General features: G+C 70.9%; 51 protein-coding genes and 5 pseudogenes (1 of these 56 running past the window's edge). 33 read left to right on the top strand and 23 right to left on the bottom strand.

From position 1 onward, the window contains the following. A protein-coding gene (locus ACFY6U_RS48605) for a hypothetical protein (protein ID WP_351484675.1) crosses the window boundary here: on the bottom strand, positions 1-240 show its 5' portion. The gene continues 9 nt to the left of window position 1, outside the view; 240 of the gene's 249 nt are visible here — the first part of the coding sequence; the start codon lies at positions 238-240; the stop codon falls past the left edge of the window. A 351-nt stretch (positions 241-591) separates the two neighbouring features. Continuing rightward, on the bottom strand, positions 592-1,992 hold the full coding sequence (locus ACFY6U_RS48600; RefSeq protein ID WP_390049063.1) for a macro domain-containing protein: 1,401 nt from the start codon (positions 1,990-1,992) through the stop codon (positions 592-594). A 177-nt stretch (positions 1,993-2,169) separates the two neighbouring features. Between ACFY6U_RS48600 and ACFY6U_RS48595 the strand changes: the two genes are divergently transcribed. Further along, positions 2,170-2,991 (top strand): macro domain-containing protein, encoded by an 822-nt coding sequence (locus tag ACFY6U_RS48595; protein WP_390049061.1) that lies wholly within the window; start codon positions 2,170-2,172, stop codon positions 2,989-2,991. A gap of 54 nt (positions 2,992-3,045) precedes the next feature. On the opposite strand, the gene ACFY6U_RS48590 is transcribed toward ACFY6U_RS48595, so the two are convergent. The 3 genes from ACFY6U_RS48590 to ACFY6U_RS48580 are packed head-to-tail and all read right to left on the bottom strand — an operon-like array spanning position 3,046 to position 6,133. After that, on the bottom strand, positions 3,046-3,738 hold the full coding sequence (locus ACFY6U_RS48590; RefSeq protein WP_390049059.1) for a TIR domain-containing protein: 693 nt from the start codon (positions 3,736-3,738) through the stop codon (positions 3,046-3,048). A gap of 2 nt (positions 3,739-3,740) precedes the next feature. Next, positions 3,741-5,351, bottom strand: coding sequence for a hypothetical protein (locus ACFY6U_RS48585; RefSeq protein WP_390049057.1), 1,611 nt, complete (start codon positions 5,349-5,351; stop codon positions 3,741-3,743). Positions 5,352-5,410: 59 nt separating this feature from the next. Further along, positions 5,411-6,133, bottom strand: coding sequence for a hypothetical protein (locus ACFY6U_RS48580; RefSeq protein WP_390049055.1), 723 nt, complete (start codon positions 6,131-6,133; stop codon positions 5,411-5,413). 650 nt (positions 6,134-6,783) lie between these two features. Here ACFY6U_RS48580 and ACFY6U_RS48575 point away from each other — a divergent pair. The 8 genes from ACFY6U_RS48575 to ACFY6U_RS48540 all read left to right on the top strand — a co-directional run bounded on the left by ACFY6U_RS48575 (position 6,784) and on the right by ACFY6U_RS48540 (position 15,974). Further along, positions 6,784-7,233: an HIT family protein gene (locus ACFY6U_RS48575; RefSeq protein WP_390049054.1), complete on the top strand. Its 450-nt coding sequence runs from the start codon at positions 6,784-6,786 to the stop codon at positions 7,231-7,233. 62 nt (positions 7,234-7,295) lie between these two features. Next, positions 7,296-8,612, top strand: a complete 1,317-nt coding sequence (locus tag ACFY6U_RS48570; RefSeq protein ID WP_390049052.1) for a helix-turn-helix domain-containing protein — start codon at positions 7,296-7,298, stop codon at positions 8,610-8,612. Between the two features lie 365 nt (positions 8,613-8,977). Beyond that, the gene (locus tag ACFY6U_RS48565; RefSeq protein WP_390049050.1) at positions 8,978-9,589 is read left to right on the top strand and encodes a toll/interleukin-1 receptor domain-containing protein; all 612 of its coding nucleotides are present in this window, start codon (positions 8,978-8,980) and stop codon (positions 9,587-9,589) included. Beyond that, positions 9,586-11,910: a hypothetical protein gene (locus tag ACFY6U_RS48560; protein ID WP_390049048.1), complete on the top strand. Its 2,325-nt coding sequence runs from the start codon at positions 9,586-9,588 to the stop codon at positions 11,908-11,910. Before ACFY6U_RS48565 ends, ACFY6U_RS48560 begins: the two co-directional genes overlap by 4 nt. A gap of 64 nt (positions 11,911-11,974) precedes the next feature. After that, a complete protein-coding gene (locus ACFY6U_RS48555) occupies positions 11,975-12,889 on the top strand; it encodes a hypothetical protein (RefSeq protein ID WP_390049046.1) in 915 nt (304 codons plus the stop codon). Further along, positions 12,886-14,136, top strand: a complete 1,251-nt coding sequence (locus ACFY6U_RS48550) for an OmpA family protein (RefSeq protein WP_390049044.1) — start codon at positions 12,886-12,888, stop codon at positions 14,134-14,136. The genes ACFY6U_RS48555 and ACFY6U_RS48550 overlap by 4 nt, the downstream gene beginning before the upstream one ends. A 9-nt stretch (positions 14,137-14,145) precedes the next feature. After that, entirely contained in the window at positions 14,146-15,546 is a 1,401-nt protein-coding gene (locus tag ACFY6U_RS48545) for a hypothetical protein (RefSeq protein WP_390049042.1), read from the top strand. After that, positions 15,543-15,974 (top strand): hypothetical protein, encoded by a 432-nt coding sequence (locus ACFY6U_RS48540; RefSeq protein WP_351484654.1) that lies wholly within the window; start codon positions 15,543-15,545, stop codon positions 15,972-15,974. Before ACFY6U_RS48545 ends, ACFY6U_RS48540 begins: the two co-directional genes overlap by 4 nt. Positions 15,975-16,338: 364 nt before the next feature. On the opposite strand, the gene ACFY6U_RS48535 is transcribed toward ACFY6U_RS48540, so the two are convergent. The 4 genes and pseudogenes from ACFY6U_RS48535 to ACFY6U_RS48520 all read right to left on the bottom strand — a co-directional run bounded on the left by ACFY6U_RS48535 (position 16,339) and on the right by ACFY6U_RS48520 (position 20,393). After that, entirely contained in the window at positions 16,339-17,253 is a 915-nt protein-coding gene (locus ACFY6U_RS48535; protein WP_390049146.1) for a collagen binding domain-containing protein, read from the bottom strand. Further along, positions 17,236-18,741 (bottom strand): annotated as a pseudogene (locus ACFY6U_RS48530) (MFS transporter); the annotation flags it as partial. The pseudogene ACFY6U_RS48530 and the gene ACFY6U_RS48535, both read right to left, overlap by 18 nt. Before the next feature lie 26 nt (positions 18,742-18,767). Further along, positions 18,768-19,010, bottom strand: a complete 243-nt coding sequence (locus ACFY6U_RS48525; protein ID WP_390049040.1) for a hypothetical protein — start codon at positions 19,008-19,010, stop codon at positions 18,768-18,770. Between the two features lie 165 nt (positions 19,011-19,175). Beyond that, a complete protein-coding gene (locus ACFY6U_RS48520; protein WP_390049038.1) occupies positions 19,176-20,393 on the bottom strand; it encodes a CdaR family transcriptional regulator in 1,218 nt (405 codons plus the stop codon). 200 nt (positions 20,394-20,593) lie between these two features. Here ACFY6U_RS48520 and ACFY6U_RS48515 point away from each other — a divergent pair, with 200 nt between their 5' ends. The 4 genes from ACFY6U_RS48515 to ACFY6U_RS48500 are packed head-to-tail and all read left to right on the top strand — an operon-like array spanning position 20,594 to position 24,392. Next, complete coding sequence (locus ACFY6U_RS48515; RefSeq protein WP_390049036.1) at positions 20,594-21,535, top strand: substrate-binding periplasmic protein; 942 nt, start codon at positions 20,594-20,596, stop codon at positions 21,533-21,535. A 9-nt stretch (positions 21,536-21,544) separates the two neighbouring features. Then, positions 21,545-22,312 carry an amino acid ABC transporter permease gene (locus tag ACFY6U_RS48510; protein ID WP_351484647.1) on the top strand — a complete coding sequence of 256 codons (768 nt, stop codon included), beginning with the start codon at positions 21,545-21,547 and terminating at the stop codon, positions 22,310-22,312. Then, positions 22,309-23,106 carry an amino acid ABC transporter ATP-binding protein gene (locus ACFY6U_RS48505; RefSeq protein WP_390049034.1) on the top strand — a complete coding sequence of 266 codons (798 nt, stop codon included), beginning with the start codon at positions 22,309-22,311 and terminating at the stop codon, positions 23,104-23,106. Before ACFY6U_RS48510 ends, ACFY6U_RS48505 begins: the two co-directional genes overlap by 4 nt. Continuing rightward, positions 23,103-24,392, top strand: a complete 1,290-nt coding sequence (locus tag ACFY6U_RS48500; RefSeq protein WP_390049032.1) for an NAD(P)/FAD-dependent oxidoreductase — start codon at positions 23,103-23,105, stop codon at positions 24,390-24,392. The genes ACFY6U_RS48505 and ACFY6U_RS48500 overlap by 4 nt, the downstream gene beginning before the upstream one ends. A gap of 93 nt (positions 24,393-24,485) precedes the next feature. Here ACFY6U_RS48500 and ACFY6U_RS48495 read toward each other — a convergent pair whose 3' ends face one another. Continuing rightward, the gene (locus ACFY6U_RS48495; RefSeq protein ID WP_390049030.1) at positions 24,486-25,055 is read right to left on the bottom strand and encodes a fasciclin domain-containing protein; all 570 of its coding nucleotides are present in this window, start codon (positions 25,053-25,055) and stop codon (positions 24,486-24,488) included. A 499-nt stretch (positions 25,056-25,554) separates the two neighbouring features. Here ACFY6U_RS48495 and ACFY6U_RS48490 point away from each other — a divergent pair, with 499 nt between their 5' ends. Next, positions 25,555-25,908, top strand: a complete 354-nt coding sequence (locus tag ACFY6U_RS48490; protein ID WP_390049028.1) for an ABC transporter substrate-binding protein — start codon at positions 25,555-25,557, stop codon at positions 25,906-25,908. Positions 25,909-26,144: 236 nt separating this feature from the next. On the opposite strand, the gene ACFY6U_RS48485 is transcribed toward ACFY6U_RS48490, so the two are convergent. Together ACFY6U_RS48485 and ACFY6U_RS48480 are read right to left on the bottom strand one after the other, a co-directional pair. Further along, entirely contained in the window at positions 26,145-26,933 is a 789-nt protein-coding gene (locus tag ACFY6U_RS48485; protein ID WP_390049026.1) for an ABC transporter permease, read from the bottom strand. After that, positions 26,933-27,667: an ABC transporter ATP-binding protein gene (locus ACFY6U_RS48480; RefSeq protein WP_390049024.1), complete on the bottom strand. Its 735-nt coding sequence runs from the start codon at positions 27,665-27,667 to the stop codon at positions 26,933-26,935. The genes ACFY6U_RS48485 and ACFY6U_RS48480 overlap by 1 nt, the downstream gene beginning before the upstream one ends. A gap of 126 nt (positions 27,668-27,793) precedes the next feature. On the opposite strand from ACFY6U_RS48480, the gene ACFY6U_RS48475 reads away from it, so the two are divergent. The 7 genes from ACFY6U_RS48475 to ACFY6U_RS48445 all read left to right on the top strand — a co-directional run bounded on the left by ACFY6U_RS48475 (position 27,794) and on the right by ACFY6U_RS48445 (position 34,364). Continuing rightward, positions 27,794-28,828, top strand: coding sequence for a sensor histidine kinase (locus ACFY6U_RS48475; protein ID WP_390049022.1), 1,035 nt, complete (start codon positions 27,794-27,796; stop codon positions 28,826-28,828). Further along, positions 28,825-29,481 carry a response regulator gene (locus tag ACFY6U_RS48470; protein WP_390049020.1) on the top strand — a complete coding sequence of 219 codons (657 nt, stop codon included), beginning with the start codon at positions 28,825-28,827 and terminating at the stop codon, positions 29,479-29,481. Before ACFY6U_RS48475 ends, ACFY6U_RS48470 begins: the two co-directional genes overlap by 4 nt. A gap of 64 nt (positions 29,482-29,545) precedes the next feature. Continuing rightward, positions 29,546-30,244, top strand: coding sequence for an ABC transporter substrate-binding protein (locus ACFY6U_RS48465; RefSeq protein WP_390049019.1), 699 nt, complete (start codon positions 29,546-29,548; stop codon positions 30,242-30,244). 86 nt (positions 30,245-30,330) lie between these two features. After that, positions 30,331-31,131, top strand: a complete 801-nt coding sequence (locus ACFY6U_RS48460) for an ABC transporter permease (RefSeq protein WP_390049017.1) — start codon at positions 30,331-30,333, stop codon at positions 31,129-31,131. Continuing rightward, positions 31,128-31,988, top strand: coding sequence for an ABC transporter permease (locus tag ACFY6U_RS48455; RefSeq protein WP_390049015.1), 861 nt, complete (start codon positions 31,128-31,130; stop codon positions 31,986-31,988). The genes ACFY6U_RS48460 and ACFY6U_RS48455 overlap by 4 nt, the downstream gene beginning before the upstream one ends. Beyond that, entirely contained in the window at positions 31,985-33,592 is a 1,608-nt protein-coding gene (mdlC, locus tag ACFY6U_RS48450; protein ID WP_390049013.1) for a benzoylformate decarboxylase, read from the top strand. The genes ACFY6U_RS48455 and mdlC overlap by 4 nt, the downstream gene beginning before the upstream one ends. 4 nt (positions 33,593-33,596) lie before the next feature. Further along, a complete protein-coding gene (locus ACFY6U_RS48445; protein ID WP_390049011.1) occupies positions 33,597-34,364 on the top strand; it encodes an ABC transporter ATP-binding protein in 768 nt (255 codons plus the stop codon). A gap of 23 nt (positions 34,365-34,387) precedes the next feature. On the opposite strand, the gene ACFY6U_RS48440 is transcribed toward ACFY6U_RS48445, so the two are convergent. Next, complete coding sequence (locus ACFY6U_RS48440; protein WP_390049010.1) at positions 34,388-35,284, bottom strand: nuclease; 897 nt, start codon at positions 35,282-35,284, stop codon at positions 34,388-34,390. Between the two features lie 97 nt (positions 35,285-35,381). After that, on the bottom strand, positions 35,382-36,491 hold the full coding sequence (locus tag ACFY6U_RS48435; protein ID WP_390049009.1) for a LacI family DNA-binding transcriptional regulator: 1,110 nt from the start codon (positions 36,489-36,491) through the stop codon (positions 35,382-35,384). A gap of 141 nt (positions 36,492-36,632) precedes the next feature. Here ACFY6U_RS48435 and ACFY6U_RS48430 point away from each other — a divergent pair, with 141 nt between their 5' ends. The 4 genes from ACFY6U_RS48430 (at position 36,633) to ACFY6U_RS48415 (ending at position 39,127) form a co-directional block, all read left to right on the top strand. Then, positions 36,633-36,905, top strand: coding sequence for a hypothetical protein (locus ACFY6U_RS48430; RefSeq protein WP_390049008.1), 273 nt, complete (start codon positions 36,633-36,635; stop codon positions 36,903-36,905). Beyond that, positions 36,902-37,711: a TIM barrel protein gene (locus ACFY6U_RS48425; protein ID WP_390049006.1), complete on the top strand. Its 810-nt coding sequence runs from the start codon at positions 36,902-36,904 to the stop codon at positions 37,709-37,711. The genes ACFY6U_RS48430 and ACFY6U_RS48425 overlap by 4 nt, the downstream gene beginning before the upstream one ends. A gap of 382 nt (positions 37,712-38,093) precedes the next feature. Then, complete coding sequence (locus ACFY6U_RS48420; protein WP_390049004.1) at positions 38,094-38,303, top strand: hypothetical protein; 210 nt, start codon at positions 38,094-38,096, stop codon at positions 38,301-38,303. A 203-nt stretch (positions 38,304-38,506) separates the two neighbouring features. Continuing rightward, on the top strand, positions 38,507-39,127 hold the full coding sequence (locus tag ACFY6U_RS48415; protein WP_390049003.1) for an SMI1/KNR4 family protein: 621 nt from the start codon (positions 38,507-38,509) through the stop codon (positions 39,125-39,127). A gap of 632 nt (positions 39,128-39,759) precedes the next feature. Here ACFY6U_RS48415 and ACFY6U_RS48410 read toward each other — a convergent pair. After that, positions 39,760-39,886, bottom strand: a pseudogene (locus tag ACFY6U_RS48410) (GntR family transcriptional regulator); the annotation flags it as partial. 267 nt (positions 39,887-40,153) lie between these two features. Here ACFY6U_RS48410 and ACFY6U_RS48405 point away from each other — a divergent pair. After that, positions 40,154-40,504 carry a hypothetical protein gene (locus ACFY6U_RS48405; RefSeq protein ID WP_390049001.1) on the top strand — a complete coding sequence of 117 codons (351 nt, stop codon included), beginning with the start codon at positions 40,154-40,156 and terminating at the stop codon, positions 40,502-40,504. A gap of 375 nt (positions 40,505-40,879) precedes the next feature. On the opposite strand, the gene ACFY6U_RS48400 is transcribed toward ACFY6U_RS48405, so the two are convergent. Further along, on the bottom strand, positions 40,880-41,653 hold the full coding sequence (locus ACFY6U_RS48400) for a calcium-binding protein (RefSeq protein WP_390048999.1): 774 nt from the start codon (positions 41,651-41,653) through the stop codon (positions 40,880-40,882). A 110-nt stretch (positions 41,654-41,763) separates the two neighbouring features. Here ACFY6U_RS48400 and ACFY6U_RS48395 point away from each other — a divergent pair. Further along, positions 41,764-41,976, top strand: a pseudogene (locus ACFY6U_RS48395) (UTRA domain-containing protein); the annotation flags it as partial. Between the two features lie 18 nt (positions 41,977-41,994). Here the strand turns inward: ACFY6U_RS48395 and ACFY6U_RS48390 are convergent. Further along, complete coding sequence (locus ACFY6U_RS48390) at positions 41,995-42,360, bottom strand: hypothetical protein (protein WP_390048997.1); 366 nt, start codon at positions 42,358-42,360, stop codon at positions 41,995-41,997. 845 nt (positions 42,361-43,205) lie between these two features. On the opposite strand from ACFY6U_RS48390, the gene ACFY6U_RS48385 reads away from it, so the two are divergent. After that, a complete protein-coding gene (locus ACFY6U_RS48385; RefSeq protein ID WP_390048995.1) occupies positions 43,206-45,560 on the top strand; it encodes an NACHT domain-containing protein in 2,355 nt (784 codons plus the stop codon). A gap of 59 nt (positions 45,561-45,619) precedes the next feature. On the opposite strand, the gene ACFY6U_RS48380 is transcribed toward ACFY6U_RS48385, so the two are convergent. After that, positions 45,620-46,633, bottom strand: a complete 1,014-nt coding sequence (locus ACFY6U_RS48380) for an ISAs1 family transposase (RefSeq protein ID WP_390048993.1) — start codon at positions 46,631-46,633, stop codon at positions 45,620-45,622. 195 nt (positions 46,634-46,828) lie between these two features. On the opposite strand from ACFY6U_RS48380, the gene ACFY6U_RS48375 reads away from it, so the two are divergent. Then, positions 46,829-47,644 (top strand): ferritin-like domain-containing protein, encoded by an 816-nt coding sequence (locus tag ACFY6U_RS48375; RefSeq protein WP_390048991.1) that lies wholly within the window; start codon positions 46,829-46,831, stop codon positions 47,642-47,644. A gap of 181 nt (positions 47,645-47,825) precedes the next feature. Here the strand turns inward: ACFY6U_RS48375 and ACFY6U_RS48370 are convergent, their stop codons facing one another. Then, positions 47,826-48,437, bottom strand: coding sequence for a TetR/AcrR family transcriptional regulator (locus ACFY6U_RS48370; protein ID WP_390048989.1), 612 nt, complete (start codon positions 48,435-48,437; stop codon positions 47,826-47,828). Positions 48,438-48,582: 145 nt separating this feature from the next. Here ACFY6U_RS48370 and ACFY6U_RS48365 point away from each other — a divergent pair, with 145 nt between their 5' ends. From ACFY6U_RS48365 to ACFY6U_RS48355, 3 genes and pseudogenes are all read left to right on the top strand, one after another. Further along, positions 48,583-49,317, top strand: coding sequence for an SDR family NAD(P)-dependent oxidoreductase (locus tag ACFY6U_RS48365; protein WP_387865164.1), 735 nt, complete (start codon positions 48,583-48,585; stop codon positions 49,315-49,317). 33 nt (positions 49,318-49,350) lie between these two features. Continuing rightward, complete coding sequence (locus ACFY6U_RS48360) at positions 49,351-49,974, top strand: NADPH-dependent F420 reductase (protein ID WP_390048987.1); 624 nt, start codon at positions 49,351-49,353, stop codon at positions 49,972-49,974. Between the two features lie 139 nt (positions 49,975-50,113). Then, positions 50,114-50,862: pseudogene (locus ACFY6U_RS48355) on the top strand (transposase family protein). Positions 50,863-51,105: 243 nt separating this feature from the next. Here the strand turns inward: ACFY6U_RS48355 and fmdA are convergent. The 3 genes from fmdA to ACFY6U_RS48340 form a co-directional block, all read right to left on the bottom strand. Further along, positions 51,106-52,356: a formamidase gene (fmdA, locus tag ACFY6U_RS48350; protein WP_390048985.1), complete on the bottom strand. Its 1,251-nt coding sequence runs from the start codon at positions 52,354-52,356 to the stop codon at positions 51,106-51,108. 24 nt (positions 52,357-52,380) lie between these two features. Further along, positions 52,381-53,019: an AmiS/UreI family transporter gene (locus ACFY6U_RS48345; RefSeq protein ID WP_390048983.1), complete on the bottom strand. Its 639-nt coding sequence runs from the start codon at positions 53,017-53,019 to the stop codon at positions 52,381-52,383. Between the two features lie 188 nt (positions 53,020-53,207). Continuing rightward, entirely contained in the window at positions 53,208-53,480 is a 273-nt protein-coding gene (locus ACFY6U_RS48340) for an FmdB family zinc ribbon protein (protein WP_390048981.1), read from the bottom strand. A 365-nt stretch (positions 53,481-53,845) separates the two neighbouring features. Between ACFY6U_RS48340 and ACFY6U_RS48335 the strand changes: the two genes are divergently transcribed. After that, a complete protein-coding gene (locus ACFY6U_RS48335; RefSeq protein WP_390048979.1) occupies positions 53,846-55,009 on the top strand; it encodes an NAD-dependent formate dehydrogenase in 1,164 nt (387 codons plus the stop codon). 10 nt (positions 55,010-55,019) lie between these two features. On the opposite strand, the pseudogene ACFY6U_RS48330 reads toward ACFY6U_RS48335, so the two are convergent. Further along, positions 55,020-55,103, bottom strand: a pseudogene (locus ACFY6U_RS48330) (IS5/IS1182 family transposase); the annotation flags it as partial.

The raw sequence follows: 55,103 nt of genomic DNA, 5'->3' as shown, positions 1-55,103 counted from the left end.
CTCGGCGCTGTCGCCGAGCGCGTCCAATGGATCCACCCACTCGATGACGCAGACCTCGCGGCATCCTCGTGATTCGATCACGAGCACCGTTGCGCCGACGGGCAGGGGCTCCTCCGACCAGGCGAGGAAGGTCTCCAGGCCGCCCCTGACCCGCACCAGGACTTCACCGGGGCCGGTGGAACCGCGCGTTCCGATGAGCACCTTCCCCGTGCAGCCGATCACGGCCTCGTCCTGCGGCATCACCGGCCGTCCTCCTCCTCCTGGCCCCATGATTCCGACGATAGACCCGTTCCGTGCGGGACCCAACGGTCGGGAGGGCCCGTCCTTCCGCACCCCCGGCGAGTACGACACCTCGAACGCGCGGGCGGTTCCGGGGACAACGCATGTCCGCGGTTTCCGGAACCGGATCGGAAGCGGTTGGAGGGTGCCGGCGGAAGCGGGCGGGGTGGTCTCGTGGACGGCGGTGAGGCCGGGCGAAGCGGCGCGAGGCGCGGACGGCGGACGATGCCGCGAAGGGGGAACGGACAGATGCGGAGCAGCCCGCCGACCCGGGGGACACGTCCGGGCCGCCGCCCGGTCTCACCTTCGCCGTCAGTCGGCCGCGCGCAGGCCGAGCACCAGGTCCTCGAAGTGCTGCTCCACCGGGGCCAGGTCGGTCCGGGCCAGCTCCTGGGGCAGGATGACGATCCGGAGTTCGGGGGTCAGGGCGGGGTAGCGGCGGCAGGCCTCGATGAACGAGTCCACGATCAGGGCGGCCAGCTGGCCCCGGTCCAGGTCGGTGACCCGGGCCAGGCCGGAGCCGATCAGCGGGACGGCGACCGGCTTGAACAGGCCGTTGACCGCCACCGAGGCCCACAGACTCTCCAGGCTCAGCCGCAGGTCGGCGTGGTTGGACCTGGCCACCAGGTCGTTGCCGAGTCGCGAGTAGGCGGTGGCGAACACCCGGCGGCCCTCGACCGGTACCACCACGGTGGTGCCCACCGGATAGCGGACCCGGCGGCCCAGCGGCTTGGCCCGTACGGTCTCGGTGGCCACCGGCTTCACCGCCCGCAGCCCCGCCCGCAGCCGGTCGTCGAGCAGGCGCCGCTTCCCGGCGAACAGCCGGTCGACGAGCTGGCTCTGCAGGCTCTCCCGGCTGATCACGAGATCCTCGGCGGTCTCCGTGTCGAAGGTGTCGGTGAACCCGATCACCAGGTTGCAGTCCGCCTGGTCGAACAGGTCGCCCCGCACCAGCACCACATCGGCCCGCTGCCCGTCCAACGGCACCCGGTGGCGCAGCAGTTCGGCCCCGTGCCGGGCGCGCAGCTCCGCGCGCAGGGCGTCCAGGACGCGCGCGGCCTCGGCGTCGTCGGGATGCTCGTGGGCGATCAGTTCGGCGACCGGCAGGGCGAGTTCGGGCCGTCCCAGGTCGGTCTGCACGCGGACCAGCTCACGGCGGGCCGCGTCCTGAAGGGCGGTCAGGCGGCGGACGAAGGGCACCGCGAACCCCTCGCCGTTGACCTCGGCCAGCGGCCGGCCGCGCACCAGGGACAGCGCCTCGGACAGCCGGTGGGCGGCGGTGGCCGGGGGCGCGAGCAGGGCGTCGTTCACGATCGCGGTGAACCGCGCGCTGTCCAGCTCCTCGGGCCGCAGCACCAGCCGGTAGGCGGTCTCCGGGCCCTGCACGGTGACCTGCTGCTCGGTGCGCAGGACATGCGTTCCCGCGCTGTCCTGGCCGGGGGCGCCGGGAGCGCCGGGGGCCAGCGCCCGGCGCAGCTCCAGGACCCGTTTCTGGACCTCGTTGCGGTTGCGCTGGTCCAGGTGGCGGGGCTCGTCCGCGAGTCCCCACACGTCGCGGCGGAGTTGCCGTACCGGCACGGCCTCGCCGCCGGCCGCCACCAGGCGGACCAGCAGCCGTACGGTCAGCGGCGTCAGCCGGACCGGAATTCCGTCGACCTCGAGCTGGACCGGGCCCAGTACCTTCACCCGGATACGTGCTCTCGCACCGGCCATCCGCGTCGCCCCCCGGCGGTTCAGCGTCACTCTGCGTCAGCCATAGTGACTGAAAGATTAACATGATGTCTTGGGGAATCCATGAGTTCGGGTGATTCCGGTGGACTGGCCCCGATGGGCCCGATACGGCCCCGGAGCGCCCTCCGGCGTGGTACAAGGCGCGCCCGGCAGGAATTCGTGCGCGACACGATGGTGGCGTTCGGCGGGCTGTCCGCCGTGTCCCAGGTCGTGGGCCCGTTCGTGCCGTACAGCACGTCCGGCGCGGTCGTCGGGCTGTCGGTGGGCGCCTGCCTGGGCTGGGGGCTGCTGCGGTCCCGTCCCGCGGTCCGGGTACGGCAGGTGTTCCGGCGGCCCGACATGACGGTGGTCGTCGAGACGGGCGACCTGTTCGACCAGCCGGCCCACCTGGTCGTCGGCTTCTGCGACACCTTCGACACCCTGTCGGCCGGCGGCCGGGTCATCAACGGCGACAGCGTGCAGGCACAGCTCCTCGACCGCCGCTACGGCGGCGACGTCGCCCGCCTCGACGCGGAGCTGGACGCGGCGCTCGCCCCGGCCGAGCCGGTCGCGCGCGAGGAGCGGGCGGACAAACCGCTCGGCAAGCTCGACCGCTATCCGGTCGGCACGGTGGCGGTGCTGGGCACCCGGCCGCGGCTGGTGTTCGGCGTGGCCTACAGCCGGATCGGCAACGACTACGTGGCCTCCTCCGGCGTGGAGGACCTGTGGCGGGGCCTGGCCGGGCTGTGGGACGCACTGCGCACGCACGCCCAACTGGAGCGGGTGGCCATACCGTTGACCGGTTCCGGGCTGGCGCGCCTCGGCCACCTCGACCGGGACAGCCTGCTCCGGCTGATCCTGATGTCCTTCGTGGCCCGCTCCCGGGAGGCCGCGATCTGCCGCGAACTGCGCGTCGTCGTGCGGCCCGAGGACCTGGCGGGCATCGACATGCGCGAGCTGGCCGCGTTCCTGGCCGCCCTGGCGTCGGGCCCGCAGCGGTAGCGCGCAAGGAAGGGGGGCGGGGGCCCGAAGCCCCCGCCCCCCTCGTACGGCCGGTCAGGCCAGCCGGCGGTAGGCCGCCAGGTTCTCGAAGTACGAGGTGTCACGCCAGTCCGGCCGGGTGTCGTCCAGGTCGCACTCGGCCCCCTTGAGCCGTTCGACGATCTTCGAGACGGCGGTCTCGGAGCCGTCGAAGCGGATCACGTTGCGACCCCCGAGATCCGCGGCGGGCCGCACCTGGCCGACCTCCACGATGATCGTCCGCTCCGGGTAGGCCATCAGCGCCATGCCGAGCTCGATCAGCACGTTCTGGCGGGGCTGGCCGGTCAACTGGGTCTCGTGGGAAGGCTCGTTGTCGCCCAGCAGGTGCGGATGGAGCTTGGCGACGTCGTCCGGGGTGAGCAGCACGAGCGCCGCCTGCGCCTGCGACAGCGCCTTCTCGATGACCTCGCCGAGGAACGGCGCGGTCCCCCCGGTGCTCCGCACCAGCCGCTCCCACTCCAGCGGGCGCAGGTCGAGCCGGCGCAGCAGCCCGAACATCGCCGTACGCACCTCCTCGTCGCGGCCGTGCACGACGAAGACGCTGCGGCTGCGGCCGTAGTCCGCGCGGGCCTGGGCGGCGCGCGCCGCCTCCTCCTCGGCGGACCGCCGGTCCTCCTGCGGGGTGTTGTGGACGTTGTAGCCGAAACCGCTCTGCCGGCCGCCGAAGAAGTTCTGGCTGTTGTCGCCGCCGGTGTTTCCCTGGCTCATGGTCACGTCCCCGCTTTTCCTGATGAACCGCCGCTCGAGGGCTGGTAGTTGTAGCCGAAGTTGCTCTGCTCGCCGCCGAAGAAGTTCTGGCTGTTGTCGCCCAGCAGGATGTTGGTCTGCGCGCGGTTGTGCTCGGCGAGGTCCACGTCGTGCTCGGAGAGGAACGCACCGATGTTCTCGAGCAGCCGGCGCTCGACGATCTGCATGTACTTCACCGCGTCGGACTGCTGGAAGAAGTGGTGGTACGTCTCGCTGGTGGCCAGTTCCCGGACGCTCGCCAGCGCACCGCAGTTGCGCCAGCGGTTGACGTAGCGGCCGATCCGGAACTCGCTGGTGTCGGTCGTGCGGTCCGAGAGCAGCAGTGCGACCGCGGCCCGCCTGGCCCTGCTGACCCGCCAGGGCTGCGTCCACCGGGCCGCCCACGTCGGCAGGAACCGCTCCGGGACCAGCAGCAGCGGCCACATCCACAGCGACATCCACCAGCGCACCATGGCCGTGAACATGTCCCACGCCACCCGCACCGCCAGCCGCCCGTCGACGGCGGCGGGCAACTGGTCCACGAGGTGGAAGTCCGCCACGAGCGGCGCGAGCACATAGGTGTAGAACTCGGTGTGCAGCGTGTTGCCCTTGATGTCGAACCCGACGAAGATCGAGGTCACCAGCTCCTCGTTCCACGACCCGACGCGCACGCACAGGTACTCGCGGGCCGCGTCGTAGCCCTCCCGCCAGTGGATGTCGGGCAGGTCGTCCGCGCCGGGCAGGTCGGACCAGCCGGCGCCGGTGGTGCGGTCGTTGGTGCGGATCGCGGTGGTGAAACGGCGCTGCTCGACGGTGAGCCCCTCGATCCGCTCGTCGGGGCGGGTCTCGTCGCGCAGATCGGCGGCCAGCCGGGCGGCGACCTGGCTGGTGATGTCGTGCACGGTGAACGGGACGACCTGCCTGCGCTCGACGGTGTCGAGGTCGGGCGGGGTGCCGTCCGCGCTCTTGCGCGCCATGAGCCGGGTCTTCGGGGCGCCGAGCAGCAACTGCGCGTTGGACCAGTCGCGCAGCGGCAGGCCCGCGCCGACGAAGGGCCGGTAGCCGCCGTAGAAGACCAGTCCGCTGCGGCCGGCCTGCTCGTGGTCGATCTTGCGGGCGAGCGCGTCGGTCAGCTTGGGGTGCGCCGGGCAGGCGCCGTCGAAGCCGCCGTCCGGGCCGCTCTCCCGCAGTCGGGTCATCAGGATGTGCAGGGTGACGATCCGGCGCAGATAGGCCGCCGCCCACGGCACCCAGCACAGCAGGAGCACGCCGAGGAAGGGGTTGAGCACCCCGTTGCTGAGCAGCAGCAGGACCGCGAAGTCCACGCCGGCCGCGACGGCCCACTGGATGCGGCGCAGCCGGCGCGCGGCGAGGGCGTGGGCGAGGACCGACACGGCGTCGTAGCCGTAGGAGGGCGCGACGACCCGCCACCGCCTGCGGAGCAGTTCCCGGATGACGGTGCGCCGGTAGCCGGGATGGAGGTAGGCGCCGGCGGACAGCAGCCGGGTGGCTCTGGTGCGCGCGTACGCGCGGGGCTCCGGCGGCTCCTGCGGTGCTGGGCTCGGAGGACTGGGATCGAGTACTTGTGTGGCCATGGTGGTTCAGCGCTCCGCTCGTGCGGGCGCACCCCTGCGGGCACGCCCCGAAGTGGGTGTCAGCCGGTCTGGGTGGCCGTGCCGCTGGTGATCACGCCGTCCTGGACGGTGTAGGTGGCGTCGTACGACTTCGTCGTGCCGTCCGTCTGCACGGCCTCGAGGGCCACCTGCACCTCGTCGCCCGCCACCGACACGACGGTGACGGTGTCCTGCTCGGTGGTGGCGTAGCCCGAGACGAAGCTGTCGTAGCTGGAGTCGAGGTTCTTGCCGCCGAGGCTCCAGGCGGTCCGGTAGTCGTGGGAGCTGATCGCCGCGAAGTAGGCGGTGACGACGTCGCCGGGGCCACCGCTCGCGGTCGCGGTCGGGGTGGAGACGGCGGTGTCCGTCGGGTCGCCGTAGTAGCCGTCGGTCGCGGTCGCCTCAGGGGAGCCGGTGTCTCCGTACGGCCATGCGGACGCTGTCGTCGGGTCGGTGTAGACCGGCTGGTCGTCCGTGCCGGCCGTGCCGGCGCTGTCCGAGCCGGAGGTGCCCGAGCCGAAGAAGCCGGAGTCGGAGCCGGAGCCGGAGGCCCCGGACGACGACCCGGACGACCCTCCGGCCAGGCCGCCGATCAGGGCCAGGAGCACGGCGAGCAGCAAGGGCGTGGCGATGACCACGAGCCCCCAGGTGCGGGCGGGGCCGCCCGGCGGTATCAGCCCCGGGGCCTGGTAGGAGGGCGGCGCGCGATGGGTGGACGGCGGGTCGGGACGCCCGGCGGGAGGCGTCGGCTCTGCATCGGTCATGGGGTTCTCCAGCGGTGACGGCAGTGCACCGCGCCCGCCCCGGCCGTCCTGAGCGGGCGGTGAACAGCGGGGCAGAGCAAGGCGGTTGACGCCTACGAGGTGACCAGCGCCGCCGCTTCCGTGGCCAGAACCGATCTGCTTCCGATCCGCTTCCGGCCCGCTCCGGAGCCCTTCGGGCCATCACCGGCATCCCGGTGAAGCCCCGTTCCCCGCCTCGCCGCGCGGCAGACGCAGGATCCGGCCACCGGCTCCCGCGCGTTCGCCCCTCGTGCAGTACCGGACCGGGGCGATGCGGGCGGGCGCCGTCGGCGGCTGCTCGGGCGGTGCGATCGGCCGGCCTGCCGGGACGGGCCGAACGGACGGGCGGAGGGTCGCATCGGTGCCGGGAACGGATCGTCGGCGCCCGGCCGTTGAACCTGTCGGGCGAGCGCCCGGCCGGGTCGGTGCCGCAGATCCCGTGCCGTGGTCCCGGCGGCGCGAGACGGGGGACGTGTCCGGTCGTGTGTGCCCGGGGTATGCCTTGCGGCACGGCCGGAGGCCGGTCATTCGGCGCTCGCCGTACGGCTGCCCCGTCGGCCGGACGGACGGGCCCGCCGCGCGGAGTCCGAGCCGGCGCCCCGTCATGACATGCAAGCCCGAGGAAGCGGAACGTGACGACAGACGCGACAGAGGTCCCCGGCGAGAGACTCGTGGACACCGGTCCGGCCTCGCCCGAGAAGTGCCCGTTCTGCGCCATCGTGGCCGGACGTGCCCCGGCCCGGGTCGTCCGGCGGTGGCCGGACTCCTTGGCCATCGTGCCGCTGGCCGCCGTGACGGCGGGCCATACGCTGGTCATTCCCAAGACTCATGTCGCCGACGTCGGAGTCGATCCGGCCGTGTCCGCAGCCACTATGCGCCGCGCTGCCGAACTGGCGGCCGAATTCGGCGCGTGCAATATCATTACGTCGCGCGGAGAACTGGCCACCCAGTCGGTATTCCATCTGCATCTGCACCTCCTTCCGCGTCGCCATCAGGACGGACTCGCACTGCCGTGGGCGGCCGGACCCGAGCGTCATGATTCCGCCGGGCCTCATGTGTTTCAGCCATCAGGTATTGGATAAGACGAGAGTATTACTGCGGGGGTGCGGGAGCCTGGGCAGAGCTTCCGTTCCCGAAGGGGGGCATGATGCAGGCAATTTCTTTTGGTGCGGAGTTACGAAAGCGTCGCGTCGCGTCCGGTCGATCGCTCGACGACCTTGCTCGGGCGATCAATTATTCGAAAGCGCATTTGAGCAAGGTCGAGCGCGGGCAGAAGAATCCCAGTCCGGATTTCGCGCGTGCCTGCGATCGGGCGCTCGGGGCGGACGGCCGGCTGAACGCCCTGCTCCCGGCCAGGAACACCTCCGCTCTCCCCGCGTCCGAAGCGCCGACCGAATGGTCCATGCCCTGGGTGCTGCGCATGTCGGTCGACCGGGGCAACGACTTCGTGGCCTACGACGAGAAGGCTTTCGCCGATCCTTCCAGCACCCCCGCGGTGATGTCCTGGCGGCTCGCCTCGTCCTCGGCGTTCGACGTCGAGTGCAGGGAGGCGCTCGCGCACTTCTCGTCGCTGTTCGCCGAGTGCCGGAACCTCGGTCAGTCCTTCGGCCCGGCGGTCGTCACCCAGATCCTCGTCACCGCGATGAACGCGTTGCGTGGCCTCGCCCACGGCGCCTCGCGCGAAGCCGACCGGGCGGCGGCGCTGCGGCTGGCCGCCCGGTATGCCGAGTACACCGGATGGATGACCCAGGAGGCCGGTGACGAGCGGGCCTCACTGTGGTGGACGGACCGCGCCGTGGCGCTCGCAGACGCGGGCGGTGACACCGAGTTCGCCGCCTACACCCTGGTCCGGCGGGCCGACGTCGCGCTGTACCGGATGGACGGGCGGGCCACCGTGGAGTACGCGCGCACCGCTGAGGAACGGTCGCGCAGCACCCGCATCCGGGGCCTCGCCGCCCAGCGCAGAGCCCAGGGGCACGCTCTGCTGGGCGAGGACGCCGCGTGCTTCCGGGCTCTGGACCGCGCCGCCGAACTCATGACACGGGCAGCCCGTGACCACGAGTCGGACCCGCCGGCCGCCGGCAGCGATCCGGTGATCGGCAGCATGCACCTCGCCGGACTCGCCGACTTCGTCGCCGGATGGTGTCTGCACGACCTCGGGCGTACGACCGAGGCCGTGGGCCGTCTCGAGGGCAGCCTCGACGCCGTCCCGATACGGGCTCGCAGGGCGAGGGCCCGGTACGCGGCCCGGCTCGCCCTGGCCCTCGCCGAGGCGGGAGAGCTGAAGCCTGCCTGTGCGGTGGTGGAGGCGGTGACCTCCTCGGTGTCGGTGGTCGACTCGGCCACCATCCGCGCCGATCTCCAGCGACTGGCCCGCCGGCTCAACCGCTGGCCGCGCGATCCCGACGCCCGGCTCGCCGCCGGCCGTATCGCCGAGGCCCTGCACACCACGGGCGGCTGACCGCGGCCCCCTGTACACCACGGGCCGGCGACCGTGGCCCGCTCCCTGATCACGATCCCGTGTCCGGCCCGGACGCGTGGTCCCTGGCCGGTTCCACCCTTCTTCATCTCATCTCCACCACGGCACGGAACGGAGCGGTGACGCGCCGTTCCCGGCCGGCGGCGTACCGGGAAACGCGCTGCCGCCTGCCGTCCTGCCTCGTCTCCGGCTCCGGATGAGTGTTCCGTTTCCCCGGGAAATGGGGCCGGGGAAACGCATTGACCCACTCTTCCCATGCTGAAAATCTCGCCAGACACAGGCATGTCGCCGATCTGTCCGCGGCAGGCCCGAAAGCGCTCTGCGCACCACCAGTGAGGAGTCACCCGATGGCCAAAATTTTCATCAACTACAGGACGGGTGACGGGGAGCGGGCCCCTGAACTCGTGGACGAACGGCTCGTGAGCGTCTTCGGTGAGGGAAATGTATTCCGGGACCGCCGGGCGATGAGGCCGGGGACGGATTTCCCCGACCATCTCCGCCGGGAACTGGAGTCGTGCGTCGTTTTCCTCGGCCTGATCGGGTCGCGCTGGCTCGACATCCGCGACGAGAAGACCGGCATGCGCAGGATCGACGTGCCCAAGGACTACGTTCACGACGAGATCGCGACCGCCCTCGCGTTGAACAAGGTCGTCATTCCGGTGCTCCTGGACGCGGCCCTGCCCCGGGCGGAGAAACTCCCGCCGGCCCTGGCCGGGCTGGCCAACCGTCAGGTCATGCACCTGCGTGAGGGATACGCCCATCACGACCTGGACATCCTCACCGACGAACTCCGGCGGCACGTGCCCGAGAAGGAGCCGGAGCAGAGGCGCGACGCCGCGGCCGGCTTCAACGTGGGTCCCAACGCGCAGTTCTCCCGTAGCCCGGTCGGGATCAACCCGGTCTACAACGAGGGCGCGACCTCCCGTGACCAGGATGGTGACGGAAGGCGGCCGGCATGAACGATCAGGCAGGGGAGGAGCCGGCGCCGGGACCCTCGGAAACCCCCACGCCCGCACCGGACGCCCCGCCCACACCGCCCGCACCGGACGCCCCCGGACCGGCCGGGGCGTCCGGGGGCGGGGAGCGCGCCCCCGACGGCGACGCCTCGTCGCGCGCCGATCCGGCGGCCGGACGGCCGCCGGACGAGCAGGGCGGGAAGCGGTCCGCCGCCGACGGCCCACAGGCCCCGGCCGACGGCAAACCCGTGCCCGAACAGCCGGTCTCCTTCGAGGAGTCCAGCGCCGTCCGGGAACACCACAGCCTCATCAAGTCCAACCGCAGTCCCGTCAGCCTCGGCCCGAACGGGAATGCCGTCTACATCGAGAGCATGTACGGCGCGGAGGGCGGTCCGCACCGGACCAAAGTCCAGGCGGTCCCCTTCCCCGAGGACATCGTCACGGCGATCTACGTCCCCGTCCCCGGCCAGGACGAGCTGGAGAGCAGCCTCGAACAGCACCACGTGATCGTGCTGTACGGCGAGGAGGGCACCGGCCGGCGGGCCACGGCGACGGCCGCCCTCATCCGGCGGAGCCAGCCCCGGTACGCCGTCAGCACGCTCCACCGCGAGGACGCCGACGTGGTCCAGGGCGTCTGCGAACAGGCGGCCGACGTGCTGGAGAAGGGCCACGGGTACCTGGTGGAGGCGGGTGCCCGGCCCGTCACCAAGCAGACGCTGGACCGCCTGGCCCAGCTGGCGGTCCGGGCGGACGCGTACCTGGTCGTCACCGGCCCGCAGTCCGGCTTCCCCGGCACGGCGGGCGACGCCCGCGTCTTCGAACACCACGGGCCCGACTCCTTGAAGGTGCTCGAAGCACATCTCACGGCCCTGGTCACCCGCCACCGGCTCCGCTGCCGGCGTGACGAGGAGGACGGCGGGCCGCGGTGCGACACGGACAGCGTGTCACGGTTCCTCGCCCGGGTGACCGGCGACGAACAGCTGCGGAGCACACTGGGGCTGGCCCGTTCGGTGACCGGGGTCGTCCAGCTGGCCCGGGTCCTGACGGAGAACATCCACGCCCCGGACGAGGACCTCGGGGATGTCATCGGCCGCTGGCGCGACTGGCTGCGGCTGCTCGCCAGGGAGATGCTCGGGCTGGACGCCGGGCGGGACGACACCGGGATGCCGGCCCCTCATCACCAGGCGTTCCGGATCACCTACGCGTTCTTCAACGGACACCCGCTGTCCGACGTCGTCGAGGCGGGCGACCTGCTCAGCCGGATCATGCTGCCCCACTTCGGAGTCGCGGACGAGGACCTCGTCCATCACATGGCCGAGCAGAACATCAACCGGCTCGTACCTCAGGAGATGCGCGCCTCCGAGGCGGCCGCGGCCGACGCCCGGAGCACCTTCCGGCATGCGTTGCTGGTGCACGACCAGCTGTTGCACACCATGCTGGAGAGCACCTGGGACGCCTACAGCCGGCTGCGCATACCGCTCCTGGACTGGCTCGATCTCCTGGTCGGCGGACGCGGTCCCGGCCGGGAACGCGTCCGGGTCCGGGTCGCCCAGCTGGTCGGCCTCCTCATGGGGCACGACTTCGACTTCGTCTACCAGCGGCGCGTCGGTCCGTGGGCCAGGTCGGACTCCGGTGTGCGCCGGGTGTGCGCCGCCCTGGCACTGGAGATGGCCGCGGCCGAGGGCGGTGCGGCGGACCGGGTCGCCTCGCGTGTGCAGGACTGGGCTCGCAGCCCCGGAATGGCCTTGCAGGACAGCGCGGCCAAGGCCTACGGAACGTCGATAGGCCTGCGTGACGTACCGGCCACCCTGGCCGAGCTGGGCAGGCTCGGCCGGAAGCCCGAACAGGCCGGCTTCAGTTCGATCGCCTTCTCCACGGCCTGGCTGTTCCTGGCCGGCCGTGTGGACGAGGTGATGGCCGAGCTCGACCGCTGGGCGACGGCACGGGACGAACACCTGCCGCGGCATGCCGTCCGCACCATGCTCGCCCTGGGCCGGTACACGGTCGGTGCGGACCGGCCGGGCCGGCCCGCTCTCGCCGAACTCGCGCTGGCGAACGACAAGCACGCCGAGCTGCTCGTCACGCTCCTGAACCGCGCCCTGATCACCGGGGAGACCTCCACCCGGGCCTGGAATCTGCTGGCCCGCTGGCTGCCGGACGCGGACGGCGCGGACAACGAGGACCTCGCCACGCTCTACGAGTCCCTCGCCCCCCGGATCTTCACCGGTCCGCTGAAAGGACGCGCCCGGTTCCACCTGAACCGGGTCTGGCTGCCGCGCCACAGGAACTCCATGACACTCCGGCGCGTCCTGGCCGCCATCTGACGGCCGCCGTCCGATCCATCGCCTTTCGATCAACCACCGCCGACCGCAACGAAGGGATACCTCGATGACGAACGCACGCAAGAAGGGGCTGTTCGCCCGGTGGCGTGAATGGTGGCGTGACCGCCGTCGTCGCAGGCACGACGCGCCTGCGACGACCACCGCCGCATCGGAGCAGGTGGCCGAATGGGAAACACCCGCACTCGGCTCCGTGGAGCCGGTCCGGCCCGAGGCCTACGCCGAACTGGCGCCCGCGGCCGAGCCGTTGCTGCTCGCGGCGGAGGGCGACGTCTTCGAGTTCCACGTGTTGCCCCACTTCCGCTGGCACAGTCGCGACATGTCGGTCGAGCAACTGCGCCGACGGGCCGGCGCGCTGTCGGCCGAAGCCCGCGACGAACTCCTCAAGAGGTCCTGGTCGCTGGCCCGCACCTGCGACCCCGTCGACCCGGTCAGGGCCGAGAAGCTGATCAACTCCGAGCTCTCCGACGGATGGTGCTACGAGGACGAGTCGGGACTCGTCAAGTGCCGTCCCACGGTCCGGATCCGTATCGACCCGGCCCTGCGCGACCGCATGCGGCCCGCCCGGCTGGAGGCCCAGGCCATGAAGGAGGCCCTGGGCCTGGGACTGCTGAAGGCGGCACACGCCAGGCAACTCACCGACGAATGGCTCCAGGTGATCGCGGCCCTGGAGAGGTCGGGCGAACTCACCTCGGCGCAGCGCCAGTTCCTGGTCCCCTTCGCCGCTGCCCTCGCCGACGGCGACTTCGCCGCCGCGACCGACGCCCTGCGGACCGTGCGCCGCACGGGTGCTGTCGCCCTGGCCAACGTACTCGACCAGGCCACCAAGAACCACGAGCAGATCGGACTCTTCGAGTTCGCCAACGCCTACGACAAGGCCTTGAACAGCTTCTCCCAGCAGATGGGACTCACCCCCTTCTCCTGGATCCTCGACACGCCGGAACCCCCGGAGGGAACGCCGTGAGGAGAGCACACCGGGCCAGGACCTTCGGGTCCGCGCTCCTCCTGCCGGCGATCGTGGCCGGGCTGCTGTCCGGCTGCGTGTCGGGCCCGAGCCGGGAGGAGGCCGCCTGCGGCTGGATGCGGAAGGCCGGGGACGGTGCGTCCCCCGGTCAACAGGGCCACACGGTGATCCTCGTCGACGCCTCGTCGTCGGTGCGCGGTACGACCCCGGCATCGGGCGGCGTCGACCAGACGGCCGCCGTCAAACGGCAGATACCCCGCTGGCTGGAGGGGGTCGGGACCGTGTCCGTCGCCACGTTCGGCGGTACCGCGCACGACGTCCGGTGGACCGCGAGCGACTGGGCCGCGAAGCCCGCCGACGGAGGCAACGGGACCAACCGGCAGCGGCACGCCGCGTCCGTACCGGGCTGCGTCGCGGGCGTGGTGGCCGAGGCGCAGTCCACGGTGCCCGTCCGCGGTGGCAGCGACGTGCTCGGGGCTCTGCGGGAGGCCGGCACCGTCCTCGCCGGCAGCAAGGGGATACGCAGGCTGGTCGTCCTCACCGACGGTCTGTCCACGACCGGCTGTGCCGATCTGCGGGACGCCGGTTTCGAGGGGAACCTGGAGACCGACGCGATCGTGCAGGGCTGCTCGGCCGACAAGGAGGTGACGTCCCGGACGCTGGCCTCCGTGGAAACCGTGTTCGTGGGGCTGGGGGAGACGGCGAGCGCGGAGCCCCAGGCCTCGCCCGCGCAGGCGGTCTGGCTCGACGGACTCTGGCGGCGGCTCTGCGCAGCCGCCCATCCCACGCCGGGCGAGCCCGCCGACTGCGCGGTGACCCAGGTCGCGGCGGACCGGTCGGTCAGCGCGAAGACGTCTCCGCGGCGCCCCGGCGACCCGGCCGTCGAGTTCCCGGAGCGCACCTGGAAGCAGGCCGGGGCCAGGGCGCTGTTCGACCCGAACTCCCCGGTCCTGCGGTCCGCCGCCCTTCCTCAGCTGGCCAGGATCGCCGTCCAGGTCCGGGGCCTGGACGGGGTACGCGTCCGGGTCCTCGGCTACGTCGATCCGCGCGGCGGCTCGGCCAACAACCGGACACTGTCGCAGGCCCGCGCGAACGCCGTGAAGAACGAACTCGAACGGCTCGGGGTAAGCGGGGTGACCGCCGTCGGCAAGGGCGTCCCCGTCGGCTGCCCCGGAGCGGCGGAGGACCTCGGGACGGAACAGAAACTGCAGTGCGACCGCCGGGTCGACATCGTGGTCGTCCGGTGAGGGGGACAGATGAACGCAGAGAACGGCCGCGCGGCACGCAACGGTGTGGTGCTGGGCGCGGCGAAGGACTGCCCGGGCGGGCAGGACGCGGAGGAGGCACCGCCCGTCCGCCTGGTCGACCGTACGGACAGCCGCGAACGGGCCGTACTGATGGGGGCGTTCAGCGCCGGCAACGCCCTTCTCGCCGACGACCGGCCCGGCCTCGGTGCGGCCTGCGCGGCTGTCGTCAGGTCCGCGCAGCGTGTGGAGAGCGCCATCGCGGCGATCGACCGGTTCCGGCGCGTCGGGGGAGCGCTGCCGGCCGCACCGGAGACGCCCGTTGCCGTGGTGCGGGAGACCGCCGACGCGGAGGACGCGCCGGTGCGGACCGTGCCGGCCCGGCGGCCCCGGGTCGCGGGGATGTGGCGCCGGCTGGTCTGGCCCGTCACCGGTGCCGGGGCGGTCTTCGACGCCGCGTTCATGGGCTCCGTGATCCAGCAGGTACTGGACGTCGGCACGGGCACGTTGCAGTACTGGCTGGCGTACCTGCCCGGCCTGGCCATCGCGGTCTGCCTGCTGGCAGCCGGTACGTTCCTCGCCGAGCGCACGGCCTTCGTGCGGGAAGTCCGTGCGGACGCCGGGGCCGACCGCGGCGGCCGGTACTGGTGGCGTCCGCTGGTGATCCCCTGGCTGCTCACCCTGGCCCTCCTCGGACTCATCGTCGTCTGCGGTGTGGTGCGGGTCCTGATCGCGACCGAGGAGTCCGACGACAGCTATCTGGCGCTGTTCCAGCCGGTCGTCGTGGTGCTCCTGCTGCTTCTCGGCGCCGCTGCCGTGGCCACGAAGCTGCTTTCGCACGACCCCGAGGCGGCAGCCGACGCCGAGGAGGCCAGGCTCACGCGGAAGGCGGAGAAGGCGAAACGCAAGCGGGACCGGGCGGCGGAGACGGAACGGCGGGTCCGCGCCGAGACCGCGGAGAAGGCGCTGCGCAAGCGCATGAAGGCCGCCGACGGGCTGGGCGACGAGGCACGGGAGGCGCTGGTGGCCCATGTCACGGCCTGGTTCGCGCTCAAGGCCTCGCTCGACGCGGCGGAACTGGGCGCCCGCAGGCACGTCGAGGACGCGGCGACCGGCCTCGTGGAGGAACGGGCGCGCACGGGCATGGCCGGCACGTTCGAGTTCCCGCTGCGCGCGGCCGAATGGCCCCCGGAGCGGGTGCCCGGGATCCGCTGCGTTCCGCGGGGTGCGTTCGCGCCGGCACCGTCCGGGGACGGGCCGAAGATCCGGCTGGACCTGCTCGCCGAGGCACGGGGAGTACACGACAAGCATCGTCCCGACGACTTCTCCCGCCGCCTGGACGAGTCCCTCGGGATGCTCAACCGCCAATGGGGAGACGACGACCCGGCCGACGCCACGGAGGCAGCTGAATGAACACTGTGTCGCAGGTCCCCGACGAGGCCAGGGTGAAGTACCTCGAACTGCTCCAGGCCGTCATCACCCGCTTCGGCACGAACTCGTTCCTGGTCAAGAGCTGGGCCATGGCCGTCAGCGGGGGCCTGGTCACCGTCGCTGCGGGGGGCGCCGGATGGGCCGTGGCGGTGATTGCCCTGGTGACGACCTTGGGCTTCTGGCTGCTGGACACCTACTACCTGGAGCAGGAACGGCTGTTCCGCTCCCTGTACGACCGTTCCCTGGCGCCGGACCCCGGCCAAGTCCCCCTGTTCAGCATGGACGTGGAGCGCTACGCACACTCCGTTCCATGGCGCGTGGTCGCCCTGTCCCGCACCATGAGGCTGTTCTACGGCACGTTCGCCCTGGCCGACGCGGCAGCCGCCGTTGTCCTGGTCACCACGTCCTGAGCGGTGGCCTGATCCCGCGTCGACCGCCCCCGGGCCGCCGGACTCTTCGTCGGCGGCCTTCAGCGCCCCCACGCCGCCGTCGTACGGTGGCGTCGGTGCCTCCGCCCAACTGGTCCGCCAGGCAGGCGAGGCAGAGCGCCGCCGGGCCGGCGGGCGGTGCAGGACGCCGACCCAGGGCTTTCGGGGGCCCGTTTCCATCGCCCGCGTCCCAGACGCGCCCCACCTTCCCGCCGGCCGCCGGGACATCACCGGGATCCGGCCACCGGATCCCGTGCGGTACCGGTCCGCCATGCGGAAGAGCCGGGCGCCGCGGGTGTCGTACCCGTGCGCCCGGCTCTGCCGGGGAGGTTCCGCCGGCCGGATGTCAGCCCAGCGGACCGGACTGCCGGGTGCCCTCCTGCCCGGTCTCCTCGTGGGCGAGGTAGAGATCGAAGCCGTCCTGGCCGGTGCCGTTCAGCCGGACCGGGGCGGCCACCGGCGGGTAGCCTGAGGCGACCACCGTGTACTCGGTGCCGGGCAGGTCCGGGAAGGCGTACTCGCCGTCCTCGCCGGTGGTGCGGGAGGCGACCACGTTGCCGGCCGAGTCCAGCAGGGCCACCCGGGCGTCGGTCAGGGGCGAGCCGTTACGGCCGCGGACGGTGCCGCGGACCGCGGCGGCCGGAGCGAGGAGGATGTCCTGGGCGGCCCCGGTGTCCCCGACGGTCACCGCGACGGCGGTGGGCCGGTGACCCGCGGCGCTCACGGTCAGGACGTACTCCCCGGCGACCAGTTCGCCGAGACGGTAGCCGCCGTCGGCGCCGGTGACCGTGGAGTCCGCCACCTCGCCGAACGGGTCGGTCGCGACCACCAGGGCTCCGGTCACCGGGAGGCCGCCGGAGCGGACGCTGCCGGTCATGCCGGTGGTGCCGGCCAGCACCAGGTTGTACTCGACCGGGGAGCCGCCCACCGTGAGGGTGGCCACCTGCGGCTGGCGTCCGGCGGCCGAGCCGACCAGGACGTACGAGCCCGCGGCCGGGACGGCCACCGCGTAGCGGCCCGCGAGGTCGGCGACGGCATGGCCGAGCTGCCGGCCCGTCGGGTCGATCAGCGTGACCACGGCGCCCGGCGCCGGCACACCGCCGCCGGCCGCCAGGACCCGGCCGCTCACCGTCAGGCCGGCCGGATCCGGCAGTTCCACGGTGGTCGCGGTCCGCGGCTGGACCAGGGGCACGGCCCCGGCCGCGCCGTTCTCCTCGGAGGCGGCGAGGGGGGCGTGGTCCACGGCCTGTGCCTGGGCCATCGGGCTGCCCTTGCGGTAGAGCACCGCCGCGAGGACGGCCGCCACGACGAAGAAGCCGGCCGCCCACCAGTAGGCGGTGGCGTAGCTGTGCAGCGCGGCGTTCGCCTTCACCAGCGGGGTCACCGGGTGGTGGTCCTTGACGTAGTCGGTGGCCGAGGTCGCCGCCAGGGTGGAGAACAGCGCGGTGCCGATGGAACCGCCGACCTGCTGCATGGTGTTGGTGGTCGCCGAGGCGACGCCCTGGTCCTGCGGCGCGACGCCGAGGGTGGCCAGGCTCATCGCGGGCGGCATCACCATGCCGATACCGGCGCCCATGATCAGCAGCGGCGCCAGCACGTCCGAGGTGTAGGCCGAGTGCAGGTCGAGCCGGGTGAGCCAGACCATGCCGGCGGCCGCGAGCAGCGCGCCGACCGGGACGATCGGCTTGGCGCCTATCCGGGGCACCGCGACGATGGTGGCCAGCTGCGCGAACACCATCAGCGCCCCGATCATCGGGAGGAAGGCCAGGCCGGTCTTGACCGGCGAGTACCCCAGCGTCTCCTGCAGGTAGTAGGTCAGGAACAGGAAGATCCCGAACATGCCCGCGCCGGTGACGAACACCGAGAGGTAGGCGGCCGCGCGGTTGCGGTCGGCCAGCACCCGCAGCGGCAGCAGCGGATGGCTGGTCCGGGTCTCCCAGAACGTGAAGAGAGCCAGCAGCACGCCACCGGCGGCCAGGAAGGCCCACACCATCCAGTTGCCCCACGGGTGGGTCTCGGCGTTGGCGAAGCCGTACACCACCGAGAACATGCCGCCCGCGGCGAGGACGGTGCCCAGCGTGTCCAGCCGGGGACGCTCGGCCTTCGCGGGCCGGCGGACGAACACCACCGTGCCGATCACCGCGACGACCGCGATCGGCAGGTTGACGTAGAGGGTGTACCGCCAGTTCAGGTGTTCGGTCAGCAGACCGCCGAGCAGCAGGCCGATGGCACCGCCGCTGCCGGCGATCGCACCGTAGACGCCGAATGCCTTGGCGCGTTCCTTGGCATCGGTGAAGGTCGTGGTCAGCAGGGACAGCGCGGCGGGCGCGAGCAGCGCGCCGAACACGCCCTGGACCGCCCGGCCGACGATCAGCATCGTCAGGTTCTGCGAGGCGCCGGCCATCGCGGAGGCACCGGCGAACCCGATCAGGCCGATCAGCAGGGTGGTCTTGCGGCCGAAGAAGTCCGCGAGCCGGCCGCCGAGCAGCAGCAGGGAACCGAACGCCAGCGAGTAGGCGGTGACCACCCACTGCCGGCCGTCGTTGGAGAAGCCCAGGTCCCGCTGGGCGGACGGCAGGGCGATGTTCACGATCGTCGAGTCGAGCACCACCATCAGCTGGGCGAGGCCGATCACGGCCAGGACCATCCACCGGTGCGGTGCCTGGTGTCTGGCACCGCGGGCTGACGAGGACTGGGCCGGTGCGACGCCGGCGGGCGCGTCGACGGAGTCGACGGAAGTGGATGACATGTGGGGGCTCTCCGGAAGCGAGTGGATCATGTGCTGGCGAGCACCGGAAGAATCACGGTGTCCAGGAAGTGCGGGAGGCCGGCGGCCGTGGGGGAGTCCGGTGGGATCTCGCCGCGGGCGACGGCCCGGTCGGCGATCTTCCGCGGCGTCCTCGGCTCCGCGAGTTCGACGTCCCTGCGGGCCCCGGTGAAGGCGACCGGCCGGGGCTTGCCCCGGCACTGCCGGCAGCGGGTCGCCCCGGTTTCCGCAGCTGTCTGTGGAGTGCCCATCCGACGACACCTCCTTCCTGAGCCCCGGGGGCCGTCGGCCCACTAACTGATCGAAACCGTTTCGTACACTTGGAGGCTAGGCATTCCACGAGTGAAATGCAAAGCATTTGGTCGAAGTCACATTCGATGCTGATCAGTGCGGTGACGGCACCCGGCCGCCCTTTGCTAGGGCTTTGCTCTCCCCTTGCCGCGTCGTCGCGCGGGGGAGTCGGCGGCGCCGCCCAACTGGTCCGCCAGACAGGCGAGGTAGAGCGCCATGGTGGTCCGGTGTTCGCGCAGCGGGCGGCCGGTGATCTGCTCGATCTTGTTCATGCGGTAGACGACGGTGTTGCGGTGGACGTGCAGCGCCCCGGCGGCCCTGACGAGGTTGAACCCGTTCTCGCACCAGGCGGTGATCGTGTCGCGGAGCGCCGGCCAGTCCGGCTGGCTGCGCAGGTCCGCTGTGGTGAGGTCGAGCAGGCGGTTGCGGGCCGACTGGCTCACCGCGGTCAGCACCTGGTGGACCCGTAGATCGGTGATGAGGTGGACGGCGGCCCCGTCCGCCACACGGGTGCCGAGACGCAGCGCCTCGCACGCGTCCTGGTAGGAGTCGTGCAGCCCGCCGACGGAGGTGGCCGGTTCGCCGACGCCCGCGCGGGCGGCCAGGCCGTCCTGGGCGGCGATGACGTCGGTGACCCGCCGGCACTCGGCGGCCAGGGACTCCGTGGACCCGTTGGCCGGCAGCCGGTGCAGGACGCCGATCCAGCCGGGGGCCGTGGCGGCGATGATGTCCTGGGGGTCGGCGAAGACCTCGCCGACCGTGCGCAGCAGTTCGGAACGGACCAGGGCCAGGGTGGAGGCGCCCTGGCGGTGGGCCGCCGTGGCGGGCACGGTCACCTCGAACGCCACCGCGACCCGCCGCAGCCGCAGGTCGAAGCCGAGTTCGGCGGCCCGGAAGACGAGGAAGTCGCCCTCCACGACCTCGGGATCGTAGGCGGCGATGTCGGCCAGCAGCTTCTCGCCGGCACGCTCGGCCAGCAGCCGGGAGCGCAGCATCACGGACTCCCGCAGCAGGATCTCCGTCTGCCGCTTCACCAGCAGCCCGAACCGCCGGACCTGGGCCGGCGTCCCGGTGATCCCGACCGTCCCGACGGCCTGCCCGCCCGCGATCAGCGGCAGGGTCATGCCGGGGCGCACCCCACGCAGCTGCTGAGCCTGGGACGCGTTGTGCGTGGCGGCCTCCTGGCTGCGGATGACCTGCACGGACGCTTCGTGGAAGGTGCCGACGCGGCTGCTGTCGCCGCTGCCGATGACCATGCCCTCCGCATCGGTGATCAGCACGTTGAAGCCGATGACGGCGGAGGTGTCCCCGGCGATCTCCTGCGCGAGTGACGGGCTCAGCACGGGCGTTCCTCCCGTCGCGGGGCGGTCCGGGCCTGGACGCACCGTACAGGGGAGGGATCGATTCCAGCCACAACTGTGTACGAAGTGACCGGTGACGTACGACGGGCCGCTCCTTAGCGTATGGCCCCAATCACCTCCCCGCCGGGGGCACAACGCGGTGAACGGCGGGCTCCCTCAGCCGGAACGGAAGGCTCGTGCCGATGATCCGTGTGCGCTCCGTCGCCGCCTCCTTGTCAACTGTCCTCCTGCTCTCCTCTGTTGCCGCCTGCGGCTCGGGCGGTGACGACGCTCCGAAGAACGTCTCCGCCAAGACCGCCGCGCTGGGCACCCTCACGCCCGGCGTCATCAAGGTCGCCGTCGAACCGTACGCGCCGTACACCACCGTCCAGGGCGGCAAGATCGTCGGCCTGGACGGCGACATCCTCGCCTACGCGGCCAAGAAGCTCGGCCTGGAGATCAAACCGCAGGTGACGGACTTCGCCGGCATGCTCGCCGGGGTCCAGTCCCGCCGGGTGGACATCACCATCGGCGGCGTCGCCTGGTCCGCCGACCGGCAGAAGCAGGGCCTGTTCACCGACCCGCCCTACTACTCGCCCCCGGCGATGGCCGTCCGCGACGGCAAGACCTACACGACGGTCGACGACCTCGAGAACCTGAACCTCGGCACGGTGGAGGGCTACGTCTGGGTCAAGTCGATCCAGGCCGTACCCGGCGCCAAGCTGCACGCCTACCCCGACGCCAACGGTGTCTTCGACGACCTCGGCGCCTCCCGCATCGACGTCGGCTTCCTCGACCCGCTGCTCATCATCGCGGCCCAGAAGGAACGCCCGGACCTCAAGATCAGCACCGAGTACCTCACCCCGCCCACCGCCGCGCAGGTCAAGGCCAAGCCCGCGTACTCCTACTTCCAGCCGTACCAGACCGGCTTCTACCTCCCCAAGCAGGAGCCGAAGCTGGAGAAGGCGATCTCCGCGCAGATCGACGCCATGTACCGGAACGGCGAGTTGGCGAAGCTCATCAAGAAGTACGGCGGCGATCCCGAGCAGTTCCTCAGGCCCTCGGCCGACATGGCCGCCGCGCGCCGGGGCGTCGACCGGCCCGCCGACTGGGCCCCGCCGACCATCGCCTCCAGCGGCCAGTGAAGGGATGACATGTCCGGCTTCTTCCAGGTCCCCTGGTCCGACTACCGCCCCGACCTGACCGCCGCGCTCGGCCGCACCGTGTCCTACACCGTGGTCAGCTTCGCCGGCGCGGTCGTCCTCGGCCTCGCGGTGGCGCTGCTCCGGCTGAGCCGGGTGTGGCCCGCACGGGCGCTCGCCGCCGTCTACACCGAGGTGTTCAAGAACGTCCCCCTCCTCGCCATCATCTTCCTCGCCTACTTCGGCCTGGCCTCGGCCGGCATCCGGCTCGACGTGTTCACCGCCGGCTGCCTGAGCCTCGTCGTCTTCTACGCCGCCTACCTCTCCGAGATCTTCCGCTCCGCGATCAGCGGGGTGCATGCCGGGCAGACGGAGGCGGGCGAGGCGCTGGGCCTGGGCCGGGCGGGCATCTTCGGCCACGTCGTCCTGCCGCAGGCCGTCCGGCTGGCCCTGGCCGGCACCAACACCATGCTCGTCGACCTGCTGAAGTCCACCTCGCTGCTGGTCACCATCTCCGCCGCCGAGCTGATGTCGGAGGGACGGCTCATCACCTCGGCCACCTTCCGGGCGCTGGAGGTCTACCTGGTCATCTCGGCCGTCTACTTCGTCCTGTGCTACCCCCTCTCCCAGCTGCTCCTGCTGCTGGAACGGAAGGTACGGGCCGGCGTCCCGCTGTCCCCGTGGCGACGGCGGCGGATCCGTGCCGCCCGCGCCCTGCTCGCCGCCGAACCGGCCGCCGGCCCCGGCGCGGGATTTGACCAGAAGGAGGCGGTCGTATGACCGAGCCCGTCACCACCGCGCACACCACCGTCGCGCCGGCCCCCGCCGAGGCGGTCGTACGCATCCGGGGTCTCCGCAAGGCTTTCGACGGCCGTACGGTCCTCGACGACGTGAACCTGGAGGTCGGCCGGGGCAGCATCGTCAGCGTCATCGGGCAGAGCGGAGGCGGGAAGACGACGCTGATGCGGTGCGTCAACCTGCTGGAGTCCCCGGACGCGGGCACGGTCGAAGTGGCCGGCGAAGTCGTGCACGAGGGCGGCCGCAAGGTCTGCCGGGACCTGCCCCGGCTGCGCCGGACCGTCGGCATGGTCTTCCAGAAGTTCAACCTCTTCCCGCACCTCACCGCCGTGGAGAACGTCGTACTGGCCCAGCGCAAGGCCGGTGTCCCCGAGCAGGAGGCGCTGGAGCGCGCCGTCACGCTGCTGCGCCGGGTCGGTGTGGCCCACCGCGCGCTCGCCCAGCCCGAGCAGCTCTCCGGCGGCGAACAGCAGCGCGTCGCCATCGCCCGGGCCCTCGCCCTCCGGCCCGAGGTGCTGCTCTTCGACGAGCCCACCTCCTCCCTCGACCCGGAGGCCACCCGGGAGGTGCTGAGCGTGATGCGGGAACTGGCCGCGGACGGCATGACGATGCTGCTGGTCACCCACGAGCTCCCCTTCGCCCGCGAGGTGTCCGACCACGTCGTCTTCGTCGACCGCGGCCGGATCGTGGAGGAGGGCGGGCCGCGGGACGTCCTGGACAACCCCGCCCAGCCCCGGACCCGGGAGTTCCTCGCCTCGTACGGATCCGCGTCATGACCAGCACGCCCGGCCCCGGCGGCGACGGTCCCGTGGTGGTGGTCGGGGGCGGCGTGGTGGGTCTGTGCACCGCCTACTACCTGGCCGAGGCCGGCGTCCCCGTGGAGGTCGTCGAGCGGCGCGGCCTGGCCTCGGGAGCCTCCCGCGGCAACGCGGGCTGGGTCTGCCTCAGCCACTCCACGCCCGTCCCGGCCCCCGGCGTCGTGCGCTATGCCCTGCGTTCACTGGGCCGCCCGGACTCGCCCCTGTACCTGCGACCGCTGCCCGATCCGGCGTTCGTACGGTGGTTGTGGCGGTTCTGGCGCAGCAGCACACCGGCCGCCTTCCAGCGCGGCTACGCGGCGATCGCCGAGCTGAACCGCGACACCTTCGACCTCTTCGACGGCCTGCGCGCGGCCGGCGTCGACACCACCCTGACCCGCCCCGGCATGGTGCACGCCTTCCTGTCCCCGGCCGAGGCCCGCCACCACCTGGCCGTCCAGCGGGAGATGGCCGACGGCCGCTACCCGCTCCCCGACGGTGTCGTCACCGGGTCCGCGGCGCGACTGCTGGACGAGGCGCTGTCGGACGCGGTGCGCGCGGCGTACCTCGTCGAGGGGGAGGGGGTGGTCGACCCGGAGGCGTTCGCCCGCGCGCTCGGCGAGAGGCTCGCCGCGTCGGGGGTGAAGCTCCACGAGAACGCGGAGGCCACCGGCTTCCGCACCTCCGGGAGCGGGGTCACCGCGCTGCGCACCACCCAGGGCGACATCCCCTGCGCGGCCGTCGTCATCGCGGCCGGCATGCGGTCCTCGGCCCTGCTGAGCCGCCTCGGCCATCCGCTGCCCCTCCAGGCGGGCAAGGGGTACAGCTTCTCGGTCGACCTGGACCCGGCGCCCCGGCACACGCTGTACTTCGGCGAGCGCCGGGCCGTCGCCTCGCCGATCGGCACCACCACGCGCATCGGCGGCACGATGGAGCTCAGCGGCAACAACAACCGCCTCGACTGGCGCCGCATCGTCGCCGTCGCCCTCGCCAGCCGGCACTACCTGGGCCGCTGGTTCGACGACCCCGACGACCTGGTCGGCCTGATCCGCGACCCCTGGGTCGGCGGACGGCCCTTCCTCCCCGACGGCCTCCCGGTCATCGACCGCGTCCCGGGCCACGACAACGCCTACGCGGCCACCGGCCACGGCATGCTGGGCGTCACCCTGGGCCCGGTCACCGGCCACAACCTCACCCGGTACGTCCTCACCGGCCGCCGCCCCGAGGCCCTGACCCCCTTCCGCTTCGACCGGCTCCACCGCTGAACTCCGCGGTCCGGCAGGGCCGTTCGGTCCGAGCGGCCCCACCGGAGCGAACACGCCGGTGGTCTGCCGGAGTACGCGGCTCCGGGAGCGGAGTCAGGACGGCGGCTGGAGAACCTGGTCGATGACGTAGATCGTGGCGTTCGCTGCCTGGATGTTGCCGCAGACGATGTTCGCCTTGCCGTTGACCTTGAAGTCGGTGCCCGAGCCCGACGTGGTGAGCTTGCTGCCCTCCAGCGTCTTGAAGGAGCCGTGGGAGAGTTCGTCCGGGGTGATGCGCTGGTCCACGACGTGGTAGGTCAGCACCTTCTTCAACTGCCCCTGGTCGGCGAGGAACGAGGCGAACTGTGCGACGGTCACCGACTGGAAGGCCTGGTCGTTGGGGGCGAAGACGGTGATGTCGGGCTTCTCGTCGAGGGCGCCGTTCAGATGCGCCCTGACCGCGGCGGAGACCAGATGACTGAGTTGCGGATACGCGGCCGCGGCCTCCACGACCTTGTCCTTGGCCGTGCTGGCCTTCTGGGCGAGCCCCGCGCAGCCGTTGCCGAAGGTGCCCGAGGGGCTGGGGGACGCGTCCTGTGCGTGGCTCTGCGGCGCCGTACCTGCCAGCGCCGACGCGATGACGACCAGGGCTGTCGCCGTGGCCTTTGCTGTGCGCGTGCGCATGCGAGTGAACCTCATCGCAACCTTCCTCCCGTGGAGGCGTGAACACTGCAGAGGCCTGGACTGCGGAATTCTTCGTTTCCGGGGGCGGGACGGGGCGGCCGCTGCGCCATGGCCTCGGGGCGTCGTCACCCGGCCACCCAGAGAGCGTAGCCAGCAGCAGCCGATGGCCGCATCTCGAGAGCCGGGCGTGGCGGACGCGCCGGCGCCGGGTGGCGGCCGGAGCCGCCGTGTGCTGCAGGCGATGCCGTACCGCCTGGTCAGCGCCGCGCGGTGGGGTGCTCGGCTCTTTTCCCGGAGCCCCTGCGACGGCGGCGCCCGACGGAGCCCCCCGCGGACGACCGGCGTGGTCGCGGTCACGGCCGCACGCCCCCACGCCCCTGCTGTACGCCCCCTCGCCCGGCGTGCGCGGCTCCCCGGCGCTCGGTTCGAATTTCTCCGAAGACCCCGAAACCCCCCCGAGTCTGTAGCGATCATGACAATTTCGGGTAGGCATGCCGACATGCCTTCACGTCGATTACGTCGAGCACGTTCGCGAACCAAGCGCCTCGCCGGGCTCGTCGCCGCCGCGGCGCTGATCCTGGTGGGCTGCGATAGCGGCGGCACACCGCACTCGGACGACGGCCGGCAGCAGCTGACCGTGGCGGCACTGCCGCTCACCGACTCCGCCGCCCTCTATCTGGCCCGGGACCGCGGGCTGTTCGCCAAGGAGGGCCTGGACGTGCGCATCCAGACCGTCCAGCAGAGCATCCAGGCGCTGCCCGCCCTGCTCAAGGGCCAGGTGGACGTCATCGCCAGCGCGAACTACGTCACCTACTTCCAGGCGTACGAGAAGGGCACCCTGGACCTGCTGTAGCCTCCGACTTCGCATGTCCCTTTCTCATTGACGATGGCCTTTGTCCGGCCCAAGGGACAGAGCGATGGGACGCACTCTGTTTTGATCGTTTACGTGTCGGGCTGCTGATCCTGCTCTGCGGCGCTGCCACGCTCTGGGTCCCGCTGGGGATGGTCTGCCGTGAGGGCCGGAAACGTTGATGAGGCTTCGTGAATTAAAAGCTCTCATCAACGTCTGCCGCGGATCGGATGGAGCGTCTATGAGGCGTCGCGAGTGAAGCGCCAGGCTCCGCAGGCAAGGGCGAGTGTGAGGTAGAGGGCGAGGTCGAAGAGGGCGAAGGGGAGGGAGGGGGTGCGTTCCGGGTGGAGGGGGTGTGGGTGGAGTTGGCCGAGGGCGTCCGCGGCGTTGCTCAGCATGAGTTTGCTGGGCAGGTAGGACCAGCCTTCGACGGCTTTGGCTGCGCCGTAGCCGAGATAGACCAGGGCGAAGAGTGCGGCGATGGCTCCGGCGGTGTGCCGGATGACGGCCCCGAGACCGTAGCCCACGACGGTGACGACGAACAGGTAGAGCCCGGCGCAGGACACGGCGCGCAGCACGCCTGGAGTGCCCAGGCCGACGCCAAGGTGCTGCTCGGCCAGGACGGCCTGTCCGATGAAGAAGCTGGTGAACGCAGTCAGTTCGCCCAGCAGCAGGGCGAATCCGCCGATGACGAGGGTCTTGGCGGTGTAGGCGAGCGCGCGCCGGGGTGTCGCGGTCAGCGTCGTGCGGATCAGTCCGGTGGTGTACTCGCTGCTGACGCCCAGCACGCCGAGGACGCCGAAGGCGAGGACGGCGAAGGCGAAGCCGGAGAGCGAGTCGCCCACCGGGTCGAACTGGGCCCGGTCGGCCCTCGTCATGTGCGACCACGCGCTGGCGGTGTGCGCCACGTCCGTGAGGCTCAGCGCCAGGCCGAACGCCACGGCGATGAGGGCGGTGATCCAGGTCGAGCGGAGGGAACGCAGCTTGATGACCTCGGCGGCCATGGCGCCTGTCAGTGCGGTGGGCATCAGTGTTCCGTCCCTTCGGTGCGGTATTCCATGGCGGATTCGGTGAGGTGGAGGTAGGCGTCCTCCAGCGAGGCGCCGGCCGGGACGAAGTCGGTGATCGGGACGTCGGCGAGCAGACGTCCTCGTCCGATGACGAGAAGGTGGTCGACGGTGAGGGCCATCTCGCTCATCAGGTGGCTGGAGACAAGGACGGTGCGTCCTTCGGCGGCCAGCGACCGCATGAGGTTACGGATCCACCGGATGCCTTCCGGGTCCAGGCCGTTGGCGGGCTCGTCGAAGATGAGTACCGGTGGGTCGCCGAGCAGGGCGGCGGCGATGCCCAGGCGCTGCTTCATGCCGAGCGAGTAGGTGCCGATCCTGCGGTGGGCGACGTCGGTGAGGCCGGTGAGGGCGAGCACCTCCTCGATCCGGCCGCGCCGGATGTGGTTGGTGGCGGCGAGCGCGGCCAGATGCGCGTGCGCCGTACGGCCCCGGTGGACGGCCCCGGCGTCCAGGAGGGCACCTACCCGGCGCAGCGGCTGTTCGGCCTGGCGGTAGGGCACGCCGTCGACCAGGGCGCGGCCGGCGTCCGGGGTGTCCAGGCCGAGGACGGCCCGGATGGTGGTCGACTTCCCCGCGCCGTTGGGGCCGAGGAAGCCGGTCACACGGGCGGGCAGGACCTCGAAGCTGAGGTCGTCGACGGCGGCCTTGCGGCCGAAGCGTTTGGTGAGGTGTTCGCATCGAATCACGTGCATTACGGTGCCGGGGCGGGGGGAGGCGATTCGTCTGCCTGCGGGCAGGTCTTTTCGGGGCCGGGTCTGCCGTACGGCATAGGTCCCGCGGACGATGTGGGCGGGGCCGGAGGCGCATACGCTCCGGTCGTGGAACGGAAGTCGCGTGCGGCCCCGCAGTTGCTCCGGCCCTACTGGCCGGAGGGCCTTGCAGTCCTGTCGCTGGCGGTGTGCGGAATGGCGCCGTGGCATCCGCAGGCGATCTTCTGGGGCGGAGTGCCGCTCGCCTTCGCGCTCTTCTGCGTCACCTCCCTGCGCCCGGCCCGCACTGCCGGAGCCGCCCTGGCCGCCGCCCTGGTGATGGCGGTCTCCACCGGCCTGCCCAGGTTCGAACACACCGGGGCCGTGGTGCCCTTCGCGCTGCTCTACGGCGTCGCCTGGGCGGTGGGCTTCGCGGTCGGCCAACGGCGCCGGTATCTGCACACGCTGCTGCGCCAGGAACAGGACCGCGCCGATCGCGAGGCAGCGGCGGAACGGCTGCGCATCGCCCGCGAACTGCACGACGGCATCGCCCACTCGATGAGCGTGATCTCCGTCCAGGCGGGCTACGGCCGCCTAGTGCTCGACGACCGTCCCCAGGACGCGCGCAACGTGCTGGAGGCGATCGAGACCACCGGCCGGGAGACCCTCGTCGAACTGCGCCGCATGCTCGGTGTGCTGCATGATGACGGGGATGACGGGGACGGCACCGACAACCCGGCCCTGGCCCCCGCCCCCCGACTCGCCGACCTGGACCGTCTCGCCGAACGGACCCGGCGCCCCGGCCTGCGGATCGACCTCGCCGTCACGGGGCGCGCCAGACCGCTGCCCCCGGGACTGGAGACAGCCGCGTACCGGATCGTCCAGGAGGCGCTGACCAACGTGGTCAAGCACGCCGACGCGAGCACCGCGCAGGTCACCGTCGCGTATGGTCCCGGCGAGCTCACCCTCACGGTGACCGACGACGGCAGCATCCGGCCGGCCCCGAGCCGCACCGGGCGCGGGCTGACCGGAATGCAGGAGCGCCTCGCCCTCTACGGCGGCACCCTGCTGGCAGGACCGGCCGCGACCGGCGGCTTCCGGGTACGGGCCAGCATCCCCCTGGACGGGGCACAGCCCACCGCCGCGGCGCCGGAACGGCCGTGACCATCCGGGTCCTGGTCGCCGACGACCAGCAGCTGATCCGCATCGGCCTGGCCGGAATCGTGGACACCGCCCCGGACCTCACGTCGATCGGCAGCGTCGCAACGGGCCGGGACGCCGTCGCGGCAGCCGCCGAACACCGGCCCGACGTCGTCCTGATGGACATTCGGATGCCCGAGATGGACGGCATCGAAGCCACCCGCCGTATCACCACCGCCGGCCACGCACGTGTCCTGATGCTCACCACCTTCGACCTGGACGAGTACGTCTTCGGCGCACTGCGCGCCGGGGCCAGCGGCTTCCTCCTGAAGGACGCACCGCCCCTCGACCTGCTGTCCGCCGTCCGCACTGTCGCCCAGGGCGAGGCACTGCTCGCGCCACGCGTCACCAAACGACTCATCGCGGCATACGTCAACAGGCCGACACAGCCACCACACGGTCAGGAACCGCCGCAACCGCCCGAGGCCATCACCACCCGTGAACGCGAAGTGCTGCTGCTCGTCGCCGAAGGACTCACCAACGCCGAGATCGCCGAACGGCTGTACATCGGCGCAGGCACGGTGAAGACCCACGTCGCCCGGCTGCTGACCAAACTCGACGCCCGAGACCGCGTCCAACTCGTCATCCACGCCTACCGCAACGGCCTCACCGGCTAGTCCGCCCAGCCCTCGGCCGGCCCCGAAAGGCCAAGTTCGCGAGACACGATGCCCTGGCCCACACATGAGACAAACCACAAACACCCAGGTCGCCACAACTGAACGGGACATTCCAATCGAGGGCCTACACCTGCGCATCCTCGCCGAGGGCGTGCGGATCTCCCCGCACATGATGGACGTCCTCGTGCCCAGGGACTCCGCCCTGAAGTCCCCCGCGGACCTGGCCGGCAAGAAGGTCGCCGTCGCCGTCCTGAACAACATCCAGTCCCTGACCCTGAACGCGATCCTCGACGCCCGGCACGCCGGACGGCCCGTCTACCGGCAGATCCTGTTCCCGCAGATGGGCCCGGCCCTGCAGCGGGGCCAGGTGGACGCCGTACACGCGGTGGAGCCCTTCGACACGGCCATCCAGGGCGAACTGGGCGCGCGGGTGCTGCTCGACGCCGGTTCCGGGCCGGCGAACGGCCTGCCCGCCAGCGGGTACATCACCACGGCCGCCTTCGTGAAGAAGAACCCGAAGGCGGCGGCGGGCTTCCGGCGCGCCGTCGAGGCGGCCTCCGAGCTGGCCGACCGGGACCCGGCGGCGGTGCGCACCGAGCTGCCCGAGTACACCAAGGTGACCTCGGACCAGGCCAGGTCGATCCACCTCCCGGCCTACCCGCCGACCGCCGATCCGGCCGCCCTGCGTCGGCTCGTCCGGCTCATGCGCGCCCAGGGACTGCTGACGAAGGACATCGACCCGGCACCCCTGCTGGTGAAATGACCGAGCGTGACATGGCCCGGCGCGAAATGACCAGGCGTGAAGTGACAAGGCGTGAAACAACAAGGCGTGAAACAACAAGGCGTGACGTGACCCGGCGCCAGGAGCTCCTGCTGGGCCTGCTCGGCGCGGCGGCCGCCTTCGGGATCTGCGAGGCGGTGTCCCGCGCCGGGATCGTCCGGCGCAGCTACCTGCCGCCCGCATCCGAAGTCCTCGTCCGCGCCGTCCGGTTGGCGGGCGAACCGGCCTTTCTCGACGGCGTCGGGGTGACCCTGCGGGCGTGGGCGTTCGGTCTCGGCCTCGCCTGCGCGCTCGCGGTGCCGCTGGGACTCCTGCTGGGCACGGTGCCGGTGGTGGAGGCCGCCGCCCGCGCCGTGATCGAGTTCCTGCGGCCCCTGCCGTCCGTCGCGCTGATCCCGCTGGTGTCCCTGCTGCTCGGGGCGGGCACGGAGACGGAGGTGACGCTGATCGCCTACGCCTCGCTGTGGCCGGTGCTGTTCAACACCGTCTACGGCCTCGGCGAGACCGACCCGCTGGCCAAGGACACCCTGCGCGCCTTCGGGTTCGGCCGGCTCGCGGTGCTGCTGCGGGTGGACCTCCCGGCCACCGCCCCGTTCATCGCCGCCGGCGTGCGGATCTCGGCCGCGGTCGCCCTGATCCTCGCCGTCGCGACGGAGATCCTCGCCGGCTTCGGCCAGGGCCTCGGCATCTTCATCGCCCAGGCCCAGAGCGGGACCGACGGCACGCGGGACGTGCTGGCCGGGGTGGTGTGGGCGGGCGGCATCGGGCTGGTGATCAACGGCGTACTGGTCGGCACGGAGCGGCGGTTGTTCGCCTGGACCCGGGAACCCCGCCCGCAGGCGGCGAAGTTGCGGCGGAGCCGCCCATGACGCAGCCGCAGCCGCAGACGCGCACGCGTCCACAGGCAGAGCCGCAGACACAGCCGTCGCCGCGCGCCGCCGCCGTCCCCTTCCTCCTGCGCTGGTCGGTGTTCCTCGGCGCCGTCCTCGGCTGGGAGGCGGCCGCCCGGGCCCGGCACAACGTGTACTTCCCGCCGCCGCTGCGGATCGCCCGGCACGCCCGCGACCTGTGGTTCTCGGGCCCCGCCCACCGGCTGTTCCTCACCTCGGACGCCGTCGGCACCATCCTGCCGAGTCTGGGCCGGATGGCGGCCGGCTTCACACTCGCCGCCGTCGCAGGGATCGCCCTGGGGATCGCGGTGGGCCGCTCACGCCGGGCGTACGCGCTGTGCAACCCGGTGCTCCAGTTCGCGCGGGCCGTGCCGCCGCCCGCGCTGGTGCCGGTGTTCGTCGTCGTCTTCGACGTCGGTACGCCCATGCAGGTGGCGTCGATCGTGTTCGGCGCCGTGTGGCCGGTGCTGGTCAACTCGGCGGAGGGCGCCCGCGCCACCGATCCGCTGCGGCTCCAGGTGGCGGCCGTGCTGCGGCTGACGGCGCCCGAGCGGCTGTGGTTCCTGATCCTGCCCTCGGCACTGCCCCGGATCTTCGCGGGACTGAGGCTCAGCCTCTCCCTGTCCCTGATCCTCATGGTCTTCTCGGAGCTGCTGCCGGGCAGCGCCGACGGCATCGGGTTCACGCTCACCGACGCCCAGACCCGCTCCGACCTGCTCACGGTGTGGTCGGCGCTGCTGCTGCTCGGCGCACTCGGGTATCTCCTCAACACCGGACTGCTGGCGGTCGAGAAGCGGTTCGTCGGCCAGGGACGGCCCGCAGGGAGGACGGCATGACGACGACCACGGTGCGCGAGGCGGTCGTACGACTCCTGCGCGACACCGGCATGACCACGGTCTTCGGCAATCCGGGCTCCACGGAGCTGCGGATGTTCCGCGACTGGCCGGACGACTTCGCCTATGTCCTGGGCCTGCAGGAGTCCGTCGCCGTCGGCATGGCGGCCGGTCACGCGCTCGGCACCCGGCGGGCCGCGTTCGTCAGCCTGCACTCGGCCGGCGGGGTGGGGCACGCGCTCGGCGCGGTCTTCAACGCCTTCCGCGACCGGGTGCCGCTGGTGATCGTGGCGGGTCAGCAGGCGCGCTCGCTGCTCCAGCTGCGGCCGTTCCTCGGCGCCGACGAACCGGCCCTGTTCCCGCGCCCGTACGTGAAGTCCGCGCGCCAGCCGGAACGGGCCGAGGACGTCCCGGCAGCGCTCGCCGAGGCCCACCGGCTCGCGATGACGCCACCACGCGGCCCGGTCTTCGTGTCCGTGCCCGAGGACGACTGGGACCGGCCCGCCGAGCCCGTCACCCCGCGTACCGTGCATTCGGGGTTCACGGCCGACCCGGACGTCCTGGCCGCGCTCGCCGCCCGGCTGGCGACCTGCGCGCGCCCGGCACTCGTGGTCGGTCCCGGAGTGGACGACGAGGACGCGCTGGAACCGGTCCGCGCGCTCGCCGAGCGGCTCCGCGCCGGCGTGTGGATCAGCCCCCTCTCCGGCCGCTCCGGCTTCCCCGAGACACACCCCCTCTTCCAGGGCTTCCTGCCACCGGTCGCCCGCCGATTGTCCGAGCGTCTCGCGCCGTACGACGTCGTAGTCGCCCTCGGAGCACCGCTGTTCACCTACCACGTGGCGGACGGCGGCCCGCCGCTCGCACCCGGCACCGAACTGTTCCACCTGGACTGCGACCCCGCCCAGGCCGCCTGGCTGCCCACCGGCACCAGCATCGTCACCACCCTGCGGCCCGCGCTGGCGCGGCTCGCCGGACTGCTCCGGGACCCCGACCGCGCCCCGCCGCCGCCCCGCCCGGCACCGCCCCCGGCCCGCGCCGACGGACCCGTCACCCCGGACCTGCTCTTCGACCTCCTGCACACCCGGCTGCCACGCGACCGCGTCCTCGTCGAGGAGGCGCCGAGCCACCGGGACACGCTGCACGCGCGCGTGCCCGTCGAGGCCGGCGGCGGCTTCCTCACCACGGGCAGCGGTGCGCTCGGCTGGGGCCTGCCGCTCGCGGTGGGCCGGGCCCTCGCGGACCGGCGCCGGGTGGTGTGCGTGGTCGGGGACGGCTCGGCGCTGTACTCGGTGCAGGCCCTGTGGACCGCGGCCCGCCACACGGCACCGGTCACCTACGTCCTGTTGGACAACGGCGGTTACTCGGCCGTCCGCGCGCTGGGCCGCCGCATCGGGGTCGCACCCGTCCCCGGCACGGACATCGCGGGCATCGACTTCGCGGGCCTCGCGGCCTCCTTCGGCTGCCCCGCGGCCCGCGCCGAGCACCCCGGCGAGCTGCCGGCCGCCCTGGATCACGCCCTGGGCCGCGGCGACGACGCCGGCCCCTTCCTCCTGCACGTCGCGGTGGCCGACGGCACGGACACCCTCTACGACACCGGGACCGGGTGAGGGGATGCTGCGCCTCGACTCCGTCAGCCGGCACTTCGGCGACCAGCACGTCCTGGACGGCATCAGCCTGACCGTGCCCGACGGCCAGCTCCTCAGCGTGGTCGGCCCGTCCGGATGCGGCAAGTCCACACTGCTGCGCACCATCGCCGGACTTCTGCCCGCCCAGCAGGGCACCGTCACGATCGACGGCACACCGGTCACCGGCGTACCGGACCACCTCGCGGTCGTCTTCCAGGAGTACGGCCGCTCGCTCCTGCCCTGGCTCACCGTCCACGACAACGTGGCCCTCCCGCTGCGCCGCCGGGGCCTCACCCGCGCCGCCCGCCGCGCCGAGGCCGAGACGATCCTCGAACGCGTCGGACTGCACGGCGCCGCCCGCCGTCACCCCAGGGAACTCTCCGGCGGCATGCAGCAACGCGTCGCCATCGCCCGCGCCCTCGTCTGCCGGCCCTCCCTGCTCCTCATGGACGAGCCGTTCGGCTCCCTGGACGCGGGTACCCGCGAGGACCTGGAGGACCTCCTCCTCCAGGTCCATCGCACCGACGACACGACCATCGTCTTCGTCACCCACGACATCGACGAGAGCGTGTACGTCGGCGACCGCGTCGTCGTCCTCTCCCCGGGCCCCGGCTCCCGGGTCGTCCGCGACCTCCCGGTCGCCCTGCCGTCCGACCGGGACCAGATCACCACCCGCAGCTCCCCCGGATTCGTGGCACTGCGCACGGAGGTGGGCAGAGCGGTGCGGGGCGCTCCGCGAGGAGGGCCGAAATGAGCGCGGGCGTCGCTCCTGCTTCCCTACTTCTCGACGAAGACGAGGTCTTCGATCGGGCGGGTCATCCGGAACGTGCCGTTGGTGACCTCGACCACGTGCTGGAGGCCGACGATGCTGTCGCGCCGGCCGGGGACGAAGAACTCGTCCGCGCCGCCGGCCAGATAGGCGGGGAGACAGGCGAGGGAGGGACCGAAGAGCCGGATGTAGTCGGCGACGCGGCGGAACAGCTTGGGCACGATCACCAGATCCTCGGTGAGCGACGCCAGGCTTTCGACCTTTACGCCGCTGATCGTCACGTCGTGCGCCCAGACGCCGTTGGCGGCCACGGCCGCCCTGGCCTGCTGCGTGGTGGCCGCCATGTCCGACCGCAGCACCTGGGGGAGGTCGCTGTAGAAGGTGGGGTAGACCAGGCCGAGGGAGAGCAGGTGGTGATTGGCGGTCTGGTGCAGCATGTCGACGGTGACGTCGATCCGGGCGCCGCTCCTCGCGGGCTTCGGGGGATTGCCGACCTGCGGCGGGGCGCCGCACCCGAGCAGCGCGACGCAGCGGCCGTAGACGTCGGCACCGGAGGTGAGGATGTAGCCGGGCACGGTCTTCGGGGTCGAAGCCGTGACCGTCTCCTCGGCGTCCTGCACGACGTCGGTGAAGCCCAGCCAGCTCAGCAGCTCGTCCCTGGCGGCATGCGCGCCGAGGCCCAGCGGCTGGTGGACGTAATCGGGTCCGGCGCCCTTGTAGTGGGTCTCGAGGGCGTCGATCCCGTCCAGCCGGAGCGAGGCCCCGCCGTTCTCGTCCCGCTTGACGCGATGCCCGCCGGGGACCTCGCACAGGAACCCCGGGTCGTGCGGAGTGAAGTGGACGGTGTCTCCGTCGGGCCGGTCGCCGAGGACCCCGTACGAGCCGGTGATGAGCAACATGGACATGCTGACCTCCCGCGTCCGAATGATCACCAATTGTGACCTGATATTCGAACCGCTGCCGGGAGCCGGAGCGGCGAGTCCGCACATCTGTCCTAGAACGTTATAGGAGGGGGTCGCGGCGAGGCGCCGGGCCGGTCGTGGCGCGCTCCACCAGGCGGGGGGTGAGCACGGTCTCCTGCGGGGTGCCGCCCTTGATCAGGTCCAGCGCGGCGGTCACGGCGGCGTCCGCCATGCCGGCCGCGTCCTGGGAGACGGTGGTCATCTGCACGTGGGGCATCTTCGCGAGCCGCGAGTCGTCGTAGCCGACCACGGAGATCTCCCCGGGCACGTTGCGGCCCCGATGCGCGAGGACGTTCAGAACGCCGGTGGCCGTCCGGTCGTTGAAGGCGATCACGGCCGTGGGCGGCGGCACCCGACGGTCCAGCAGGTAGCGCATGCCCTCCGCGCCTGCCTCCTCGGTCAGGCCGCCCGCGAGCACGTCGGCGGAATCGGCCAACCCGTGGTCCGCCATCCCCTGGAGGAAGCCGAGCCGGCGGTCGGAGCTGCCCGGGGCGCCGGCGCCGTCGATGTGCGCGATCCGCCGGTGACCGAGGCCGACGAGGTGGTCGACCGCGAGCCGGATGCCCACCATGTCGTCACCGCGGACGGAGCCCACGCTCGCCAGTCCGCTGCGGCGGGCGACGAGGAGGGTCGGCAGCCGCCGGGCCAGGCGTTCGAGTTCCTCGTCGGACAGGCGGCTGCCCAGTAGGACGGCGGCCTCGCAGCGCTCCCGGAGCAGGGCGTTGACCGCCGTGGACTCCGCACGGCTGGGGGCCACCGCGCTGATCGCCGCCTCGTAGCCGTGCCGTGCCGCGGCGGCGTAGAGGTGCTCGACGAGGTCGCCGTGGAAGGGCTGCTGGAGCTCGAAGACAACGCCGAGTACCCGCGAACTGGACCGCCGGAGCTTCTGGGCGCGCTGGTCGGGGACGTATCCCAGTTCGTCGGCGATCCGCAGCACGCGCCGGCGGGTCTCGTCACTGGCGCCGGGGACACCGCGGATCACGATCGAGACCAGGGCGGTGGAGATACCGGCGGCCCGTGCCACGTCCGCCATGGTCGGGCGGGCCTTGCGCGTGGCGCCGGGTCGTCCCTCGCGCGTGGCGTCGGCAGGGGCCTGCGCGGGGGGCGACTGCCCGGCGCCGCCGCGGGCGTCGTCGTCCGACTCCCTCACGTCACCGCTCCCAACCTGGTCGAATGCGGTCCCGTCGCCGGTCCCGACGGCCTTGAGCCGAGCATATCGACCCCTTGACCGACTTCCCGGTGTGCGCCTACCTTCCAGACTAGAACGTACTAGTCCTCGGGAGCCACCGGCATGGTCGTCGCTGACAATCCCCCCGGCCGACTGCGGCCCGACCTCCACACGCCGCGGCCGGCCACGATCGGCGCGGGCCGCATCGGGTCGTACCGTGCGGCGTTCGTCGTGCGGCACATCCCCGGCGTGACCGCGGCCACCGTCACGCCGGTCGCCGTCACGCCGGTCGCCGTCACCGGCCACGACGCCCGCCGCGCCCTGTCCTTCGCCCTCGCGGCGATCCGCGGCGTGGAGACCGACCGCCCCGTCACGATCGCCGAGGTGACCGCATGACCCCGACCTCCTCCCCCTTCGTCCTGGCCGCCAGCGCCGAGATGCTCTACCGGGACCGCCCGTTCACCGAACGGGTGGCCCGGATCGCCGAGCGCGGCTTCCAGGTGGAGATCTGGGACTGGTCGGCCAAGGACCTCGACGCCCTGGCCGCCACCGGCGCGACCTTCTCCTCCATGACCGGCTACCTCACCGGCAGCCTCACCGACCCCGACGGCATCGAAGCCCTGCTCTCCTCCGCCCGCACCTCCCTGGAGGCCGCGGCCCGGATCGACAGCCCCCGCCTGAACCTGCACGGCACCGGCCTCGACGACAAGGGCCTCCCCGTCCGCCCCGTCGAGACCGTGACCCCGGACATGTGGCTCACGGCCGCCGACACCCTGCGGCGCGTCGCGGAACTGGGCGAGGCCGCGGGCCGGGTCTTCACCCTCGAGAACCTCAACCTGGCCGTCGACCACCCGGGCACGCCCTTCGCCCGCGCCGCCGACACCCTCACCCTCGTCCGGGCCGTGGACAGCCCGTACCTCCGGATGAACCTGGACCTCTACCACGCCCAGATCGGCGAGGGAAACCTCGTCGAACTCTGCCGCCAGGCGCTGCCGTTCATCGGTGAGATCCAGGTCGCCGACGTCCCCGGCCGCTGCGAACCGGGCACCGGCGAGATCCACTACCCCGCCATCGCCCGCGCCCTCCACGGCCTCGGCTACACCGGCGTCATCGGCCTCGAAGGCTGGGCCCGCGACGACTCCGACGCCGCCCTCGACGCCTTCCGCGACGCCTTCACCATCGCCGTCCCGGCCTCCCCCTGACCAACGCCGCCAGGGGGGAACCCTGGATCTGCACAGCGAAGGTGCAACTGCCGCACAGGTGAGTTCGGTTGATGCGGAGTTGTCCGGGTCGGAGCAGACGTGGCAACACCTGCCGGTCTCAATGTGCAGTACTACGTGTAGAGAAGCTGCCCTCAATTCGTGTGCATGCGGGCACGGATGAGTGGCCGACCGCTTCAACTGCCCTGCTGGGAGCAACGACCGACTGGATGCCGGGCACTCTCCGTGGTTTGATCCTTCGCGCCGCCGGGATCGCGCCAAGGAGTCCGGAAAAGGATGGTGCGGGCCGCGGTCGCGGCCGATCGTCTGTCCCCAGCTTGGCCGCGCCCCCTTGTGGAACATCCATACGAAGGGCAGTTGCATCATGAACTCCGCTCCCCAGGTTCAGACCCTTGAAATCTCCGACGCCGAGCTCGACACCGTCTCCGGTGGGCTGAGCCCGCAGATCGGCATCACCGCCGGCCCCACGGCGATCAGCAGCTCGGACCTCGTGTCTCAGCTCGGCGCGGTCAAGGACGAGGTCCTGGGCACCGTCGGCCAGTACCACCAGGTGGGACTCACCGTCTCCTTCTGATCGCCGGATCGCCGGACCCCCTCAGCGGGTGATCGCCGACAGCCTGACCGTTGATCGGCGACACGGCGTCTCGTGACTGTGCGGGCGCCGCCGGCTGGGGAAACCGCGAGCATGTGCAGTGAGTACAGGCGGCCGACACGGGCTTGGCCGTCTCCTGCTCACCAACCCCGCCACTGATCGGTGAGTTCGTACCGGCCGAGTCCGTGCCTGGCGGTCAGGGCCGTGACATCTACCCCTTGCGCGGTGAGGGTTTCGCCGATGTAGAGGCACAGCTGCTCGCGCTCGTCGGTCTCGAAAGCGCACTCGTCATGCGCGTCGTTCACCGCGTTCAGGGCCAGGACGACACGCTCCACTACGGCGAGAACCTGCGCGTCGAGGCATTGCGGATCGCAGCCCAGGGGGGAACCTTGCCACCGCCCGCAACGCCGGAGGCCGTCGCCGCGGCGGAAGAAGTCATCGGGTTCCCGCTGCCTCCTCTCCTGCGGCGCCTGTACCTCAAGGCCGCCAACGGCGGATTCGGCCCGAACGAAGGCATCCTGGGCGTGCGCGGTGGGCCCGTGCAGGGCAACTTTGCGGACATCGCCGAGCTGTACCAGGACGGCCCGGATCCGTCCGGCCGCATCCCGGCCGGTCTGGTGCTGATCCACGACTGGGGCTGCACCATCTGGTCGCTGGTCGACTTCCGCGACCCTGCGGGCGTCATGTGGTGCACCCACGAAGGAGAGAGCTGGCCCCAGGGCATGAAGCTCGCGGAATGGCTGACGGGCACGCTGGCAGGAACCGTGACGGTGCAAGCCCTGCTCGAGAGTCAACCCGTTTCATAGGCCGGATGTCTCCCTGTCCTGAGCCGGCGCTCCGTACGCGGCCACGGCGGCTGTCCGTCTTGGTCGTCGAGACCCTGCTGTACTTCGCTACGGGTCGGAAACCGACTCCCTCTCGTCGGCTCTACTGCCGTCGTCTACGACGCAAGCCTCCAGCGCCGGCGACGGCGACGAAGAAAGTGCCGCCCACTGCCATAGGGAGGTGAGAGGCGAAAGGCGTTGGAGGGAGGCGTTCAAGGAAGGCTCGATCGAACGCAATTCCGATCAAGGTGGCTGTCAGCGCGGTCGCCCACAAGAGCAGTACGAGCAGCCATGTGCTCCGGGTGCTCAGCCAAGGAGTCATTGGATCATCATGTACCCGACGTACCCTCGGCCTCAGCCCCTGGCTTTGTACCAGCTGCGCCAGGGCGGCAGACCGCCACGCTTTTCGCGCCGGTCGCTGGTTGGAGATCGTGTATGCGGACCGGACCTGAGCCGGCATCTCGCCGGCCTGCCGTCAGCGAAACAGCTCCGGAACCGGGCAGATTTCCAGCGGATCGTCCGGCCGGTCCGCCCACTGCTACCACGTGTGCCGGTCCGCACACCGCCACAATGCCCGGCAGGTCCGTCAGCCGTACGGAGAACCCTGGACAGGGCTACCTGTTGATCGGGATCCCGTAGGCGATCTCGCAGTGGGCCGTGGGCACCGACGTCCGCCGCCTCCAGGGGCCGCCCGTCGTCGCCGTAGTACGTCCGCCGGATGTGCGTCACGAACCTGGCGCGCGCTCCAGCCTCGGCCGCGCCCGACCCGGTATCGCGAGCGACTCGACTGTTGTGGATCTCGCCAGCACTACGCGGCCGGTCCGCCTGGAGGCAATCCCAAAGGACGTTTCAGACGTACTGGAGGTAGGCCGCATTCTGGGAGTGCGCACCTGATCGGCCGGTCCAGTACGGCGGGATCTTGGATGCGGGACGTGCTCCGCGGCTGCAGCCATCCATCTCGTGCCACCGGGAGTCGCGCGAGACGTCGGAAGGAAGGGTGTATCCATCATGCGAGCACAACGCGCGAGGCGTCTCGGCGCGACGTTCGCTGCCAGCATTCTGATGGCCGGCGGTGCTGCGATCAGCGCAGCCGGCACGGCCGCAGCAGCCCCTGCCGCAGCAGCCCCTGCCGTGCACACCCAGGCGCCCACCGATTGGTGCTTCGGCAACAACGACTGGCACTGCTCCGACCACGGCGGGTTCCGCTTCAACCACCCGGGGTTCTGCTTCAATCACCCGGGATTCTGCTTCGGCAACGGCTTCGACAACCGCTTTGACAACCGCTTCGATCACCGCTTCGACAACCGCTTCGATCACCGCTTCGTGAACGGGGGCAGCGTGATCATCGTGGTTCGGTAGCGGTCACCGCAGTTACACAAGGGCGCGCCCGTCCTGGGTGCGCCCCGAGTCACTCCACACCCTTCGGCAGGAGCCGTGCCCGCGTGGTGATGGAGATCCTCGGTCACTCCCGGATCAACGTCCTCAGGGACGTGTGCACGCACGTCGGGACAGGCCCCCCGGCCTGCGGTCATGAGCCACATCGGACCGACTGCTCAGAAGGCGCCCCGGTCGTCAGCGACCAGCGCCGTTGATGCCCGACGCGGATGTCGGAGGCCCCGGACCATGATCGGTCCGGGGCCTTTTCCCTGGTGCCCCCGGCAGGATTCGAACCTGTGACACCCGCTTCGGGAGTTCGATCCCGCGCCTGCGTGGCTCGGTGCGTGATACCTCTGTCTACCGCACGTCTACGTAGTCCCCGGCGGTCTTGACCGCCGCGGTCGTGCTGGTGCCGGAGAAGTAGTAGCGCCAGTAGCCGTCGCCGGCGGCTGTCGCGGTGGTCTTCAGGGTGCCGGTGCTGTTGGTGTACACGGTTTTGACCGTCGTGTAGGTGTCCGTTCCCGCTTTGCGGAACTGCAGCTTGACCGGCTGGTCGGTGTAGCCACGGTAGTCGTGGGTCTCCCAGTTGGCGCGGGTCAGTTTGCCGGTGACGGTGATGCTCTTGCCCTTGGCGACCGGCTCCGGCGAAGCGTTGACACTGAGCTTCGAGTAGCGCTGGATGTTCGTGTACTTGTAGGCATCCAGGGAGATGCCGCCGTTGCCCTTGTCGAAGGCGTCGACGCCGACCTTCCACTGCCCGGCCCAAGAGTTCTTCCGCAGGTCGCGGGGGTTGAGGGTGAAGGGGACGACGCAGGTCTTCGTCGCGGCGTCGACGGCCGTGCACGTAGGACGGCCGAACGGCACCGTCATGTCCGTGTCTTCTTCCTTGGGGCCGCCGTGCCACACGAACACGCGGGCCGTTTCGATGCCGTCCGGATCGGTGGCGGTCACCGAAGCCGAGAAGGTGACCTTGTTGGAGATGCCGACCACGACGGGCTTGCCGCCGTTGACCGTGACGCTGGTGATCGTCGTGTCGCCGCCCCACGACTCGTCGGCCTGAGCCGTCGGAGCGCTTGCGACGGCGAGTGCCAGGGCGCCGGACAGAGCGGCACCTATGGCGATTGAGCGCATGTAGTCCCCAGGAAAATCAGGCCTGCCGGTCGAGCCCCCGCCGCAGGCACCACGATGGATAGCGGGAGCGTACTGCGTTCACGCCGACTTGGCTGATTGTCCACCCGTGCGACACCCTGGGGCACACCGCGGACCGCCTCGACCAGTTCGAGGAGGAGATCCGCGCCCGGATGCCCTCTCCCTCCGAGGTCAAGGCCCTCCACCTCGCGGCCGGCGTGCCCGTGATCCACCTGATCCGGACCTCCTTCGATACCGAAAGGGGGGCCGTCGAGGTCTGCGACACGGTCATGGCGGCGGACGCCCACGTGCGGTCGGCGACCTGATCGCACGTTCGGCGGACGCTAGTCGGCGGGCTGATCCGTGGCTTCAACCACCGGGGCGGCGAACATGGCGCCGATGTTGTTCCACGTGAAGCCGTCCCGCCAGTCCGGTTTGTCGGCCGCCCAGTCGAGGAGGGCCTCACGGGCCCTGTCCTGGGAGACGGTCAGGGTTTGGTAGTGCTCTGCGGCGACACCGTCCCGGTACTCCAGTTGGTAGGTGTTGTTGTCGCGGTACAGCACCTGGATGTACCAGTCGCCCTCGCGGCGCTCGTCCTGCCGTTCAAGGATCAGGTGGTCGCCCTGCCCCAGGTTCGCGAGCATCGTGCCTATCGCCGTCTTGGAGGGGCGCTTCACCGCGTGCCCCTGAGCGTTCGTCGCAATCAGCATGGGCAGAGCATGGCGCAAGGGTCTGACAGTGGTGGTTCTCGGGGAGCCTCCGTGGCCGTCCTGCTTGGGGCGTGTGATCGTCCCTCTGAGGTAGGGGGATCGCCGTGAGCCCGAAATGGCGGACAGATACGGCCTGACCGAGGCCCGTCAGGGCATCGCCCACGAGACGTCAAAGGACCCGGACCATGATCGGTCCGGGTCCTTTTCCCTGGTGCCCCCGGCAGGATTCGAACCTGCGACACCCGCTTCGGGAGTTCGATCAACGGAGGGCGTGGGGCTGCTCGTAGTCGTGTTTGCGGGCGCTTGCTGATCCATTCATGACTGCCCGGATCCATCGTTGTCCGACGACGTTGTTGTCGGCCGCTGATGTCAATCTGTATGGGGAAGCCGCTGTTCACGAGGGGACCGGCAGGCCTCTTGCCCGGCGCACGCATGGGAATCTGTGAGCTGTGGGCGCCTGGCAGCCGCGGAACGGTTTGGTGTCCGCCTGCGTCGTCCCTCTCCGGGGCACGGCGGCCGTGTTCCGGAGAGGGGAGACCGGGTGCATACGCGCCAGGGCTGTTGCAAAGTCTTTTGATCTTCGAGTGAGCGCAGGCCGGGTGAGGCCGAGGAGGCCCAGCGCGTGGCGGGCGCTGCCGTAGGACATCTGGCAGAGGCCGGCTGCGATGTTCGTATGGTCGACGAACCGCAGGGTGTTGATCGCGAAGCCGCGGAGAGCGGCTTCGCGACCTGGGCCGCGTGGGGATGCCGACGCCAATGGACAGGGCCAGCCAGGCCCAGTTGCCGGCGGCAGAATTTCCCAAATCCGCTTGGCCTGGGTCGATTTGCTCCTTCATCCTGAGCCCATGACATGGATCGGGGGAACACGGCGGTACGCCGGTCGGATCGGGCTGCTGCTCCTAGCCGCCGCGCTCTTCGGCGTGGCGCTGTATATGGCCTCGCTCGGCATGGAGAAGACGACGCAGTGGCTGACAGTGTCGGGCGGCGTGCTCGCCCTGGTGCCGGTGGTGCGACAACCGGTGCGAACTCTGGTCGGTTGGGCCAGGCATGGCGGCACGCCGTCCCGGGCCCAACTGCCCGACGCGGTCAACCTGTTGGTCCGGCGTGTGCGGGAGAAGTGGATCGCCGAGGAGGGGGAGAGCCGCCACCATGATCCCCGCGCGTTCTTCCCGATCCATTGGTCGGTGACCCCGGCGGCCCAAGCTGTCATGACCTGGCTCACCTGGGCCGATCTGCTGACGGATGCCCCGACGCCGCCGGGCCAGGGCCTGGATCCGCAGGCACCCGCCGGGGAGTACGAGGCGCTGCGTGAGACGTATGCACGGCGGCTGAGGCATGGGCGGCTTGTCGTCCTCGGCCGGGGCGGCGGAGGCAAGACGCATATGGCCCGCCGCCTCGCCCGCGATTTGCTGGAGGGGCGGGAGCCGGGCGGGCCGGTGCCGGTCTTCTATTCGCTCGACTCGTGGAACCCGAACGAGGAGGAGCTGCGCTCCTGGGTGACGGGCCTGCTGATACGTGACTTCACCTGGCTGGCGACGCCGTGGGCGGAACCGCCCGAGGAGGGACTCGACGGGCTCGACGCCCCCGATCGCAACCCGCGCGCCCTGGAGCCGCTGGGTGCCCGCCTCGTCCGCGACGGACATCTGCTGCTGGTCCTGGACGGGTTCGACGAAATCCCGGAGCCTTCCCGGCCCAAGGCGCTGGAGCGACTCGTGGAGTTTGGTGCGTACGCCCCGCTGGTCATCACCAGCCGCACCGACGAATACCGGCAGGCCGTTGACGCGGTAGGCAGCGGCCTTCCGGCCGCCGCCGCGGTGGAGCTGTCGCCAGTGTCTGGCGAGGCCGTTAAGGCGTATCTGGAATACAACACCGCCCATATCCCGCCCGGCCGTTGGAACGCGGTCTGGGACCTACTCGACCGCACGCGGAGCAGCCCGGTGGCCGACGTGCTCCAGGTCCCGCTGATGGTTTGGCTCGCGCGCAACGTGTACGCGCCCCGCAACTCCAACCCAGCCGAGCTGGTCATCTTCCGGCACCCGGAGGCCGTCGAGAAGCATCTCCTCCACGAACTCGTCAGGGTCGCCTACAACCGGCCCGCCCCGGAACTGCACAGCGGTCCCTGGACCGTGCCCCGCGTCCGGCGCTGGCTGCGGTTTCTCGCACAGTGGCTGGAGCGGGAGGGCCGGCGCGACATCGAGTGGTGGACGCTTCCGTCGGCGGTTACCTCCACCACGGGGCGGCTGGTGAGCGGACTGCCGGTGGGACTCGCGGCCGGGGTACCGTGCGGGTTCGTCATCACGGAGCTGTGGGGGTGGCCCGCAGGGCTCTCCTCGGGAGCGGCGCTCACTGTGCTCGGCTGTGTACGCGCCTTCTCCCCGGCCCTGCGGCCGCTGGGCGAGCGGGTGCAGGGACCGGTGCTCGGGCGGGCCTGCGCTCTCGCAGTCGGACTCGCCACTGGGATGCCCACGGTGGTGGACGGAGAACTCGCCCTCGGAGTCGGGAAGGGCACGTCCACCGGCATCCTCGCGGGACTCGCCGCGGGGTTCGTCATCCACGGGGCTCGTACGAAGCCCACCGCCGTCAAGGTCCGCATCCGGGGCCATCGGCTGAACATCCTGCGCCGCGTCAGCGCGGGACTCCTTCTGGGCCTGCTCTTCGGCGTCGCCCTCGGCCTCCTGCTTGGTCTGGTCAACGGGCCCACCACTGGTCTCGTCTTCGGCATCCTGTCGCTCGCTATGGGCCTGGCCCTAGGCATCGTCGACAGCCTCCACCTGTGGATCGACAACCCGGCCAACCTCAACCGCTCGGTCAGCCCCCGCTCCGTCCTTGGCTCGGACCGGGCTGCCGCGGCGGCACGTGCCCTGGTGGCGGGCCCTGTAGTGGCCGTCGGGGCAGGGCTGACGGCCGGGGTCGGACTGGGCGCGCAGACGGGGGTGCTGGTGGGCGCCCTAATGGGTTTCGCCTTCATGACCACTGACCGGATGGTGGGAGTGACCGGCACCTGCTGGGGCGCCTTCGTCCTCACCCGGGCCTGGCTCGCCGTCTCCCGGCAGGTGCCCTGGCATTTCATGGGATTCCTCGACGACGCCCACCACCGCGGCCTGTTGCGCCGCAACGGCCCCGTCCACCAGTTCCGCCACATCCGCCTGCAGAAACAGCTCGCGGAGGGGGTGGCGAACGCTCGGCCGCTGACCCCCTGACACTGCCAGCCCCGCTGGGCAGGGCTGTTGCAAGTCTCGTGATCTTGGATTGTTGCTGATCAGGTGAGGTCCAGGAGGGCGAGCGGGCGGCGGAAGGGTTCGTAGGACATCTCGCGGAGGCCGGCCGCGATGTTCGCGTGGCCTGCCGCGCGAAGCCGGTTGATCGCGAAGCTGCGCAGAGTGGCCATGTTCTCCGGTCCGTGGCCGGTACGGACTTTCGAGGCGTCCTCGGCGAAGGCGGTGTCGCGGACGAAGCGGAGCCGGTTCTCGATGGTCCACTGCGATCGCACGATCTTCGCGAGACGCTCGGGGGATGCCTGGCGGCTGGTGAGGTCGGTCAGCACATAGACCGTCTCGCGGGGGCGTCTGCCGGTCTTCACGCAGGTCCGGTGGCGGATGATCTTCGCGACCTGCGCGGCGTGCGGGAAGTCGATGCCGAGGGCGGTGACGGTCAGGACCTGTACCACCCGGGTCTCCAGCCGCCCGTGGCCCTGGGAGCGGTCGTAGAACTTCGCCGTCGCCTTGTCCCAGGGCAGGGTCTTGAGCTGCGTATACAGGATCGGCTGGTTCTTCTTGACGGTGAAGGCATAGTGCGCCTGTTTCTGCTCGACGAGGAAGTGGGCGTGTGCGCGTTGGGTGTGCAGGGCGTCGGCGGTCACCGTCACGCCGCTCAGGTCGTAAGGCTCCAACAGGGCGGCGAAACAGGTGATTTCGTTGGTCTTGTCCGGCACCCGTAGCTGGGTGACGGCCGTCTCGGCACCGGTCATAGCGGCCAGCAGATGTGCTGCCGGGCTGTCGCCGCTGCGCGAGCCACGGGCGCTCTTGCCGTCCACGGCCAAGGTGTCGGACCCGGCTGGGTCGGCACCGAGCAGGTCGGCGAGGCCGCCGGGACAGGTGGCGTTGATGATCCGGCGGACGGTCGCCGGGCTCGGCGCGGCACGGACGGCGAACACGCTGGTGGTGCGGGCACCGAGCCGGGCGAGAGCCCCCTGCGGAGCGTTCCTGGCCCACTGGCCGATCGCGGCGAACGAACGGGCCCCGGCCAGCACGGCCGAGCACGCGATCAGCAGCACGCTCACGAATGTGTGACGCTTTCCGCGCCGGTGCCGCGGATCAGCCAGCGTGGCCAGCCGCTGCGGCAGTCCCGGCAGTGCGCGGTGCTGACGCGACGGCGACTTGATCAGGCAGACACTGGCAGACTGGCGGCACATCGAAGCTCCGGTTCGGCAGGGCAACTTGAGAGGTCACCCGCTCCAACCGGAGCTTCGATGCGTACGAGACGGGCCGGCCAGCAGCAGTCACACCACCGTGACCTGCAACTTCACAGCGTCACCAGGACTTTGAAACAGCCCTGGCATACGGGCGGCTTCGCCAAGTGGACAAGGCGGTTCGAGGACGAGTGCGAGCGCAGGCGTGCCCAGGGTGATCCGGACTGGGGGCAGAACGCGACGCTGCATCCGGCAGTGTGGGCCAGCATCCAGCGATTCCAGGTCGGCGAGGACGGTGACGGCGCCAACCTCGTCAGCAAGGCGGACCAGGCCGGCGACGCCGACTACGGGCAGGCCGTCCGGCTCTTCATCGCCGAGGAACAGAACCACGCCCGTCTGCTTGCTCGGCTGCTGGCCGCGGGAGGCATGCCGACGCTGACCGGGCACTGGAGCGACACGCTCTTCGTACGGCTGCGGCGTCTCATGGGCCTGCGCATGGAATTGCTGGTGCTGATGATCGCGGAAGTAGTGGCACTGCGTTACTACCGGGCGCTGCGCGATGGCACCGGCGATGCGCTCACTTCGGAGGTGGCGGGGCGGATCCTGTCCGACGAGGAGCGTCACGTGCCGTTCCACTGCGAGCGGCTGTACGCCTCCCTGGTGGAGCTGCCCCACGCCATGCGCCGCCCGGTGATGACCCTATGGCGACTTCTTCTGCTCGCGGTCTCTCTCGTCGTCGCCGCCGACCACGGTCCGGCACTCCGCCGACTCGACCTGGGGCGCCTGCGATTCGTGGGCGATGTCATGGCCTCGTCCCATGCGGTGGTCTCCGCAGTGCTGGTGCCCCGCCCGGATGCATGGACAAGCGCGGGCTGAAAGAGACAACCCACCGAGTCCTACGACCTTTTCAGGAGCACGGTGGGGCGACCACAGGTGTGACCTGCGGACTCCCTGTCCGGGCCGGAGTCCGGCACGTTCACCCCTGCGGACCCCGGTTCCACTCGGCCGTGGCCGCCCCGCGTCTGACTCACACTCTGCCCGGCCGCGGAGTGCCGCGTCAGCTTGGCACTTCCTCCGGTCGCTGGTCGTCGCCGGCTGTGGCGGGGATGGCGTTGTCGATGAGCACGGCGGCGATGGCGGCGGCGGTGGGGAAGGCGTCGGCGTTGAGGACCCGGGTGCGGGCCGCGGCGCCGTCGATGAGCAGCGCGAGCTGTTCGCCGAGCTGTTCAGGGTCGGCGGCGCCGGCTTCGCGGGCGGTGTCGGCGAGCCGCGCGGCGACGGCTTTCTTGTAGTCGCGTGCGTACTGGGATGCGGGGTGCTCGGGGTCGTGGAGTTCCACGGCGGCGCCGATGTAGGGGCACAGGGGGGTGGTGGGGGGGATGTCGAAGGCGGCGAGGAGCCGTTCGCGGGGCGTGAGGTCGGTGCGGTCGAACACGCCGGGCAGCACGGAGGGGTCGAACCGGCGCAGGTACTCGGCGACGAGTTCGTCCTTGCCGGTGAAGTGCTGGTAGGCCGTGCGCTTGGACACCTCGGCCGCCGCGCAGAGCTGGTCCATGCCGGTGCGGTTGATGCCCTGCTCGCGGAACAGCTGCTGGGACGCGCTGAGGATGCGCTCGCGGGCGCCCCGGCCGCGGCGGCGGCCCGTGGGGCCCTTCTCCAACTCCGTCATGGGTCCATGGTAACCGAGCTGGGTAACGACCGGTGTACATAGTTTGCGTTCCCGCCCGGTCGCCCCGTACCGTAAGCACACAGGGCGGTGTACATAACACCGTCACCCCAAGTGCACACGGCACCACCGACCCAAGGGAATGGCTATGGGAAAGCTCGACGGCAAGGTCGCGGTCATCACCGGCGGCACCACCGGCATGGCGCTGGCCGGCGCGAAGCTGTTCGTCGACGAGGGGGCGCACGTCTTCATCACCGGCCGCCGCCAGGACGCCCTGGACGAGGCCGTGAAGCAGATCGGCCGCAATGTCACCGGCGTCCAGGGCGACGCCGCCGACCTGGACGACCTGGACCGCCTGTACGACACCGTCAAGCGGGAGAAGGGCAGCCTCGACGTACTGTGGGCCAGCGCAGGCGGTGGCGAGCCCGCCCCGCTCGGCGAGATCACCGAGGCCCAGTTCGACACCTGGTTCGGGCTCAACGCCCGCGGCACCCTGTTCACCGTCCAGAAGGCCCTCCCGCTCTTCAACGACGGCGGCTCCATCCTCATGACCGGCTCCAACGCCTCCCTCGGCGCCTTCCCCGGCTGGAGCGTCTACGCCGGCAGCAAGGCCGTCCAGCAGGCATGGGCCCGCGTCTGGCTCAACGAGCTCAAGGACCGCCGCATCCGCGTCAACGTCCTGACCCCCGGCCAGGTCGCCACCGCCAAGCAGGAAGAACTCTTCGACGAGGCCACCAAGCGCCAGTTCGAGTCCCTCATCCCCCGCGGCCAGATGGGCCGCCCCGACGAAATCGCCACCGCCGCCCTCTTCCTCGCCTCCGACGATTCCAGCTACGTCAACGGCATGGAACTCGTCGCCGACGGCGGCACCACCGCCCTCTGAACCGGACAGCACACAACCAGGGCAGGACATCTCATGAGCAACATCAGCATCATCGGCACCGGCAACATGGCCCGCACCATCGGCGCGCGGGCGATAGCGGGCGGCAACACCGTCGAGGTCATGGGCCGTGATCGGTCCAAGGCCGCTGACCTGGCCAAGGTTCTCGGCGGCGGCACCACGACGGGTGAATGGGGCACCGCCCCGGCCGGGGACATCGTCATCTTGGCTCTGTTGTACGACGGTGTCGTGCCGGTCGTCGCCCAGTACGGAGACGCTCTGGCGGGCAAGGTCATCGTCGACATCAGCAATCCCTTCAATTCCACGTTCGACGGGCTGGCCCACCGCGAGGAGACCTCGATCGCGCAGGAGGTCGCCAAGGCGGCCCCGGCCGGCGCCGGCGTGGTGAAGGCGTTCAACACCGTCTTCCGCCAGGTCCTGGAGAAGGGTCGGCCCGACGTCTTCATCGCCGGCGACAGCGCGCAGGCCAAGGCACGTGTGGAGGCGTTCATCGAGAGCCTCGGGATGCGCCCGCTGGACGTCGGCGGCCTGAAAATGGCGCACTGGCTGGAAGGAGCGGGCGTGGTCACGGTGGGCCTCGCCAACCACGGTGTGGGGAACCTGGACTTCGCCCTCAGCGTCACCGAACTTCCCGTCTGAGCAGGCGATTGACGGAGCCCTTCGGAGCGGCTACCGATCGGGGGCGGAGCCGGCGTGAGGGCGGGGTGCGCAACGGACAGGGCTCCCGTGCCGTCGAGGGAGGTGTTCGACGTCTCAACTCGCTGGTGCGGGAGCCTCGTTGGTTCCATTTCCTGCCGCACTCGACCTTCCGCATGCGCTGGTCGAGTGGGTCACCATGCTCATCGTCGCCCGTGAGGGCGACCGCCGCTGCAAGCTCCCGCCGCACGCGTGCCCTGGTCGGTCTGGTGTACCTGCGCAAGCACGACACCTTCGCCCGGCTCGCGGACGGCTTCGGGATCTCGGTCGGCACCGCGCACACCTGTGTCACCGCCCTCGTCGACCTGCGCGCCGGTCTGGCGCCGGGCCTGCTGAAGGCCCTGCGCGAGGGAGATCCGGAGTACGTCCTGCTCGACGGAACGCTCGCCGAGTGCGACCGGGTCGGCGACGGCCGGGCCGACTGCTCGGCCAAGCACCGCAGGCACGGTGTGAACGTCCAAGTCGTGACCGATCCCGCGGGTCGGCTGCTGTGGCTCTCCCCGGCACTGCCCGGACGGGCCCACGACCTCACCGCTGCCCGCACCCACCACATCCTCCGGATCTGCGAACGCCAGGGCGTTCCCATCGTCGCCGACCTGGCCTGCCAAGGCACCGGCCCCTGGACGACGACGGCCGTCAAACGCCTCCCCGGTCGCGACCTCACCCCCACCCAGAAGACCCCTCAACCGGGCCCTGACAAGGACGCGCGCTCCGGTCGAACGAGGAGTCGCCCGCCTGAAAGCCTGGCGGATCTTCCGTCACGCCCGGTGCAGTCCGAATCGGATGACGTCAATCGCCCGAGCCGTCCTCACCCTGGAACGGCACCGCTGAAAATGCTCACTCATGACGGGCCGAGCAGCGGCGGGTGGTGTACCGAACGTCCCCTCGTACGGACGAAGAGCCCGGCTTGGAGCGGTCGGCCGGCGGGCGAGAACGACGAGTTCATCTGCTCCCCGGACACGAGGCCGCACACGCCCGTCACGCAGGAACTCGGCGAGTGGCTGCTGGACCGGCTGCCCGGCCGACGCTCCGCGACCCGTGTGCCGGGACCGCGGAGCCGCAGCCGGGATCGGGTCAGGCGGTGGCCACCGCGCACCGGCCTCGCTCGGCCTTCGCCGGTCCGGCGGCGCTGGGACGGACCTCGAAGTCGAACATGGCGGTAGGCACGTACAACGAGCAGCAGGCGTTGGGGATGTCGACGATGCCGCTGATACGTCCCTCGATGGGGGAGGAGCCGAGCAGCAGGTAGGCCTGCTCTCCGCTGTAGCCGAACTTCTTGAAGTACTCGACGGCGTTGAGGCAGGCCCGGCGGTAGGCCAGCGTCGCGTCGAGGTAGTAGTTCGTGTCCGTGTCGTGGTCGACGGAGACCCCGATGAAGGTGAGGTACTCCGTGTACCTCGGCTCGACGTTGCCTGGAATGAACACGGGGTTGGTGGAGATGCCGTACGTCTCCATGCCGCCCTTGATCAGGTCGACGTGGAGGTCGACGAAGCCGCCCATCTCGATGGCACCGCAGAAGGTGATCTCTCCGTCGCCCTGGCTGAAGTGCAGGTCGCCTCCGGAGAGCTTGGCGTCCTTGACGTGCACGGGGAAGAAGACCCGCGAACCACGCGTGAAGTTCTTGATGTCCTGGTTGCCTCCGTTCTCGCGGGCCGGCACCGTGCGCGCGCCTTCCGCGGCGATGCGCTTGGCGAGGTCTCCGGTGGCCGTGCCCGCCAGTGCGTTGGTGGTGTCCGGCGGTACGGCGAGGGGCGGTACCCGGTTGGGGTCGGTGTCGATCAGCGCCTGCTCGCGAGCGTTCCAGCGGGCGAGCATCTCGGCGGACGGGGCGGTTCCGAACAGCCCGGGGTGGGTGATCCCGGTGAAGCGGATCCCGGGAAGGTGGCGGGAGGTGGCCTGCTGTCCGTGGAAGTCCCATATTGCCTTGTAGGCGTCCGGGAAGTAGTCGGTCAGGAAGCCTCCGCCGTTGGCCTTGGCGAAGATGCCGGTGTAGCCCCAGCCCTGTCCCGCCGCGTCCCCGGTCTGCTGCGGCACGGGGCCGAGGTCGAGGAGGTCGACGACGAGCAGGTCGCCGGGTTCGGCGCCCTCCACCCCTATCGGGCCGCTGAGCATGTGGGGGATGGTCAGGTCGATGTCGCGTACGTCGTTGGCGGTGTCGTTGTTGCCGACCTGGCAGTCGGTCCAGTCGCGGCACTCCATGCGGAACTCCGCTCCCGGCTTCACCATGGCGACGGTGGGGACGTCCGGGTGCCACCTGTTGTGGCCGGGCACGGCCTGGTCACGCATCGACTTGCTGTGGTCCACGCTGAAGAGAATTTCAGGCATGAGAACTCCTAGATTCTGGTCCGGTCACGTCGGCGCGCCCGCACCTCCGACCCGCGGAGCCGCGGAAGTCGGCCGGGGTGTTCTGTGGGTGCGCGGCCACAGCCCCGCGAACACCACGACGCCGAAGACCGCCAGTGCGATGGCGATCTCGGTGGGGTGCTTCCAGTACCCGGAAAGCAGCAGCCCGGCGGGGATCACACCGGTGACCCAGCCTTCGATCGCCGTGACCCAGCCGGTATAGATCTTGAGGTCGTCCTTCTTGAGGCCGAGCAGCAGGAAGAACAGGAACCACAAGTAGGCCCAGTAGAGCCAGATGACCCCGAAGGGGTAATCCTTCAAGAGCCGGAAATTGACGAACGAATACCCCAGGGCGACTATTGCCACAAACAGCGAGTAGTAGCCGACGCCGGTGCTGTCGAGATCAGCGAGCAGGCTGACACCTACATAGAGGTAGGTGAACCCGAAGAGGTAGATGCCGGATGCCGTCAGGATCTTCAAGGGGTCGTCGTTGGCGGTGAAGATGAGGTAAGTAGGCGTCAGTACCTGCAGTGCGCCTATGAAAAGGTTGAACACTGCTCCGGCTCGGGTATCGACCTTTCCGAGCAGTAGCAGTCCGTTCATGAAGAGCACCGCACCGACGAAGAGCAGTCCCACGTTTCCCACGGGGACGCACCTCCTCAGTTCGCGTGAGGAGTCGAATCGCGTGGTGCCGGAACCGCCGATGAGCTGCCGAGGACACGGCGTGGCTCCCGGCCCGCGTTGCGTGATTCCGCATTCCGCACACCGCTACGGGAACGACGTGTTCCGATGCCGAACCCGCATGAGACGTTCTGCCTTGCTGACCACCGCCTTCAGGGACGCGGCAGCCGCGAGAGTGCGGGGTGCGGGCGCACCCTTCCGCGTGGCGGCGGTTCAGGGACCACTGCCGGGGCCTCACGCGCCTGCTCCTCCCGGACACGGAGGGCGGCGACCGCTTTCGAGGTCAGCGTGAGTCCGGGCGAGGAGTACACACGTCTCGCAGCGCCTGCGCAGACAGGGCAGCCGTATGTCCTGGGCGCCGTCCCGATCGCCAACCTCACGTCGAACGGCCCGCATCGGCTGCACAGATACTCGTAGGCCGCCATCAGCAGCCTCCGGATGCCGGTGGACGCTGACAAACCCGAGCGCGTGCGCGCACCCGCGACGAGCGCACGCCGCAGCACATTTCCTACCTCCAAGGAGACGTCTCGTGAATCCCGGTGTCAAGTACCGGACGACCGGGCATGGGCCTTTTCGCGGGGACCTCATAGCGACGTACGGCAGGGTGATCACCGTACCCACCGGCCGTACAAGGCCGAGGAAGAGGCTCCCGAACTCCCGTCATGGGCCTCGTCGAATGAGCCACGTCGCTGTCCGCCGGAACGCCTCCCCGTTATTCCGGGGCATTGCAGTGGCGACGCACACTCGACTAAAATTCAAGATCATCGGTGTTTCGCCGATGGAGGACGTCATGGCAAAAATCATTGCGGTGCTCTATCCGGATCCCGTGGGCGGTTATCCTCCCGACTACGCCCGCGACGAGATTCCCGTCATCAGCGGCTATCCGGGCGGTCAGACCGCACCGACCCCGCAGGCCGTCGATTTCACCCCGGGGCACCTCCTCGGCTGCGTCTCAGGGGAACTGGGACTGCGCCGGTTCCTGGAGGACCGGGGGCACACCCTTGTCGTCACGAGCGACAAAGAAGGGGAGGACTCCACCCTGGACCGCGAGCTTCCCGACGCCGACGTGGTCATCTCGCAGCCGTTCTGGCCCGCCTATCTCACCGCCGAACGCATCGCCGCGGCTCCCCGGCTCAGGCTCGCGATCACCGCGGGGATCGGGTCGGACCACGTCGACCTGACGAGCGCCATCGCCCACGGCATGACCGTGGCCGAGGTGACGTTCAGCAACAGCATCAGTGTGTCGGAGCACGCCGTGATGCAGATTCTCACCCTGGTGCACAACTACATGCCGGCTCACGAGTGGGTGACCGCCAGGAAGGGCTGGAACATCGCCGACAGCGTCTCGCGCGCCTACGACCTCGAAGGCATGGACGTCGGTGTCCTCGGCTCCGGCCGCATCGGCCAGGCGGTGCTGCGCCGCCTCAAGCCGTTCGACGTCAGGCTGCACTACTTCGACGTGCGCCGGCTGGCCAAGGAGGTCGAGGAGGAACTGGAGCTGACCTGGCATCCCAGCGCCCGTTCGCTGGCCTCCTCGGTCGACGTGCTCTCGATCCACACCCCGCTGCATCCGCAGACGCAGAACCTCTTCGACGCCGAGCTGATCGGGGCCATGCGGCGCGGCTCGTACATCGTCAACACCGCACGGGCGCTCATCGTCGACCGGGACGCCGTGGTGCGGGCTCTCGACAGCGGCCGGCTGGCCGGTTACGCCGGGGACGTCTGGTATCCGCAGCCACCACCGCCCGACCACCCCTGGCGCACCATGCCCCACGAGGCGATGACGCCGCACGTGTCCGGGTCGACCCTCTCGGCGCAGGCACGCTACGCGGCCGGTACGCGGGAGATCCTGGAGTGCTGGCTCGACGGTCGCCCCATCCGCCCGGAGTATCTGATCGTCGAAGGGGGTGCGCTCGCGGGGACGGGGGCGAGTTCCTACACGGTCGCCGGATGACTGAGCCTTTTCAGCGTTGCCGCTCCAGGGTGAGGACGGCTTTGGCGATTGACGTCATTCGATTCGGGCTGCACCGGGACCTGCGGAAGATCCG

Source organism: Streptomyces sp. NPDC013157 (genome assembly GCF_042899865.1).
Taxonomy (GTDB): Bacteria; Actinomycetota; Actinomycetes; order Streptomycetales; family Streptomycetaceae; genus Streptomyces.
Note: the sequence above shows the minus strand (reverse complement) of the source record. Positions and strands in the feature narration are given on the sequence as shown.

Excerpts from the sequence above, each read along its gene's own strand:
- ACFY6U_RS48600 (WP_390049063.1), bottom strand. The coding sequence starts at position 1,992 with ATGGCCGGTGCGAGAGCACGTATCCGGGTGAAGGTACTGGGCCCGGTC.
- ACFY6U_RS48590 (WP_390049059.1), bottom strand. The coding sequence starts at position 3,738 with ATGAGCCAGGGAAACACCGGCGGCGACAACAGCCAGAACTTCTTCGGC.
- ACFY6U_RS48585 (WP_390049057.1), bottom strand. The coding sequence starts at position 5,351 with ATGGCCACACAAGTACTCGATCCCAGTCCTCCGAGCCCAGCACCGCAG.
- ACFY6U_RS48580 (WP_390049055.1), bottom strand. The coding sequence starts at position 6,133 with ATGACCGATGCAGAGCCGACGCCTCCCGCCGGGCGTCCCGACCCGCCG.
- ACFY6U_RS48570 (WP_390049052.1), top strand. The coding sequence starts at position 7,296 with ATGATGCAGGCAATTTCTTTTGGTGCGGAGTTACGAAAGCGTCGCGTC.
- ACFY6U_RS48565 (WP_390049050.1), top strand. The coding sequence starts at position 8,978 with ATGGCCAAAATTTTCATCAACTACAGGACGGGTGACGGGGAGCGGGCC.
- ACFY6U_RS48560 (WP_390049048.1), top strand. The coding sequence starts at position 9,586 with ATGAACGATCAGGCAGGGGAGGAGCCGGCGCCGGGACCCTCGGAAACC.
- ACFY6U_RS48555 (WP_390049046.1), top strand. The coding sequence starts at position 11,975 with ATGACGAACGCACGCAAGAAGGGGCTGTTCGCCCGGTGGCGTGAATGG.
- ACFY6U_RS48545 (WP_390049042.1), top strand. The coding sequence starts at position 14,146 with ATGAACGCAGAGAACGGCCGCGCGGCACGCAACGGTGTGGTGCTGGGC.
- ACFY6U_RS48540 (WP_351484654.1), top strand. The coding sequence starts at position 15,543 with ATGAACACTGTGTCGCAGGTCCCCGACGAGGCCAGGGTGAAGTACCTC.
- ACFY6U_RS48535 (WP_390049146.1), bottom strand. The coding sequence starts at position 17,253 with ATGGCCCAGGCACAGGCCGTGGACCACGCCCCCCTCGCCGCCTCCGAG.
- ACFY6U_RS48525 (WP_390049040.1), bottom strand. The coding sequence starts at position 19,010 with ATGGGCACTCCACAGACAGCTGCGGAAACCGGGGCGACCCGCTGCCGG.
- ACFY6U_RS48515 (WP_390049036.1), top strand. The coding sequence starts at position 20,594 with ATGATCCGTGTGCGCTCCGTCGCCGCCTCCTTGTCAACTGTCCTCCTG.
- ACFY6U_RS48510 (WP_351484647.1), top strand. The coding sequence starts at position 21,545 with ATGTCCGGCTTCTTCCAGGTCCCCTGGTCCGACTACCGCCCCGACCTG.
- ACFY6U_RS48505 (WP_390049034.1), top strand. The coding sequence starts at position 22,309 with ATGACCGAGCCCGTCACCACCGCGCACACCACCGTCGCGCCGGCCCCC.
- ACFY6U_RS48500 (WP_390049032.1), top strand. The coding sequence starts at position 23,103 with ATGACCAGCACGCCCGGCCCCGGCGGCGACGGTCCCGTGGTGGTGGTC.
- ACFY6U_RS48495 (WP_390049030.1), bottom strand. The coding sequence starts at position 25,055 with ATGCGCACGCGCACAGCAAAGGCCACGGCGACAGCCCTGGTCGTCATC.
- ACFY6U_RS48490 (WP_390049028.1), top strand. The coding sequence starts at position 25,555 with ATGCCTTCACGTCGATTACGTCGAGCACGTTCGCGAACCAAGCGCCTC.
- ACFY6U_RS48485 (WP_390049026.1), bottom strand. The coding sequence starts at position 26,933 with ATGCCCACCGCACTGACAGGCGCCATGGCCGCCGAGGTCATCAAGCTG.
- ACFY6U_RS48480 (WP_390049024.1), bottom strand. The coding sequence starts at position 27,667 with ATGCACGTGATTCGATGCGAACACCTCACCAAACGCTTCGGCCGCAAG.
- ACFY6U_RS48465 (WP_390049019.1), top strand. The coding sequence starts at position 29,546 with ATGAGACAAACCACAAACACCCAGGTCGCCACAACTGAACGGGACATT.
- ACFY6U_RS48455 (WP_390049015.1), top strand. The coding sequence starts at position 31,128 with ATGACGCAGCCGCAGCCGCAGACGCGCACGCGTCCACAGGCAGAGCCG.
- mdlC (WP_390049013.1), top strand. The coding sequence starts at position 31,985 with ATGACGACGACCACGGTGCGCGAGGCGGTCGTACGACTCCTGCGCGAC.
- ACFY6U_RS48445 (WP_390049011.1), top strand. The coding sequence starts at position 33,597 with ATGCTGCGCCTCGACTCCGTCAGCCGGCACTTCGGCGACCAGCACGTC.
- ACFY6U_RS48440 (WP_390049010.1), bottom strand. The coding sequence starts at position 35,284 with ATGTCCATGTTGCTCATCACCGGCTCGTACGGGGTCCTCGGCGACCGG.
- ACFY6U_RS48430 (WP_390049008.1), top strand. The coding sequence starts at position 36,633 with ATGGTCGTCGCTGACAATCCCCCCGGCCGACTGCGGCCCGACCTCCAC.
- ACFY6U_RS48425 (WP_390049006.1), top strand. The coding sequence starts at position 36,902 with ATGACCCCGACCTCCTCCCCCTTCGTCCTGGCCGCCAGCGCCGAGATG.
- ACFY6U_RS48420 (WP_390049004.1), top strand. The coding sequence starts at position 38,094 with ATGAACTCCGCTCCCCAGGTTCAGACCCTTGAAATCTCCGACGCCGAG.
- ACFY6U_RS48405 (WP_390049001.1), top strand. The coding sequence starts at position 40,154 with ATGCGAGCACAACGCGCGAGGCGTCTCGGCGCGACGTTCGCTGCCAGC.
- ACFY6U_RS48400 (WP_390048999.1), bottom strand. The coding sequence starts at position 41,653 with ATGCGCTCAATCGCCATAGGTGCCGCTCTGTCCGGCGCCCTGGCACTC.
- ACFY6U_RS48390 (WP_390048997.1), bottom strand. The coding sequence starts at position 42,360 with ATGCTGATTGCGACGAACGCTCAGGGGCACGCGGTGAAGCGCCCCTCC.
- ACFY6U_RS48385 (WP_390048995.1), top strand. The coding sequence starts at position 43,206 with ATGACATGGATCGGGGGAACACGGCGGTACGCCGGTCGGATCGGGCTG.
- ACFY6U_RS48375 (WP_390048991.1), top strand. The coding sequence starts at position 46,829 with ATGCGTACGAGACGGGCCGGCCAGCAGCAGTCACACCACCGTGACCTG.
- ACFY6U_RS48370 (WP_390048989.1), bottom strand. The coding sequence starts at position 48,437 with ATGACGGAGTTGGAGAAGGGCCCCACGGGCCGCCGCCGCGGCCGGGGC.
- ACFY6U_RS48365 (WP_387865164.1), top strand. The coding sequence starts at position 48,583 with ATGGGAAAGCTCGACGGCAAGGTCGCGGTCATCACCGGCGGCACCACC.
- ACFY6U_RS48360 (WP_390048987.1), top strand. The coding sequence starts at position 49,351 with ATGAGCAACATCAGCATCATCGGCACCGGCAACATGGCCCGCACCATC.
- fmdA (WP_390048985.1), bottom strand. The coding sequence starts at position 52,356 with ATGCCTGAAATTCTCTTCAGCGTGGACCACAGCAAGTCGATGCGTGAC.
- ACFY6U_RS48340 (WP_390048981.1), bottom strand. The coding sequence starts at position 53,480 with ATGGCGGCCTACGAGTATCTGTGCAGCCGATGCGGGCCGTTCGACGTG.
- ACFY6U_RS48335 (WP_390048979.1), top strand. The coding sequence starts at position 53,846 with ATGGCAAAAATCATTGCGGTGCTCTATCCGGATCCCGTGGGCGGTTAT.